The sequence below is a fragment of the Chitinivibrionia bacterium genome (assembly GCA_009779925.1).
Taxonomy (GTDB): domain Bacteria; phylum Fibrobacterota; class Chitinivibrionia; order Chitinivibrionales; family Chitinivibrionaceae; genus WRFX01.
The window spans coordinates 1-57,671 of sequence record WRAZ01000005.1 but is presented as its reverse complement, the minus strand read 5'-3'; the positions used below and the strand labels follow the sequence as shown (position 1 = coordinate 57,671).

General features: G+C 42.2%; 50 protein-coding genes (1 of these 50 running past the window's edge). 26 read left to right on the top strand and 24 right to left on the bottom strand.

The genetic code is table 11. The features are described from left to right. From FWE23_03255 to FWE23_03230, 6 genes are all read left to right on the top strand, one after another. A protein-coding gene (locus FWE23_03255; GenBank protein ID MCL2844455.1) for an extracellular solute-binding protein crosses the window boundary here: on the top strand, positions 1-760 show its 3' portion. Its footprint begins 278 nt before the window's first position; 760 of the gene's 1,038 nt are visible here — the last part of the coding sequence; the start codon falls outside the window, past its left edge; the stop codon is at positions 758-760. A 233-nt stretch (positions 761-993) separates the two neighbouring features. Next, positions 994-1,683: a hypothetical protein gene (locus tag FWE23_03250; GenBank protein MCL2844454.1), complete on the top strand. Its 690-nt coding sequence runs from the start codon at positions 994-996 to the stop codon at positions 1,681-1,683. A gap of 299 nt (positions 1,684-1,982) precedes the next feature. Next, entirely contained in the window at positions 1,983-2,327 is a 345-nt protein-coding gene (locus FWE23_03245; GenBank protein MCL2844453.1) for a histidine triad nucleotide-binding protein, read from the top strand. After that, a complete protein-coding gene (locus tag FWE23_03240) occupies positions 2,328-4,169 on the top strand; it encodes a tetratricopeptide repeat protein (GenBank protein MCL2844452.1) in 1,842 nt (613 codons plus the stop codon). It begins immediately after the preceding gene. A 9-nt stretch (positions 4,170-4,178) separates the two neighbouring features. Beyond that, entirely contained in the window at positions 4,179-4,694 is a 516-nt protein-coding gene (locus FWE23_03235) for a DUF4416 family protein (GenBank protein MCL2844451.1), read from the top strand. A 100-nt stretch (positions 4,695-4,794) separates the two neighbouring features. Beyond that, positions 4,795-5,640: a class I SAM-dependent methyltransferase gene (locus FWE23_03230; GenBank protein ID MCL2844450.1), complete on the top strand. Its 846-nt coding sequence runs from the start codon at positions 4,795-4,797 to the stop codon at positions 5,638-5,640. 9 nt (positions 5,641-5,649) lie between these two features. On the opposite strand, the gene FWE23_03225 is transcribed toward FWE23_03230, so the two are convergent. Then, positions 5,650-7,218, bottom strand: coding sequence for an AAA-like domain-containing protein (locus FWE23_03225; GenBank protein ID MCL2844449.1), 1,569 nt, complete (start codon positions 7,216-7,218; stop codon positions 5,650-5,652). A 159-nt stretch (positions 7,219-7,377) separates the two neighbouring features. Further along, complete coding sequence (locus FWE23_03220) at positions 7,378-10,428, bottom strand: hypothetical protein (GenBank protein MCL2844448.1); 3,051 nt, start codon at positions 10,426-10,428, stop codon at positions 7,378-7,380. 534 nt (positions 10,429-10,962) lie between these two features. Between FWE23_03220 and dnaJ the strand changes: the two genes are divergently transcribed. From dnaJ to FWE23_03195, 5 genes are all read left to right on the top strand, one after another. Beyond that, positions 10,963-12,123, top strand: a complete 1,161-nt coding sequence (gene dnaJ, locus FWE23_03215) for a molecular chaperone DnaJ (protein MCL2844447.1) — start codon at positions 10,963-10,965, stop codon at positions 12,121-12,123. A 13-nt stretch (positions 12,124-12,136) separates the two neighbouring features. Further along, positions 12,137-12,886, top strand: coding sequence for a glutaminyl-peptide cyclotransferase (locus FWE23_03210; protein ID MCL2844446.1), 750 nt, complete (start codon positions 12,137-12,139; stop codon positions 12,884-12,886). Between the two features lie 223 nt (positions 12,887-13,109). Further along, positions 13,110-13,979 carry a Fe-S cluster assembly protein NifU gene (nifU, locus tag FWE23_03205; protein ID MCL2844445.1) on the top strand — a complete coding sequence of 290 codons (870 nt, stop codon included), beginning with the start codon at positions 13,110-13,112 and terminating at the stop codon, positions 13,977-13,979. A 111-nt stretch (positions 13,980-14,090) separates the two neighbouring features. Continuing rightward, entirely contained in the window at positions 14,091-15,260 is a 1,170-nt protein-coding gene (locus FWE23_03200; protein ID MCL2844444.1) for a putative DNA binding domain-containing protein, read from the top strand. A gap of 43 nt (positions 15,261-15,303) precedes the next feature. Continuing rightward, positions 15,304-16,695 carry a DASS family sodium-coupled anion symporter gene (locus FWE23_03195; GenBank protein ID MCL2844443.1) on the top strand — a complete coding sequence of 464 codons (1,392 nt, stop codon included), beginning with the start codon at positions 15,304-15,306 and terminating at the stop codon, positions 16,693-16,695. Positions 16,696-16,760: 65 nt separating this feature from the next. On the opposite strand, the gene FWE23_03190 is transcribed toward FWE23_03195, so the two are convergent. Together FWE23_03190 and FWE23_03185 are read right to left on the bottom strand one after the other, a co-directional pair. After that, entirely contained in the window at positions 16,761-17,783 is a 1,023-nt protein-coding gene (locus tag FWE23_03190; GenBank protein MCL2844442.1) for a virulence RhuM family protein, read from the bottom strand. Positions 17,784-18,061: 278 nt separating this feature from the next. Next, on the bottom strand, positions 18,062-20,173 hold the full coding sequence (locus FWE23_03185) for a hypothetical protein (GenBank protein MCL2844441.1): 2,112 nt from the start codon (positions 20,171-20,173) through the stop codon (positions 18,062-18,064). A 497-nt stretch (positions 20,174-20,670) separates the two neighbouring features. Between FWE23_03185 and murA the strand changes: the two genes are divergently transcribed. The 6 genes from murA to coaBC all read left to right on the top strand — a co-directional run bounded on the left by murA (position 20,671) and on the right by coaBC (position 25,208). Beyond that, positions 20,671-21,987: a UDP-N-acetylglucosamine 1-carboxyvinyltransferase gene (gene murA, locus FWE23_03180; GenBank protein MCL2844440.1), complete on the top strand. Its 1,317-nt coding sequence runs from the start codon at positions 20,671-20,673 to the stop codon at positions 21,985-21,987. 68 nt (positions 21,988-22,055) lie between these two features. After that, the gene (locus tag FWE23_03175) at positions 22,056-22,937 is read left to right on the top strand and encodes a YicC family protein (protein ID MCL2844439.1); all 882 of its coding nucleotides are present in this window, start codon (positions 22,056-22,058) and stop codon (positions 22,935-22,937) included. A 91-nt stretch (positions 22,938-23,028) separates the two neighbouring features. Next, positions 23,029-23,217 (top strand): hypothetical protein, encoded by a 189-nt coding sequence (locus FWE23_03170; GenBank protein ID MCL2844438.1) that lies wholly within the window; start codon positions 23,029-23,031, stop codon positions 23,215-23,217. An 11-nt stretch (positions 23,218-23,228) separates the two neighbouring features. Beyond that, a complete protein-coding gene (locus FWE23_03165) occupies positions 23,229-23,798 on the top strand; it encodes a hypothetical protein (protein ID MCL2844437.1) in 570 nt (189 codons plus the stop codon). Further along, positions 23,795-24,028, top strand: coding sequence for a DNA-directed RNA polymerase subunit omega (locus FWE23_03160; protein MCL2844436.1), 234 nt, complete (start codon positions 23,795-23,797; stop codon positions 24,026-24,028). Before FWE23_03165 ends, FWE23_03160 begins: the two co-directional genes overlap by 4 nt. Beyond that, positions 24,009-25,208, top strand: a complete 1,200-nt coding sequence (gene coaBC / locus FWE23_03155; GenBank protein MCL2844435.1) for a bifunctional phosphopantothenoylcysteine decarboxylase/phosphopantothenate--cysteine ligase CoaBC — start codon at positions 24,009-24,011, stop codon at positions 25,206-25,208. The genes FWE23_03160 and coaBC overlap by 20 nt, the downstream gene beginning before the upstream one ends. Before the next feature lie 52 nt (positions 25,209-25,260). On the opposite strand, the gene FWE23_03150 is transcribed toward coaBC, so the two are convergent. The 8 genes from FWE23_03150 to FWE23_03115 form a co-directional block, all read right to left on the bottom strand. After that, entirely contained in the window at positions 25,261-26,508 is a 1,248-nt protein-coding gene (locus FWE23_03150; protein MCL2844434.1) for an SUMF1/EgtB/PvdO family nonheme iron enzyme, read from the bottom strand. Then, positions 26,505-27,968 (bottom strand): hypothetical protein, encoded by a 1,464-nt coding sequence (locus FWE23_03145; protein MCL2844433.1) that lies wholly within the window; start codon positions 27,966-27,968, stop codon positions 26,505-26,507. The genes FWE23_03150 and FWE23_03145 overlap by 4 nt, the downstream gene beginning before the upstream one ends. Positions 27,969-28,086: 118 nt before the next feature. Then, the gene (locus tag FWE23_03140; GenBank protein ID MCL2844432.1) at positions 28,087-28,653 is read right to left on the bottom strand and encodes a hypothetical protein; all 567 of its coding nucleotides are present in this window, start codon (positions 28,651-28,653) and stop codon (positions 28,087-28,089) included. 102 nt (positions 28,654-28,755) lie between these two features. Beyond that, positions 28,756-31,701, bottom strand: coding sequence for an InlB B-repeat-containing protein (locus FWE23_03135; GenBank protein MCL2844431.1), 2,946 nt, complete (start codon positions 31,699-31,701; stop codon positions 28,756-28,758). A 353-nt stretch (positions 31,702-32,054) separates the two neighbouring features. Further along, positions 32,055-32,276, bottom strand: a complete 222-nt coding sequence (locus FWE23_03130) for a hypothetical protein (GenBank protein MCL2844430.1) — start codon at positions 32,274-32,276, stop codon at positions 32,055-32,057. 111 nt (positions 32,277-32,387) lie between these two features. Then, on the bottom strand, positions 32,388-33,197 hold the full coding sequence (locus FWE23_03125) for a metal ABC transporter permease (GenBank protein MCL2844429.1): 810 nt from the start codon (positions 33,195-33,197) through the stop codon (positions 32,388-32,390). Positions 33,198-33,200: 3 nt separating this feature from the next. Next, a complete protein-coding gene (locus FWE23_03120; GenBank protein MCL2844428.1) occupies positions 33,201-33,893 on the bottom strand; it encodes a metal ABC transporter ATP-binding protein in 693 nt (230 codons plus the stop codon). Beyond that, positions 33,890-35,533 carry a hypothetical protein gene (locus FWE23_03115; GenBank protein MCL2844427.1) on the bottom strand — a complete coding sequence of 548 codons (1,644 nt, stop codon included), beginning with the start codon at positions 35,531-35,533 and terminating at the stop codon, positions 33,890-33,892. Before FWE23_03115 ends, FWE23_03120 begins: the two co-directional genes overlap by 4 nt. Before the next feature lie 123 nt (positions 35,534-35,656). On the opposite strand from FWE23_03115, the gene FWE23_03110 reads away from it, so the two are divergent. From FWE23_03110 to FWE23_03085, 6 genes are all read left to right on the top strand, one after another. Then, positions 35,657-37,111 (top strand): insulinase family protein, encoded by a 1,455-nt coding sequence (locus FWE23_03110; GenBank protein ID MCL2844426.1) that lies wholly within the window; start codon positions 35,657-35,659, stop codon positions 37,109-37,111. Between the two features lie 133 nt (positions 37,112-37,244). Further along, a complete protein-coding gene (locus FWE23_03105) occupies positions 37,245-37,598 on the top strand; it encodes a sporulation protein (GenBank protein MCL2844425.1) in 354 nt (117 codons plus the stop codon). Between the two features lie 2 nt (positions 37,599-37,600). After that, positions 37,601-39,016: a hypothetical protein gene (locus FWE23_03100; GenBank protein MCL2844424.1), complete on the top strand. Its 1,416-nt coding sequence runs from the start codon at positions 37,601-37,603 to the stop codon at positions 39,014-39,016. Between the two features lie 125 nt (positions 39,017-39,141). After that, on the top strand, positions 39,142-40,575 hold the full coding sequence (gene thrC, locus FWE23_03095; protein ID MCL2844423.1) for a threonine synthase: 1,434 nt from the start codon (positions 39,142-39,144) through the stop codon (positions 40,573-40,575). Next, entirely contained in the window at positions 40,572-41,000 is a 429-nt protein-coding gene (locus FWE23_03090; protein ID MCL2844422.1) for a hypothetical protein, read from the top strand. Before thrC ends, FWE23_03090 begins: the two co-directional genes overlap by 4 nt. Next, on the top strand, positions 40,997-42,085 hold the full coding sequence (locus tag FWE23_03085; protein ID MCL2844421.1) for a S8 family serine peptidase: 1,089 nt from the start codon (positions 40,997-40,999) through the stop codon (positions 42,083-42,085). The genes FWE23_03090 and FWE23_03085 overlap by 4 nt, the downstream gene beginning before the upstream one ends. 3 nt (positions 42,086-42,088) lie before the next feature. Here the strand turns inward: FWE23_03085 and FWE23_03080 are convergent, their stop codons facing one another. From FWE23_03080 to FWE23_03050, 7 genes are all read right to left on the bottom strand, one after another. Beyond that, positions 42,089-42,712 (bottom strand): flavodoxin family protein, encoded by a 624-nt coding sequence (locus FWE23_03080; GenBank protein ID MCL2844420.1) that lies wholly within the window; start codon positions 42,710-42,712, stop codon positions 42,089-42,091. Then, on the bottom strand, positions 42,709-43,998 hold the full coding sequence (locus FWE23_03075) for a mechanosensitive ion channel family protein (protein ID MCL2844419.1): 1,290 nt from the start codon (positions 43,996-43,998) through the stop codon (positions 42,709-42,711). Before FWE23_03075 ends, FWE23_03080 begins: the two co-directional genes overlap by 4 nt. 41 nt (positions 43,999-44,039) lie before the next feature. Continuing rightward, positions 44,040-44,393 carry a response regulator gene (locus tag FWE23_03070; GenBank protein ID MCL2844418.1) on the bottom strand — a complete coding sequence of 118 codons (354 nt, stop codon included), beginning with the start codon at positions 44,391-44,393 and terminating at the stop codon, positions 44,040-44,042. Positions 44,394-44,450: 57 nt separating this feature from the next. Then, positions 44,451-45,941, bottom strand: coding sequence for a TolC family protein (locus FWE23_03065; GenBank protein ID MCL2844417.1), 1,491 nt, complete (start codon positions 45,939-45,941; stop codon positions 44,451-44,453). Beyond that, positions 45,920-47,140, bottom strand: coding sequence for an RtcB family protein (locus FWE23_03060; protein MCL2844416.1), 1,221 nt, complete (start codon positions 47,138-47,140; stop codon positions 45,920-45,922). The genes FWE23_03065 and FWE23_03060 overlap by 22 nt, the downstream gene beginning before the upstream one ends. Before the next feature lie 126 nt (positions 47,141-47,266). Next, positions 47,267-48,133 carry a patatin-like phospholipase family protein gene (locus FWE23_03055; GenBank protein MCL2844415.1) on the bottom strand — a complete coding sequence of 289 codons (867 nt, stop codon included), beginning with the start codon at positions 48,131-48,133 and terminating at the stop codon, positions 47,267-47,269. A gap of 102 nt (positions 48,134-48,235) precedes the next feature. Then, positions 48,236-49,813, bottom strand: coding sequence for an AAA-like domain-containing protein (locus FWE23_03050; GenBank protein ID MCL2844414.1), 1,578 nt, complete (start codon positions 49,811-49,813; stop codon positions 48,236-48,238). A 247-nt stretch (positions 49,814-50,060) separates the two neighbouring features. On the opposite strand from FWE23_03050, the gene FWE23_03045 reads away from it, so the two are divergent. The 3 genes from FWE23_03045 to FWE23_03035 all read left to right on the top strand — a co-directional run bounded on the left by FWE23_03045 (position 50,061) and on the right by FWE23_03035 (position 53,405). After that, a complete protein-coding gene (locus FWE23_03045) occupies positions 50,061-51,299 on the top strand; it encodes a putative DNA binding domain-containing protein (GenBank protein ID MCL2844413.1) in 1,239 nt (412 codons plus the stop codon). A gap of 124 nt (positions 51,300-51,423) precedes the next feature. After that, on the top strand, positions 51,424-52,575 hold the full coding sequence (locus tag FWE23_03040; protein ID MCL2844412.1) for a glycosyltransferase family 4 protein: 1,152 nt from the start codon (positions 51,424-51,426) through the stop codon (positions 52,573-52,575). Then, on the top strand, positions 52,572-53,405 hold the full coding sequence (locus FWE23_03035) for a glycosyltransferase family 2 protein (protein ID MCL2844411.1): 834 nt from the start codon (positions 52,572-52,574) through the stop codon (positions 53,403-53,405). Before FWE23_03040 ends, FWE23_03035 begins: the two co-directional genes overlap by 4 nt. A gap of 69 nt (positions 53,406-53,474) precedes the next feature. Here the strand turns inward: FWE23_03035 and FWE23_03030 are convergent, their stop codons facing one another. From FWE23_03030 to FWE23_03010, 5 genes are all read right to left on the bottom strand, one after another. Beyond that, positions 53,475-54,368 carry an FkbM family methyltransferase gene (locus FWE23_03030; protein MCL2844410.1) on the bottom strand — a complete coding sequence of 298 codons (894 nt, stop codon included), beginning with the start codon at positions 54,366-54,368 and terminating at the stop codon, positions 53,475-53,477. Between the two features lie 47 nt (positions 54,369-54,415). Beyond that, positions 54,416-55,465, bottom strand: a complete 1,050-nt coding sequence (locus FWE23_03025) for a hypothetical protein (protein MCL2844409.1) — start codon at positions 55,463-55,465, stop codon at positions 54,416-54,418. Between the two features lie 16 nt (positions 55,466-55,481). After that, entirely contained in the window at positions 55,482-56,417 is a 936-nt protein-coding gene (locus FWE23_03020; protein MCL2844408.1) for a glycosyltransferase, read from the bottom strand. Positions 56,418-56,479: 62 nt separating this feature from the next. Next, positions 56,480-57,319, bottom strand: a complete 840-nt coding sequence (locus tag FWE23_03015) for a glycosyltransferase (protein ID MCL2844407.1) — start codon at positions 57,317-57,319, stop codon at positions 56,480-56,482. Between the two features lies 1 nt (position 57,320). Beyond that, positions 57,321-57,671, bottom strand: a 351-nt coding sequence (locus FWE23_03010) for an HTH domain-containing protein (protein MCL2844406.1), incomplete at its 5' end; no start/stop codon positions are given.

The window sequence follows — 57,671 nt, the reverse complement described above, 5'->3', positions numbered from 1 at the left end:
AAACAATATGCTCCAAGAAATCGACCGTTCTTTAGTCCCCAATCTGAGACATCTCGACCCCGAAGTCCTCGCAAAAATAATCTTTGACCCCGAACAGAAATTCAGCGTTCCTTTTGCAATCGGAATGGCGGGAATAACCGTAAACACCGCTAAAGTGCAAGACTTTGAAGAGAGTTGGAGAATTTTTGAAAATCCCGAACTCCGCGGCAGAATGACCCTTTTGGACGATATGCGCGAAGTTATGGGCGCCGCTCTCGCAACGCTTGGATATCCCATTAACAGCACCGCTCAGGCAGAACTCGAAGAAGCGAGAGACCTTATAATGCAGTGGCGCGAAAACATAGTAAGATTTGACGCCGAAACTTTCGGCAGAGGTTTTGCCACAGGCGAATTTTGGGTAGTTCACGGCTACGCGGAAAACGTATTTTTGCAACTCGACGACAGAGCGCTTAACCACACGCATTTCTTTATTCCAAGAGAGGGCGGTCCGATGTACATAGACAATATGGTAATCCCCGCAAACGCAAGAAACGTGGAATTGGCGCACAAATTCATCAATTTCATCCACGAGCCCGAAATTTATGCGCAAATAATGGATTATTTTGAATTACCGTCAATAAATATCCCCGCGCGCGAATTTATGACCGAAGACCCTCGCTACCAAATAGAAGATTTGGCAAACGGCGAATTTATGGAAGATTTAGGCGCATATCTAACAATGTACAACCGAATTTGGCAAGAAATCCGAGTGGGAAGGTAGTTTTTTTTTCGTAGGGGCGACCGAGAGCGGTCGCCCGTTTAAATAAAAAAAGAAAGGCGGAAAATTCGGCGCAATGCAAGGACAGATGAAGAAGTTGGGGATGTGAGAGCGCGTTTTCGCATTTTTCTGCAATTTTTCACAAAAAAACACCAAATAACCGCAGTCCTATCAAACAAATAGTATTTTATAAGACATAAAAACCTTAAATAAAACAACAAGGCGAGGCAAGCATTATGGAAAAATGGCAAGAAGAGATGGCTGCAATAAGAGCGGCAATGGCGGAAAACATGAAAGGTTTTGCGGAGATTCGGGAATTGCAAAAAAGAAACGAGGAGGAAGCAAGGGAGCGTGCTACCGAAGAAAGGAAGCGTGCCGCTGAAGCAATGGAGCGCGCAGATAAAGAAAGGGCTGAAGCAATGGAGCGCGCAGCCGCAGCCGATAAACGTCTTGCAAAATTAGATGAAAGTTTGGATAAATTAAAAGAAACAGTTGTTGGAATTAAAGAAACAGTTGTCGGAATTACAGATAACCACGGATTTGAAGCAGAAGAGTTTTTTCAGTCTGTTTTTGCGCAGAATCTTAATTTTGCCGGCATAAAATTTGATAAAATGTATCCGAATTGGAAAATTGTAGGAAAAGAAAATTGCGAATTTGACATCGTTTTGGTAAACGGAGAGTCGGCGGCAATTATTGAAGTTAAGAATAGAATACACCCCAGTTTTGTAAAAAGATTGGCAACTACAAAACTTGCGCAATTCAAAAAGTATTTTAAAGAAATAAAAGAGCCCAAGATATACTTGGCTGTAGCAGGTTTTTCTTTCGCAAATGCCGTCATCGAAGAAGCCGATAAATACGGAATAGGCGTAATAAGACAAAAAGGCGATTCTTATGTCGTAAATACCGATTCTATTAAAACATATTAACTAAATAAAATACTATATGCCATTCCTAATTTTATAGATTTTCAATTTTACTTTTGACTTTTTCCTGTAAATAACATATCTTCTTAGTACAGAGAACAGGGGATTTGAAATTCCAAATTTTCCACAAACCCACCCCCGCTACAAAAAAACGACCGTTTTTTTGTAGCGTAAAACTCACCCAAACACAGCTTTTCAAGCGGATTTTTCTGTTTTTTATCGAAATTTCACATCAGGCATAGGAATATTATGTATTTTACTCGCGTAAATTACGAAAAACTAAAGCAATGTCGGAGAAATTTATGGAAGATTGTTTGTTTTGTAAGATTATTGCGGGAAAAATTCCCTGCGAAAAGGTTTATGAAGACGAAAATTGTCTTGCGTTTAAGGATATTGCACCTAAAGCGCCTGCTCATTTTTTGCTTGTGCCGAAAACTCACGTTGAAAACGTTCACTCAATAGGCGACGAAAACGGCGAAATTGCTAAAAACTTGTTTGCGGCGGTGGCAAAAATCGTGAAACAGTATAAATTGGACGAAAGCGGTTATCGAATGGTGGTAAACAGCGGCAAAAACGGAAGACAAACCGTTTTCCATTTGCATATTCATATACTCGGCGGCAAAAAAATGGGTTGGAGCCCCGCGTAAATGAAAGGGCTTTTGCTTGTTTTTCTACTGCTTTTTATGGGCGGATGTGCGTATGTAAATACTCTTTACAACGGTGCGGAAGCATTCCGAAGAGCCCAACGCATCGAAAGACAAGGCGCTCGAATGTCGCGGGATTCGGCTGTAATTGCAAGACAAACAGAGCCGCTTTACAGGCGAGCAATCGAAAAAGCGCAAAAAGTGCTTTTGGAATTCCCACGCTCCGAAAGGGCGCACGACAACGCGTATTTCCTCAAAGGTCTTTCGCTTTTTGCGCTGGGCGAATATATGTCGGCAATCAATGATTTTGAAATACTTCTGGAATTTTTTCCCGAAAGCAGATTTGTTCCGCGCTCGCTTCTGAAACTTGCCCGCGCTAACGCACGTGTCGGCGATTTTTTGGCTTCTTATGCTTATGTAAACGAAATTTTGGAGCGGTTTCCCGAAATGGCGAGCAATCAGGATTTGGTTATGCTTCGCGCGGATTTGGCTATAGAACTCGAAGGAACTATGGCGGCAATTTCGGCTTTGGAAGAGCGACTTGCGCAAACAACCGACCCTCGCGCGCGTCTGATAATAATAGAGCGTCTTATGACCCTGAATATGAATACGGGCGACTACGAGAGGGCGCTTTCTTATACCGAAAATCTCCCAAATTTCGACAGAAGGTTAGCGCAAAATTTTTACAGAGTAGAGTTTCGCAAACTGCAGTGTTTACGGCGACTTTACAGACGACGCGAGGCTATAGAATTCGCGACTTTAATGCTTTCAAGACCTGCGTATTTGTATAACAGAACAGAAATTATGCTCGAAAAAGCGATTACTCTCATTGATATGGGACGATTTGACGAGGGCATACGAATTTTCGACGAAATTATAGCAATCGGCGGCGACCCGAGAGTGCGCGGCAGAACGTGGTTTGAGTTCGCAACCGTAAACATAGATATCCGAGGACTGCTCGATACGGCGGAAATCCAGCTCGACAGCGCGCTCGCGCTCACTCCCCGCGAGGACGAGGAACTCAGACAGCGCATAACGCAACGCCAGGAGGGCTTGAGAAACATCAGAAATCTGCGCGCCCAAATGAACGAAGCCGACCCGTTTGAGCCGATAGACAGCGCATATTTCAGACTTAGGATAGGTACGCAATTTTGGCTTTCGGCGCTTCTTCCCGACTCGGCAATGGCGTATTTCGGCACGCTTGTGGAAGCGAGGCAGACCCCCGACAGCGTTAGAGCTATAGCGCTTTTTGCTATGGCGTATATATACAGAGACATAAAAAACGACACTATTACGTCGGACAGTATTTTTAATTCGATTATTCTGAATTATCCGCAGTTCGAGGCGGCAAAAGCGGCGCAGGAGCAACTCGGATTAGAGATTACTTTGATGACAAGGCGCGATTCGGCAAATGTCCAATTCGCCGTTGCCGAACAACTTATGATAGACAATGACGGCGAATTTTCGCAGGACGCTTATCACGCATATTTGCTTACGGCGCTTAGATTTCCCGACATAGAAGACGTGGCGGCGCGCGCGCTTTTTGCGGCGGGTTGGCTTGCAAACAGACGAGCAACCACACGAGACGGCGTGCTCGACACAACGGTTGCAATGGTATTTCTTCGCTTATGCGACCTTTATCCCGAAAGCGAGCAGTGTAAAGCGGCACAGGAAATGATGAACATAAATGAGGCGCAGGCATTTGCGCAAGAACACGCCGCACGCCTCGAAGCAACTGCCGCCGAACTTTTAGGCAACGAAGCAAGGCGCGAAGACGAAGAAGACGGCACTGCAACACCGCAGGAGCGCAGAGCAATTCTTCCCGATTTTCAAAGCTGGATATAGGTATATTTAATGGCAACGGCAAAAAATTATCCGCTTGTTATTCCTTTTTGCGCCGTTATGTTTAACGACAAAAACCTGTGCGAAAAAGCGTTAAATTTCCTGAAAACAGTACTTGGCGATATTGCAAAAATGTCCGCCGAAATCGATTTTTCCGCCGAAACCGACTATTATGATGCCGAGATGGGCGGCAACAAGATAAAAAAAATTTACATAGTTTTCAAAAATCCGATGAAAAGAGAATTTTTGGCGCAACTAAAAATAAAAACCAACGAATTTGAGCAAAAGAACGCCGAAAACGGAAACCGCCGCATAAATTTAGACCCCGGATATATCACAAAAGACAAATTTGTGCTTGCAAGCGCAAAAGATTATTTTCACAGAATAGCAATCGGCGAAGGAATTTTTGCCGAAACTACAATTCACTTTGAAGCAAACGACAAAATTCGCCGATTTTCGTGGACATACAGCGATTATTTGCTTGACCACGTACAAGAGCTGTTGCTCTTCGGACGAAAGTTAGCGTAGCATAGAAAGCAGAAATGTGGGGGCGAAACATTTTTCGTCCGTTAAAGAGTTTGCCCAAAACGTATTTTCGTCCCTTTAAAACTATATTAAAGGAGTAAATATGAGCTGGAAAAATAAAGTAAACTGGAATAATAAAGATGTTATCAAGTATTATTTGGATTCGGCGTGGGCGTTTGAAACGCTTTGGGGACCCGATATGCACTACGGATATTGGGAAAAAGGCGTAAAAACCCAAAAAATGGCTTCGCGACGAATGAACGAAAAACTTGTCGAAAAAATCAACATTACAAAAGACGACTATGTTTTGGATGCAGGTTGCGGCATCGGCGGAAACGTGGTTTGGCTCGCGCAGACTTACGGTTGCAAAGTCGTCGGAATTACAATTGTTCCCGAACAGATAGAAACCGCAAAACGCCGCGCAAAAGAAGCGGGCGTCGAGGATTTGTGCGAATTTGTGCTTATGGATTATATGAATTTAACCTTTGCAGACGAAATGTTTACGGTGGTTATGGGGCTCGAAAGTATATGCTATTCCAACCCGAAACTCGATTTCATAAAAGGAGTTTTCCGCGTTCTTAAAAAGGGCGGACGTTTCGCAATGGCGGACGGATTTGCCGCCAAAGACATAGATATAATGCAAGGCAACGACAAAAGAATAATGCACCGCTGGATGGACGGCTGGAAACTCAACAACTTAGAAACTATGGAACAATGGAAGAAAAACGCGGATTTGGTCGGATTTTCGACGGCGGACTTTACGGATATAACCAAAAACGTAATGCGAACGGTAAGAATTATGCTCGCTTGGTCGCTTTTTTCGATACATTGGCACATACTCGACAAGTTTTTTGAAATTCGCGATTATCCCAATGATGCGCTTTGGTATCAGTATTGGGCGGTCAAGAAAAATCTGGCGAAATACGGAATTTTCTGGGCGACGAAGTAAGAGATATACTTACCCGAAACCAACCATACAATCGAAGATTTTTTTACCTTTATGTTCCACCCATTTGGATTGCGGTTTGCCGATGTTTTTTTCGCTGCGAAAGTCGAAGGTAAGTAAAAAGCCGAGATCCTTGTTTTTGCTTTCTAAGTATCCGCAAAGTTGGTCGTATGCTTCTTCGTGCGCCGCTTCACCGTACCAGCGCTTTAACTCTACTATAAATTGTTCCGCGCCGTAATCTACAATGACGTCCGTTCTTTCGGCGTTGCGGGTTTCGCTTTCTATATGGTAAAAACCCGCGCCGTTTATTACCGGTCTGATATATGTTAAAAACAGCATTCGGCACTCTTCTTCCAAAAATTTTTTACTGCTTTCACGATAAAGTTCGTAATAGTGTCGCGCAAATCTCTCTATGCAGAGTTTCATATCAAACTTGCCGCCTTTTACTACGTCGCTCGAAACCACTCTGTCTATACGAATGCCTTTTCGCTGTTTTTCCGTAATAAAATGCTCGTAGATAATTAATTCGAAAATTGTGTTATCTATGACAACTTTTCCGTTTTTATTTCTTAAATACCCGAAAGTAAATCCTAATCCCATAGCGTAATCGGTCGCGCTAAATTTATAAGCGGCGCCGTTTATCGTTATGTCGTAAAGCAAATCCGACAATTCTTTGTCGGCTAAAATGTTTTTACCCAAATCGTCAATTAGAGTGCTTTGCTCTTGAAGAATTAACTTTACCGCTTCCAGAACGCCGTCTTTTGTCCAGTTTCGCCCCAATTCTTTTTCGATACACTCGCAAATTCTTGAAACAAGATACGGATATCCGCTTGTATAATCGCGAATTTCTTGGGCAACCGCTTGAATATCCATTCCGGAATTGTGGTCTTTTTCGTATTCCGTAAGCATAGAAGCGATTTCTTTAACGCTCAACGACATATCAACATTAAAGTTAATTGCTATATTCCAAGGTGAATTTATGCGTTTTTCGCCGTCTTGGAGTTGATGAGTGCCCGCTTGCACCATTTTTACTTTAAGATTTTTTATGTCGTAAACTCCGGCTAAAATTACGCTTTGAAACGTTGCGCCGACTTTTCGGGGTCTTTTGAGATATTTGTCGCGCAAAACACCTAAAAATTTCAAAAAAATGGTATTGTTTGAAGTTTTATCGACTTCGTCTATCATTAAAACATATTTTGTCTTATCGCAAGCTTTATCAAGAAAAGCGTCAAGAGCGGCAAATGTATCAACGGTCTTATCTACCCAAACCTCGGAGCCGGGCAGTTTTCTTTGTGTAAAATAGTTTGCGCACAAGCCAAGAAAACCTTGGCAAAAACTTTCGGGTGTTTCAAATACTTCGTCGTCAACTCCCTCAAAACTAATCGAGATTACGGTATATTTTTCTGCAAGTTGCTCTTCCAACAAAAAAAGCGTCGTTGTTTTTCCGTATTGTCTGCCGCGGTTTATGCCGAAATATTCTCCTTGATCCACAAACTGTTTTATCTGAGCTATTTTTTCGCTTGTGTCCGCCATATAGTGTAAATCAGGCACGCAAAGTCCCGTTACATTAAATTTGCGCATATTCCATCTCCTTTTTTGCTTATTATTTATCGCATAAAATACGTTATGCCGCAGTCTGAAAACAAAAACCCGCCGAATTCAGGCGCCGCTCTTTGAAAAGACAAAAGAAGGCAGACAAAACTGCCTGCCTTCTTGTTGAAAAGTTAAACGATCACTCGTTTATGGTATTGGAACTAAAATGGAAGCTCCTAAATCAGTCCAAACTGGACTAATTACAGTGCTAATGCCAGTGCCTCTTCTTGCTCTGACTCGAGCGCTATAAGTCGCCCCAGGTAATGCTGTGAAATCATACAAATTACCCTCTACCATACCATTAAACTCAGTAAAAGGAGTACCGCTTGCCCATCTTGTTATTACAAGGTCGTAGCCAGTCGCGCCGTTTACTCTGCTCCACACAAATCTTGTTCCATCGTACGTTATAGAGGAAATACTGAGATCGCAGAGTGTTCTTACAGACACAGTGTTAGCGCCTACGTGTTCGCTTTCAATAACGCCGCCACCGCAAGGAATCTCCGTTGTAATTCTAAACCAATAGGTTGTCTCAAATTCCAAATGGGTGGTGATATCCCTTGTCGGAAGAATATCCAAGTCAGACGCTATTTGTGGAACTCTAGCCACCCAAACAAACGGACCGTTTTCATTTTCCGATCTGTAAATGTTATAACCGCCTTCCATAGGTATATCGGCTCTTTCCCATTTAAGACGAACTGCGTTGCCTTGATTGAGAGCCTCTGCTTCGAGACCGCTTACAGCCACGGGTCTTATGCAGTTTATTGCTGTTTGGATAGCCGACGTGTCGCCGTTAACTCCGCAGATGTTTACGGAAATAACTCTGTATCGATAAGTTGTTCCCGCGACTAATGTTTGAGCGTCATCGACAAAAACTGTTCCTGCAATACCCGCCAAACCGCCCGTGGGCGCCGGAGTAATAAACGACCAATTCGTATCTGTGCCTTCAGCTAAAGCGCGTTGTACTAAGTAGCGCGCCGCGTTAGCTTGGTCGTTCCAAGAAATTCTGAAAATAGTGCTTGCTGCAGTGCTTATGTTTTGAACTTGCAAACCTGATACGGCAGTAGCTCTTTCACAAATTACTACAGGATTGTTTGAAGCAACTGTTTTTGCGCTCTCAATTCCGCAGGCGTTTACAGCGCTTACAAAGTAGTAATATGCAATGTCTCTGTTCACGCTACGGTCGGTAAACGAATGCCCTCTTACGTTTCTTTGAATAAGAGTTGCCGCATTTATACCGCTTACAATACCGCGATAAACATTAAAGCTTTCTGCACTGCCTGTCCAAGAAATTACTATGGAAGTATCGGAAGCAGGCGTAGCCATAACCTCTGAAACCGTCATAGTACCGCAATCTCTGCCTAAAGGTCCTACGCTTATCGTATCGGAAGCTTGGCTTCTTGAGCCGTCCGTTCCGCGAGAATGCGTTCCGATAACAAAGTATTTGTATGTTCTTGTAGAATCCAAATCACTGTCCACAAAGAATGTTTCCGTAAGCGTTCTGTGAAGCGTGAAAGTAGAGCCGCTCGAACGATACAACTCATAACTGTCGGCGCCTCTTGAAGCGTCCCATTCAAGCAACACTCTGGTCGCCGAAAGCGGTGTATATCCAAACGTTGCAGGCGTTTCCGGAACAAAAATATCGGTTGTTCTGCTTACGGCAGGAGAAAAAGCGCTGGTATCGCAGGAATTAACCGCTCTTACGCTATAAGAAAAACTTGTGTTCGGCAACAAATTCACATCAATAAAAAATGCTTCTCTTGTTGTTCCGATAAGATTACGCACAACATCTGTGCCGCTTCCCGATACGCGGTACACTCTGTAAGAATCCGCGTTAACGTTTCTGTCCCACGAAATTCTCATCTCGGGCATTTGAGTTTCGGTTCTGATAACAACCGCTACATTAGCCGGAACAGTCGGAGCGCCGTTTTCGCCTGCGCAATTAACCCATGTTCTGTCGGATACGGGCGCTTGAGTGAAAACATTGCTTATTCCGCAAGCGTTTACCGCAGCCACTTTATAGAAATATGTTGTTCCCGCAACAAGTCCCGTTGTGTCTGAAAATCTTGCGTTCTGTCTGCCGTTAACGCTGCCAGCAAGCGCAAAAGTTCCGTTTTCGGTTGCACTGCGGAATATTTGATATCCGCTTACCGTCTGGTCTGTGCTTTCCGTCCAAGTTATCAAAATGCGCGTCTGACCTTGCGCAACAGCCGCCGTTCCTGCTACACCGGCGGGAACTGTCCCCGGATCGCAGGGCGTTGTAGCCACAACAGGAACAGAAACTCTGCCCAAACCGCAATCGTTTTCTGCTCTAACCGTAAATACTCCGCGTACTCCGAAACCCACGTTAAACACAGAGGTGGTATCGCTGACAGTTCTGCTGTTCATTCCGGGAACGCCGGTGATACCAATCACATATCTGGTTGCACCCGGAACGCGGTTCCAACTCACTCTTATTGTATTCTGCTCAACAACAGTGGTTAGTCCGACAGGGATCTGGGGAGTTAAACAACCGGTCGAAGCAGAATCCATATTTGAAAATTCGCTTACTCCGCAACCGCTTATCACTCTAACTCTGAAAAAATAGAATTTTTCAGGAGCAAAATCGTGAAAAACATCGTGAGTAGTCGCCGCTGTCGTTCTTATGATTGTCTGAACTTCGTCCGCTCCGCCTTCCGCAGGGAAAGGTCTGTCGGCAAAATGCAATTCGTAATGAGTTGCATTAAGCGCAGCGGGCCATTCTACGCGAATAAACAAGTTAACGTCATTCGTCCCCGTCGCTTGTTGCGAAAACGCTCTCAAATCTTTGAGCGCCGCAGGCGGAAAGCAGGTTGCGGAAAGCGGAGCGGACATAGCGCCTTCATCTCCGTCGGCATCAACAGACGAAATTCTGTAGAAAATCTGCGATACGTCTTCTAAAGTCGCAACATTGTCAATGAAGAACGTTTCGGTTCTTGTGGCAATAAGGGTATAACCCGTCTCACCCTGCGTCTTGCGGTACACATTGTACTTCACAGCGCCGTCAACCGCTTCCCACGAAACATTCACAAACTCTCCCGTTGCTGTCGCCTCTATGCCCGTCGGCGCGACAACACTACTCTTTACTACTACTTCGTCCGAATCATCACTCGAACAAGCCGTCAAAAACACAATGAACGCCAAAAAGGCTAAAATCATTGTTAAACTACCCCATTTTCTCATTAAAAACCTCCTTATTAGATTTAAATGTTAAGAGAAAATAAAAAACACTTATTGATAACCGTTTTTTTGCAAAGTATAGCGTATGAAAAAAAAGGGCGCATAAAATATGCGTCCGTGTTTTTAAATATCTTTGTAAAGTTTTTGTCAAGCAAGAATAATATAGTACTGCATAACCAACAATACATATATACACGTAGAGAGAGAGAGAGAGAGAGAGAGAGTACTTTACGCCGCACGTCTCTGTCAAGGGTATTTTGAAATTTTGTAAAAATTCTTGAAAACAAAATTTCAGAGTTTGAATTTACGCGATTTTTAATCGCACAACCTGTTTTGCCCATAATTATAGCCTGCACACCTTTTAGATTTTTATAAGTTATTGCCGCCACCATAATAACACGGAGCAAAAAATAATATTTATCTTTAAACACAGTCAAGGGGAAATTTAAAAATTTGCAAAAAAACTTGCATTTCCTCAAAGAATTAAATTATTTTCCCGTTAAAATTATAATAAAAGTTTAGGAGTTTACAGCAAAAATGGCAGCTAAAAGAGATTATTACGAGGTGTTGAGCGTCTCAAAAGAGGCAAGCGAAGACGAAATTAAGAAAGCATACCGAAAACTCGCGGTTCGTTTTCACCCCGATAAAAATCCTAACGACCCAGAAGCGGCGGAAAAATTCAGGGAAGCAACCGAGGCGTACGAAGTACTAAAAGACCCGAGCAAGCGCAAGCAATACGACCAATTCGGGCACTCGGCGTTTGACAACGGCGGAGGCGGATTTGGCGGAGGCGGTTTCGGGGGCTTCGGCGGAATGGACTTGAACGAAGCGCTAAAAGCGTTTATGGGCGACTTCGGCGGCGATTCGTTCTTCGGCGATATATTCGGGTCGCGCGCAGGAGGAATGCGCAAAACGCAAACGCGGGTCAATCAAGGCAAAAACATTCAGATTAAACTCCCGCTCTCCCTTAAAGAAATGCACGACGGCGTTTCCAAAACCATAAAACTTAAACACAAAGTAGGATGTTCTACCTGCGGCGGAAGCGGCTCCAAAAACGGTCAGCTCGAAAACTGCAAACAGTGCAACGGAAGCGGAAGAGTGCGCAGAGTAATGCAGTCGATTTTCGGACAAATGGTGCAGGAAACCATCTGCCCCAAATGCTCGGGAACTGGAAAAGCTGTCGGCGACCCTTGTCATACTTGCGCGGGAACGGGCATAGTTTTCGGCGAAGATACGGTAGAAATCAAAATCCCCGCAGGCGTAAGCGAAGGCAACTACATAACCGTTGACGGCAAAGGCGACAAAGGCGCAAACAACGGCACAGAGGGCGATTTAATTGTAATAATTTTAGAAAAAGAAGACCAGATTTTCACACGTCAAGGCATAAATTTAATGACCGAAATGGACATTACTTTCAGCGAGGCGGCTTTGGGTTGCGAGCGGACTATCGAAACGTTTTCGGATAAAATCAAAGTTAAAGTTCCCGCGGGCGCGCAATCGGGCAAGGTCATAAAAATTGCAGGTCGCGGAATGCCCGTGCTTCACAACGAAAAGACAAAAGGCGACATTCTCATAAAAATAAATGTGAAAACGCCCGAATCTTTGTCGAAAGAAGAGCGCCAGCTTTTTGAAGAACTGCAAAAATTAGAACAGCAACCCAAAAGTTTTTTCCGCAAAATAACGAGTATGTGGAATTAAAACAGGTTTTAGTTTGATAAAAAAAGCATTTTCGACGATTTTTATTTTGGCGGCAATAAGTTTTGCCGCCACTCCTTTGTCGTTTGAGGTTATAGGCACTCTCCCGCACAATCCGCAAAGTTTTACGCAAGGTCTCATTATTGTCGGCGACCATATTTATAAGAGTACAGGTTCGGTCGGGCGCGGCAGTAAGGTAATTCAGATAGACAAAAGAACGGGGCAAGAATTGCGCTTCGTCGCCGTTCCCGAAATTTTCGGCGAGGGCTTAGCGTTTGACGGAAGTATGCTCTGGCAGTTATCGTGGAAAGAGCAGAGAGCGTTTGTCTGGACTTTGGGGCTTGAGCGAGTAGCCGAATTTTCGTATGTCGGCGAAGGCTGGGGGCTCACGTTTCTTTCGAGAAGACGTCTTTTTGCAATGACAAACGGCAGTTCGCAGGTAATTTTTCGCGACCAAAACTTTAACGAAACACACAGAATTACCGCAACCCTAAACGGCGCTCCCGTCGATAAACTCAACGAATTGGAATACTGGAACGGAAGAATTTGGGCAAACCGTTGGTACAGCGACACTATTTTCGGCATAAACCCCGAAAGCGGCATAATAGAGCATTTTATTGACTTAACCGAACTGCGGCGGCGCGAAAATCCGTCCATAAGAGACGGCAACGTACTAAACGGAATAGCCGAAATAGATAGCAACACTCTACTAATTTCAGGCAAACGCTGGCGAAATTTTTACATCATAAGTGCTAGGGCAAAGTAGGGGCGTATTGCATACGCCCAAATAGCCGACAGAAATCATATACAGATAGAAATCGGGCGTATGCAATACGCCCCTACGCGATTTCGTAATAAGTTCATTGCCGAAATTTTAGATAATTGCCTTAAAAAAGCAAAAATAAAATCAAAAAAGCGCGCTCCTGCACGGCGCAAAAAGTATTTTCCCGTGTGAAACAACGTAAAAAATTCTGAAAAAGGATAAAAATATGTGGGAATACACAGATAAAGTTCGTGAACATTACTTAAATCCGCGCAATGTAGGCGAAATTGAAAATCCCGACGGTATCGGAGAAATCGGCAACATAAAATGCGGCGACGCGCTTCGGTTTACTTTCAAACTCGACGATGAGAAAAAGAAAATAGCGGACGCGAAATTCAAAACATTCGGTTGCGGCAGTGCGATTGCTTCGTCGTCAATGCTCACGGAAATGGTAAAAGGGCTAACCTTGGAAGAAGCCGAAAAAATAACCAACGAAGACATTGCCGAAACACTCGGCGGACTTCCCGACGCAAAAATGCACTGCTCGGTAATGGGACAAGACGCGCTTAAATCGGCAATAGAATTCTACAGAAACGGCGGAAAAACCACAAAAAAAGAAGAAAAATCGCGTTTGGTTTGCGCCTGTTTCAACGTTTACGAAGACGACATAGTAAATCAAATTCGTCAAAACGGCTTGGTTTCGGTTGAGCAAATCACAAATTATACCAAAGCGGGCGGCGGTTGCGGCGGTTGCAAAGGCGACATAGAAAACATTCTGAAACGCACGCTTTCGGAAATGGACGAAGAGCATAATCACGACGAAAAAAGCGAAACTTCGCAAGTTCCCGAAAATAAAAAATTCACAACTTTCGAGAAAATCGAAAGAATACGCAAAGTCCTGAACGAAATCGTTCGTCCCGCGCTTCAAAGCGACGGCGGCGACTGCGAATTTATAGACATCGACGGCAATGAAATCAAGATTAAACTTTTGGGACAATGCAGCGGCTGTCCGTCTTCGCAGGCGACAATAAAGGGCTTTATTGAGAAAGAACTGAAAGAAAAAGCGTTTGCCGAAGCGGTGGTGGTAGCCGAGTGAAGATGGAATGTAGGGGCAAAAAATTTTTTGCACAAAATACATTGCACAATATTAAAAAAAACGGTTGAGGCGCAGGTAAAGTTTCGGGCGGTGTGAGGAGGAAAAGGAGATATGGAAGCGGCGGAATTATTGGAAATAATTAAAGACGGCGAAGTCAGCAAAGTGCAGTTTAAAGAGGCATTGCCGTCAGAAGAAAGCATGTGCAGAGAGATTGTCGCAATGTCTAATTCCATAGGCGGTATGATACTTTTGGGCATAAAAGATAAAGTCAACGGCGTAGTCGGATTATCGCCGGAGCAAATAGAGTATGCCGATCGCAAAATTGCGGAATTTGCGGACAGTATAAAGCCAACGGTTTATGTTTCTACAGAAGTCGTAAGAATAGCGGATGAAGACGTCGAAAAACGTATTTTAATAGTCCATGTGCCGGAAGGAATTAACAAGCCCTACAAAACTTCGCAGGGGCAAATATATGTAAAACAAGGGTCTAACAAGCGGCTATTGATGGAAAATTCCGAAATTATACGACTTTTTCAACAAAGCGCAAATTTATTTGCGGACGAAATGCCTGTTTACGGAGCCGACATAAACGATATTGACGCAACGGCTTTTTCCGATTACTTCAAAAAGGAATTCAAGGTAAGTTTTCAGGAAAAGGATTTGAGTTATGAACAGGCGTTAAAAGCAAAAAGAATTTTACATAAAGGGGAACTTACTTTAGCCGGTCTGCTCTTTTTTGGAAAAGAACCTCAGAACATAAGACCTGCCTTTACAATAAAAGCGGTATCGTTTTTCGGCAATGATTTGGCGGGAACTATGTATAGAAATAAACCGAGCGACTTTAAGGGAACTATTCCCGCTTTATTTAAACAGGGAATGGACTTTTTAAGAAGTAATTTGCACCACGTCCAAAAAGGACAAACCTTTAATTCAATAGGCGTTCTCGAGATTTCGGAAGAAGCATTGATAGAGGTATTACAAAATGCTCTTATTCACAGAGATTACTTTAAAAACGCGCCAATCCGTCTGTTTATATTTGACGACAGAGTAGAAATAATAAGCCCCGGAAAACTTCCGAACGGCTTAACCGTAGAAGACATAAAATACGGCAATGCCGTACCTCGCAACCCTCAAATGGCTATGTTTGCTTCACATTTACTTCCATATAGCGGTTTGGGTTCGGGATTAAAACGAGCAATTAAAGAGCAAACGAATATTCGCTTCGAAAATAATGAATCCGGCAATCAGTTCACAGTTACGATACCGCGTAGTATTGCTTGAAAAGAAATACTTCGACTACAAACAACAAAAATAGGATATTTTCATGAAAAAACGCCAAAAAATCGGCTTCGCTTCGGCAATTTCGATTTTACTTTTTACTTTACTCATACCGATTCCCGACGGTTTAACGCTTGAGGGCAAAAATACTATTGCGCTCGCGCTGTTTTTCCTTATTTTGCTGATAAGCGAAGCATTGCCGCCGTCCGTCAGTTCACTTTTAACAATCGGGTTAATTCCAATATTTGGCGTTAGTTCAAATTTTGCGGGGGCGCTTACGGGCTTTTCGCACCCCGTTATTTTCTTTATTATCGCCTCTTTCGCAATAGCCGCCGCAATAACAAACGTTCCTCTAACAAAGCGAATTTTATCCGCGCTTTTGCAAAAAACCGAAAATCGCACGGAAGCCATTCTTTTGACTATGATGATAGCCACGGCGGCGGTATCTTTTTTTATGTCGAACGTCCCCGCCTGCGCAATAATGATGACAATGGCGCTTGGATTTATTGATTCTTTGGAAGACGGCGAAGAGAAAAAATCCGTCGGCAAGGCGTTTATGATAGCAATCCCCGTCGCAACAATGATAGGCGGCATAGCGACCCCCGCTTCGTCGTCGCTTAACCTGCTTGCGCTTGGGCTTTTGGAGCAACACACGGGCAAAACCGTAAGTTTTGTTCAATGGATGGCGATAGGAATTCCTATGGTCGTTATCCTTATACCTTTTGCGTGGTTTTTGATATTGAAAGTTTACAAACCCGCTCAAATCGCCCCTCAAAAAATAGAGCAATACAAGCAAAATATCCGAACAAAAGAGAATTTCGGGCAAAAAGAAATTTCCGTAATCGCAATTATAGCGACAATGTTCGTTCTCTGGATAGCCTCTTCGTGGATAAGCGGCTTGGAAATTTTCACGGTTGCGCTACTCGGCGGCGTTTTGTTTTTTATGCCCGGAATTAGTGTTTTGTCTTGGAAAAAATTCCTGCCAACCATAAATTGGGACATAATTTTCATAAGCGGCACCGTTTTGTCCATAGCGGGCGCGTTGGTGGCAAACGGAGCAAGCGCGTGGTTGGTAGAAACGCTTTATCCCGCAAATCTTACGCTGAATGCAAATATGCTGGTCGGACTTGCCGCAATAATTTCTTTCGTAATGCTTCTGATAATAACTTCCGCCCCCGCGCTTATCACGGTTTTGGCGGCGCCATTTGTCGCCATAGCCGCGGCAAACGGAGTTCCCGCTTCGTATTTAATTATTGCGCTTGCCTTTTGCGCGGGAAATTGCTATTTGTTCCCGTTGGACACCGTGCAATTATTGACTTACGGCAAAGGATATTATCGAATGACGGATATGTGCAAATCCACAATATTTCTGCAAGTGGCAATAGTGGCGATTTTAGCGTTTTGGTTGCCTTTTATGGGCGGGATTTTGGGGGTGTGAAGTCGAACTTCTCGTCGATTTTCCCGAATATGCCACGCAGTTCGGCGTTGGGGATTTTTCGGTAGTCATTTATTTGTCCCTTGTAATTCGTTAATAATTTTATCAAAATCCGATTTGTATGTTTTATCTTGAATAACACGATATTTTTCAAACTCACTTTCTGCAAACGCTTTCGCTATTTCGTGAGAAATTCGACCTATGCCATCGCTAATTATTTCACCGTTAAGTTTTAAGAACACATCAAGTTTTTCTTTCCAATCCTTCATTGTCATCGGAATATATTTTTTTGCCTGACGGTTTGCGTAATCTAAATACATAGCAACAATTTCGTTTAAATCCGCCAATTCCAATTTTGAAAGATAATTTTTTGCGATACTTACATCGGTTTTAATAATTTTTCCGTATGGTGCATTTTTCCAGTTTGCAAGCCCCATATTTTCTTGCATCGCATCTGCGCGCTTCATTATCAATTCTGCGGCGGTATTTTGATGTATAGCAAAATGCAATTTGTTTTGAACATTAGCAAAAAACTCTTTTGTTGTCGAACTTGTGGAATCATAATCAACAGACGTGGCATAAATATCTGTGATTTTCTGATAAAATTTTCGCTCGCTTGCTCGTATTTCTTGAATTTCTGCAATAAGTTCGTCAAAATACTGCTTTGAGAAAACTTGGTCGTTGATAAGGCGATTTTTGTCAAGCACGTAGCCCTTTTTTGCAAAATTGCTCAATATACTTGTCGCCCATTTGCGAAATTCCACAGCCCTTTTGGAATCCGCGCGATAACCAACGGCTATTATTGCTTCTAAAGAGTAGAAATTCACATTGTAATTTTTCCCATCTTCCGCAGTTTGTCGGAATTTCCGACAAACTGAAACTTCATCTAATTCGTTAGATTCAAAAATGTGTTTTAGATGTTCTACAACAGTTGTTCGACTTTTTTGAAAAAGTTCTGCTATCGCCTCTGCTCGCAACCATACGTTTTCATCTTCAACACGAACAGCAATGCCGTCTTCGCCGTTTTGGCGAGTGAAAATTAGAAAATCAGCCGTGCTGTTGCGAATTACAACTTCTTGTTTTTTACTCATTTTTGTCCTTTGGCTTATAATTTCTCCGCTAAAATACTAAATGCGCTAACACTTCTCAACCAAAGACGTTCATTTTTTGATGTTTTTCTATTTTACCCCACCATAAATTGGGACACAATTTTCATAAGCGGCACCGTTTTGTCCATAGCGGGCGCATTGGTGGCAAACGGAGCTCCCGCTTCGTATTTAATTATTGCGCTTGCCTTTTGCGCGGGATTTTGGGGGTGTGAAAATTTCGTTCCAAAAATCGCCTCAGAAAAAATTATTTTCCGACAAACTCAAAACCATCTGTTTAAAATTTCGGTGTACGCTCCGCGAGGGTTGAGGTTTGGGGGAATCAGCGCTAAATTCGGTGGCAACACCTCAGCTCCTTCGATTGTAATCGTTCCTGCCGGTAAGGTTTCCATTATTTCTCGAAGAACGACTTCATCGTAATTAATGGTAATTCTGCCGGGTTGGTTTGGCGGCATATTGGGACCGCCTGTCAAGCCTAAAGCTCCTGTTCCGACGTTATAAACCGCCCCTTGTATCGTCATATTATCTCCGGATGTTTGCAAGGCAAGTCCCCCTACGCCTCGATTTATTATTAACCCCCTTATCATACCATTATTACCAAGTTGCGTGGCATTTAGATTTGGCTCAACAACAATTACCGTAATGCCGGACGCCGCAGGGTTGTTGGGTATGTGCGCGCTTCTGAAAAATTGTGTTGTAAATGCACCGGCAGGGGCGCTTTGATTATCAAGAATTAAAACCATCCTTCCTGTAAATCCGGCAAGGTCGTTAGCACATCCCGACTCAACGCGGTCAAAACAAAATGGATCGCCGCCGGCAGGATCTTGTCGCCAGCGCAACACCATCCAGCCATTATTTGCAGCCCTATTTGCGGCAGTTGTGGCGCTTGCAAAAAGAGCATTTAACATACTTCCGCTATACCATCGCCCTTGATATTCCATCTCTGTAAGTCTGGTCAAGTCAATGTCAATCGCAGGCGGGTCGATTAGAGAAACTCCGTTAATCGAGTGTTCGTTAAGCGAGTCAAGTAAATCCATCGGAGCGGTTGAGGCATGATTCCAACCGACATTAAAGAAATTTTGGGCGACTGCCCAAGGAACGTGGGGGAATGGGATTTGAAGATCGATGGAAAGGTTAAGGTTGCCGGGAGGATTGAAATTATGAGGTCTAAGATTCACATCTGTCGCACTAAATAAAAACTGCGCACCTTGGCGACTATTACCGGCGCCACCTCCCGGAGGATTTAATCCTCCAGCCCCATAAGTACGACCATTTCTCGTCATTAACCTGCTGTTTCCGTGAAAACGCCATCTCCCATGACCGTCCATGGCTACTGCACCTGCATTTAAAAATACATCATTATGAAAATTTAATGTGTTTGCTATTATGCTTGACTCAGAACCAACAGCATCGTTAAATGTGTATATTGCACCTGCAGGAGCCGGTTCAAATTGAATCGGAGCGTCCGCTATAACGGGAGGGGTAGTATCTAAGCCAAAAAATACTGGACCATTAAACGTTGCTCCTCTGACAATAAAGCGCCCGCCTTCGGCACCAGTAGGTCTGCCTCTTCGTCTAAATTCGCCGTCAAACAGATGGTCATTATGATTCATAACTCCGGCTCCCCTCAGAAAAGTGTCTCCTCGGACTGTTAAGCGTGTGTTGATAAAATCTATACCGCCATTCAAATACAGCGCGCTGGTTGGAATATTTATTACTCCACCCGGGTCTTCATACCCAAAAACCTGAAAAACCCCTATATTCCGCGCCCGACTACCACTCGGGTCAATAGCCTCGCTTTGAAATTGAACAGTAATACGCGAATCATTTAAGTTCCGTCCGTTTCTAAATCGCCGAACTGCAGGAGTGCCGGATAGAGGGATTTCCTCTGTTATGTTTCCTATCTGCGAAAAATCAATATTCATAATCCGAACGCGAAATCTCATTCCGTTTTCATCTGGCAGGAACGCGTTTTCACCACCCACAATCCATCTTTGAGCTTCAAGCGGAAGCCGAGTTTCATCCGCCTGCAACGGTTGTCCTTGCGCATTTCTTCCTTCTGACCTGAAATACAATATTCTCAACAAGTCTTGCGAAGTTATGCCTTGAGCAGGAATATTCGCGGCGGGATTTGACAAAAGCGTTGCCGCTAAAGTCAACCCCGACGTCGCCGCAAAGCGCGCCATTTCCGAAGAAGCGCGCAAAGAAGAATCAATAGTTTCCTTTCTTGCCGAATTAAGGACGAGCATTGCAATAGCTCCGACAAAAACTAACGTCATAAGCACATACACAAGTGAAGCGCCTTTGTTGTTTTTGCATAACAAATGAAGAGCCTTGCCGATTCCAACCGGCGGACGTATAATAGATTTTTCCATAAGAGCAACCTTTCCCCATAAAAGTTAAAATTCAGACAGAAACAGAAAAAGGTCTGCGCTGCCGAACTATTACAATTCGCCAAAACAATAACAGACCAAACTACTGTCGTTTACATAAAAATGTATGCCTAACAAAAAATGGGGAAGCACAGACCAAGCGTGCAAACCATTTTTTATAAGGCGTATAATTTTGTAGCAGTTTCCCACTACGATAAACAACAGTCGATAACGACCGCTATTGTTTTGGCAGTTGTAAAATAATTTATTGTTGCTGTAGGATGGGGAAATTTTTGAGAAATTCAATATTTTCCGCTTTTCTTTGTAAGTTTTGAGACGGCATATAGTATTTTATTATCGTCAACAGAACAAGGAGTATAGTTATATGAATGCAAGCGTATCGGTAAATTCCGCAAATAAAGAACTTGAAAACAAAATAAGTTTTGTTGCTTTTGCCGTGTCCGAAGAGGAACAAAATTTCAGGAAAAATGGAGAAAACAATGAGCGTATTTGTAGTTGAAGGAAAAAGACGGCTTGCGGGAGAATTGACCATCGCGGGGAATAAAAACGAGGCGTTGCCCTTGGTTGCCGCAACTATTTTGACGGGAAATAAAAGCGTTTTGGAAAACGCTCCCGATATCGGCGATGTCCGCGAAATGTGCAATATTGCTCAGAAATTGGGCGCAGACGTCGATTTTTCGGGAAAAACGCTTACTATCGACAGCAAAAACGTCGCAAACGGCAAACTTCCGCTTGATATGGCGCGAAAAATACGCGGCTCGATTTTGTTTGCGGCGCCGCTTTTGGTGCGTTTCGGCAAAGTTGCGCTTCCGCAACCCGGCGGCGACAAAATAGGAAGACGTCGGCTCGACACTCACTTTATGGCTTTTGAAAAACTGGGCGCAAAAGTATCGCTCGGAAACGAAACCTTGGATTGCGGCGAAGAAATTATGGTCTATTACATAACCGCCCCAAAAAGCGGACTTGTCGGCACGGAAATTTATTTGGACGAAGCCTCGGTCACCGCAACCGAAAACGCAGTAATGGCGGCGGCGGGAGCGCACGGCGAAACCACCATAATAAACGCCGCTTGCGAACCGCACGTTCAGGGCGTGTGCAACTTTTTGGTTAAAGCGGGCGTAAAAATCGAAGGTATTGGAAGCAATATACTTAAAATCTACGGTCGCCCCGACTTTGCCGAAGTGAGCCATACAATAGGATGCGACTACATAGAAGCGGCGTCGTTTATTTCGCTTGCCGCCTGCACAAATTCCGACATAATTCTGCGAAACGTCCAAACCGATGTTATGAAAATGCCGCTCCACCAATTCGCGCGCATCGGAATTGACGTCATCGCCAACAAAAACGAAAGCACGCTTCATATCCGCGACAATCAGCGCTTCGAGGTTAAAACAGATATGGGAAATTACATCCCCAGAATAGAAACCGCCCCTTGGCCCGGATTTCCCGCGGATATGAGTTCGGTTATGCTCGTTGCGGCAACGCAGGCAAAAGGCTCTACGCTTATTCACGAAAAAATGTTTGAAAGCCGCCTGTTTTTCACCGACAATTTGCAGACAATGGGTGCTCAAATAGTTCTTTGCGACCCTCACCGAGCGGTAATTATGGGACCTGCAAGTTTGAGCGCGGCGCGAATTTCTTCGCCCGATATTCGCGCGGGAATGGCGCTTTTGATAGCCGCAATGTCCGCCGAAGGAATGAGCCGCATACATAATATTGAGCAAATCGACCGCGGATACGAAAAAATCGACGTTCGCCTCAATGCAATCGGAGCTAATATTATCAGGGAGAAATAAAAAAATTGCCGTTTTGCTTTGCGGCATAATGTATTTTTCCCCCGCATTTTTTATTTTGGAGTTTTGTAATGTCTATTCAGAGTATGACGGGCTACGGACATTTTGAGCAAGTTTTTGAAAGCGGGAAATTTTCGGCGGAAGTTCGCAGTGTCAATAACCGTTTTATGGAAACGCAATGTCATATACCGCGAATTTTCAGTTCGTCGGAACAACAAGTGCGCAAACTGCTTGCCGACAAACTCGAACGCGGCACGGTAAAATTAAGCGTAAATTTTGAAACGGCGCTTGCCCAAACCGTTTGCATTGACTACGACAGAGAAATGGTTGACAGATATTTGGAAATTTTCGGCGAGATTTCACAAAAAATGAACGCGGAAACGCCAAAAGACATTTCGCTTCTGCAACCGTTTTTCAGGGACATAATAGTTGCAAAACCCCAAGAATTAGAGGCGGAAGCGTTTGTCGGACAAATGTTTATAGCAATCGAAAAAGCGGTCGAGCATTTAATAGAAGAAAGAGAGCGGGAAGGCGCGGAATTAAGAGACGTTTTACTGAAATCGCTTGATTTTATTTCGCAAAGCGTCGAAAAAGTAGAACTTCTTGCGCCAAAAAGGCTGGAAAAATACAAGGAAAAATTACAAACCGCCATACAAACCTTGAAAAAAGAATGCGTGGACGAGCAAAGAATTGCGCAAGAAATAGTTTTGATGTGCGAAAAATTAGACATAACCGAAGAAACAACCCGCCTTAAAACGCATATTTCGGCAACAAAAAAGATGCTCGAAGAAGAAAGCGCGGTCGGAAAAAAGCTCGGCTTTTGGCTTCAGGAAATAAATCGCGAAATAAACACAATAGGCTCAAAAGCAAACGACAGCGCGATTGCAAACATTGTAATATCGATGAAAGACGTAGCCGAACAAATGCGCGAACAATCGTTGAATTTGTTGTAAAATAAATCGTTCTTGCGCATCAGCGTGCGCATAACGTATTTTATCCAATTAGAAACGTAGAATAAAAATAAAGGTGTAGGAGAATAAGAAAATGGCAGAAGTGTTAAATCCGCAAGGAATAAGCAGTATAAGAGCAAAAGACCTAAGAAGCGTTAACGATGACAGATACAAGTTCGTTAACAGCGATATTGAGTTTAGTGCAAATTTAAAAGCTGCAACAAAAGATGGAGCAAAAATTTTCTTTCCAAACATGAATATTCTTAACGACAATTCATGGTGAGGCGCAATATTATGAAGCCAGAAGATTTCATTACACTTTTTGATAATTTTTTGAATATGGTAGACGAAATAAAGTTTGAAAACGCATCCATGTTGCGTTTAGATTGCGAAAAATCCAAGCCTAATATATTACGCAATTATTCAGATTTGAATTTTTACGTAAAAGGAGCATATATGCGCAATAGCAGCCAAGAAATCCCACGCTTAGATAGACATAAATGTGCCGCTTGTTTTATGATTGCCATTCTCAATGAGTTGGATTTAACAATTACCAATTACAAAAGCCCCTTAATAAAAGAAAAAATAGCTGCACTTGCAGGATTGGGGATACTGCATTTTTTTATTACTTGCGATAATCGTAATCTAAAAGACGTAGGATTTGCAACTTTTATCAAAGAAAAAGATTTTGTATTTCCTGCAAATGTTGGCGATAAAAATGAATATATGAAAAATTGGACATTAGAATTATTTCACTCTTTTAAAGAAAATAGGACTTTTATCTTGTCCTTATCCAACGAACTTTTTTTGATAGAGCAACATAATCGCCAAATTTTCGAAACACTAAAAACGGAGGAATTGTGAGAAAAAGCAGTAGTGACGCAGCCCTTGAAATGAACCTTGACAAGCTCGAAAAAGAGCGTGGTATCAGCCGCTACAAGGCGGTTTTGATGGCGGCAAAAGAAGCAAGATGGCTCAACGACCAAGAAAGAATTGCCGGAATGGATTTGAGAGGCGAAAAGCCCTCGACTGTTGCTCTTCGCCGTGTTTTCGACGGAAAAGTAGTCGAAACAGATGACGAAGTCGTCGGCTAAAAGCCATAAAAACATCCTAATAGGAATATCGGGCGGAATTGCGGCGTACAAAATTCCGCTCCTTGTTCGTATTCTAAAAAAACAGGGGCATTCGGTTAAAATAATCGTATCGGAAGCCGCAAAAAATCTTGTCGGCACAGACGCGCTGAAAACCCTTTCGCAAGAACCCGTTTACGGCGACAAAATAAGCGACGAAAATTTCGATATGGGACATATTCGCCTCGAAGAATGGGCGGATTTGTTCATTTTAGCTCCCGCAACTGCAAATTCAATAGCAAAAATGGCTTGCGGAATTGCAGACAATTTGCTCTCGACCACCTTTTTGTCGCTCACCTGTCCGATACTTGTCGCTCCCGCAATGAACACTAATATGTGGAATAACGCGGCAACGCAGGCAAACGTAAAAACGCTTAAAGAGCGCGGAATTTTCGTGCTTCCCACAGCGGTAGGCGAACTAGCCTGCGGAGTTGTAGGAGCAGGACGAATGTTGAGTCCCGACGACATTGCCCAATACGCGGAACTTGCTTTGCAAAAGAGTGATTTGCAAGGAAAATTATCAGGCAAAAAAGTACTTATATCAAGCGGCTCCACAGCCGAGCCTATAGACGCAGTTCGTTTCATAACAAATTCGTCAAGCGGAAAAATGGGGGCGGCTTTAGCAAGAGCGGCAATTTTTGCGGGCGCGCAGGTTTGCGTGGTATCGGGCGGAGCAAAAGCAAGGCTTCCCGAAGGAATTGAGCAAATTTCCGTAAATACCGCCTGCGAAATGCGTAAAGAAATAATCGAAAAACTTCCCGACAGCGACATAATAATTATGGCGGCGGCGGTGAGCGATTTTCGAGTGGAAAACACGGCGACCGAAAAAATTTCGCGGGAAGACAACGCCGAATATTCTATAAAGCTCGTAAAAAACCCCGACATTGCCGCAGAAATCGGCGAAAAGAAAACCGCAAATCAAAAATTAGTGGTATTTTCGCTTGAAACAAACGGCGGCATTGTGCGAGCAACAGAGAAAATGAAGCGCAAAAACGCCGATTTATGTGTTTTTAATAACGCCGAAAACGCTATCGGAAAAGATAAATCAAAAATTACCATTATAAGCCAAAACGGCAAAACTCAAGAGTTTGAAGAGCAGGAAAAAATTGTTTCCGCTCTGCGGATTTTAGAGGCTGTTGTTTGAGGGTGTTGTAAATTAACTTAGGGGCGAAAGATTTTTCGCCCCTAAGTTAATATTAATTTTCCGAAAACGCTACCCTAAACCCTACCATCGGGAAGCCGCTGGCTGGGATGTTGCCGTCGCGGGAGCTTATTTGGCTGTCTTCGGCGCCTTGCATAAAGCTACCGCCTTTGAACACCCTTTCATTGCCGTCGGAAGCGCCTGTCGGGTCGGTTTGACTGCTCGGGTAGCCGCTTTGGTACCAGTCCGCCGTCCATTCCCAGACGTTGCCGCTCATATCGTGAATACCTATTTCGTTGGACGATTTTTGTCCTACGGCTTGCAGGATACTATTGCTGTTATCGATGTACCAGCCTACCGAATTTAAGTTGTTGCCGCCGCTGTATGTGTAGTTATTGCTTTTGTTGCCGCCGCGCGCCGCAAATTCCCATTGCGCTTCGGTGGGTAAAAAGCCGCCGACATTTGCGGCGAATGTGTTTGCGTGGCTCCAAGTAATGCCTACCACGGGTAAGTTGTTGCCTATTGTAGGCGCGGACGGGTTAAAGCCCATTTTCGCCTGAAATTGCGCCTGCGTTATAGGATATTTGCTTATGTAAAAGCCCTGTGTCAGCGTTATTTTTGTTCCGCCGACGGTTGTGAAACTTCCCGCTTTTACAAATACCGCTTCTATGTCGCCGAACATTCTTATTCTTCCGCTTTCGTTGTCTTCTATTCTGTCGTCAATTCTCCATTTTGCGAAAAGCGTTGTGTTTGCCGTGATAACGTCGCTTGCGAAAATCCAAGCGTTTGTTAATGCTTCGTCGCGATACCAGCCGTCAAAAATATGTCCGTCTTTTGTGGGGTCGTCGGTCGGTCTGTTTACGGTTGTGTTTTGGGCTACTTGTATAGGATTTACGGACGAACCGCCGTTGGAATTAAACGACACGGTATAAAAAACCGTCCCTTGTATTTCTGTCCATCTTGCGTAAAGCGTTATGTTTGCCGAAACAACGTCGCTTGCAAAATTCCAGGCGTTTGTTAATGCTTCGTCGCGATACCAGCCGTTAAAATTAAAACCGTCTCTTGCAGGGTCGCTCGGTCTGCTTACGGTTGTCCCCTCCAAAACGTTGTTAATAGGCGCGACAAACGAGCCGCCGTTGGAATTAAAGCTTACCGTATAGCGGTTTACAACGGGATTTTTGCCGCTGTCGCCGCCGTCGTCCACAGGTTTTGTCATCACGATAAAATCGCAGGCGACAAGCGCCGAAAAGCAAAGCAACGCGGGCAGTAAATATTTCATTTTTTGCATAATAAACCGTTTCATCTTGCTTGTCTCCTTTTCGTTAATGTGTAGCCGATACTTAATGAATAAGTTATGTTTAGCCCCTCTTCGTAAACAAAGCCGTCGCTGCCGTCGTTATAGTTTTTTCTGAATGAAACGGGATTGTTTCGCTGTCCGAACAGTATTTTGTTGCTTATGTCGAAATTGCCTGCGTTGCCGAACATTAATTTCCAAAATGCGCCGCCAAAACTCGTGTTTGTCCCGTTTTTAGATATATATACTTTGTCGTTTTGCGTAAATTCGGCGGTTAATACGCTGTTGCGATAACCTGCATTTACGCCCAAAACGTTTCTTACAAAACCGTCGCGGTTAATGCACACGCCCAAATTAAGCCCACCCCCGTAATAAATTGCGCCGCCCGCAATCTCTCCCGTAAGATAAAAACCGTTTTTAAGAATTGCGCCGATTTCTATTGTTGCGCCCGCGCTCATTACGGATGTTCCCGCAACAAATTCGGGACGTATTGAAAGCAAAAACATTCCCGCGCGCTCCTCGTTTGCCGCCGCGCCGCCCTGTTGCGCAGTTCTTTGTTGAGCGGGGGCATCCGCGACAGACGGCGACGCTTGTTGTTGTTGCTGAGGCGCGGGAACGCTCGGACGGGCGGCTATCTGTTCAAACGTTTCGCCTGAATTAAGCCGTCTCAACTGCTCGCGCAGGTTTGCCAAACGCTCTCGTTCCTGTTTTAATTCGCTGTCTGCGGCAGTCCACGCTTCATCGGCGATTTTTGCCTGCAATGACATTTCGTCATAGTTTGCTTTTGCCTCTTCAAAACTGTCGGAAGCCATTTCTACCGCTCTTCGCGCGGGGGCGCTGGCGGGATTTGCGCTCAAAAACGCCAATGCGTTATTGTGCTCTCTGTCCGCTCTGTCTCTTTCTTCTCTGGAGCGGTTTAGCCGTGCTGTCGTGGTGTTTCTTTGGTTTCGTGCCGCTGTTTCTCTGTTTGCAAGCGCGGTAATTTGTCTTTCGGAAGCCGTTATTTGCGCCTGAACTTGTTCTGTTTGACGATTTTGCTGAGTTTGAGCCTCTTTTCTTTGACTTACCTCTCTGTTTTCTCTTGCAAGTTTGTCGAGTTGTTCGTTTATTGCGCCGACATCGACCGTCAATTCCGCTTTTACCCAATATGTAAATTCGTCGAACCTTTCGTCAAGAACTTTCAAGCCGACTCTGCCTACCGTGCTTATCGTTATTACTTCGCGATACAAATCTTCAACATTTGAACCCGAGACGGTCATTGCGGAAGAGTAATTCGCCTGCACCAAACTGCCCACTTCGCTAAGCACCATCGCCCGCAACTGCTCGTGCGCCTTATTCCGAGCCGTTCTGCGGCTGTCCTCTTCACTCATCCGATAAGTGTATTCTCTTATAAATGTCTGCACCTGCCCGTATCCCGTAAACGGAAACAAGCAAAGCACAAAAAAATACAACACCACCTTTTTTCTCATAAAACCATTCCTCCGATTTGTTCTTCTCCGATTTGTTCTTCTCCGATTTGTTTGTTTTTTCTTGGGTAAGGGCGGGTTTGAAACCCGCCCCTACATTTAAAATCGCCTTTTCGTACTATTATTGTCCTGCGCGGGCGGCTTTTTCGCGTTCTATTCTTTCTTCAAGATTATTCCAAGCAGTACGAGCCTGTCTGAGATTTTCCGCGTTTTTCTGCGCTTCGAGCAACGCCTTAAGAACGCTTGCGTCCAATGCTCTCAAAACATAAGCCGTAAACCCGTCGGGTCCGCGCGCCACCAATTCTTTAACAATACGGTCGCCGTTAAGCGTGGTCAATACAAAAATCTCCTGTACCGTCTCAAAAACGTCGTTGTCCACGTTCCCCTGAATATCCAAAGTAAACGCCCTCTGCTGAGAAGCAACTTCCTGCTCAAACTGCGCCGCAATCAGCTGAGTTGCCTCAAACCGCGCTCTGCGAAGAGCCGCATTCTGATCCGTAGCCGTCGCCATACCCACCGCCGTAATAGATTCCTTGTAAGGTCCGTCAAGCAACCGCTGAATTTCCCGCGGATAAACCCCAACAGCGTCGGTATGACTACCAAAATTACTCTGCCTCTTCCCGCAACCCACCACCATCAACACCAACGCCGCCGCCATAACGACAAACAATACTCTCTTAAAACCCATAAAAACACTCCTTTTTGTTGTTTTTAACAACCTCTTATTAGTTAATTGAAACCGATATTTTTTTTCAACTCAAAAAAAGAACAGAACTCCGTTCTTAATATTTCAATTGGCGGAAAACACCAAGCGGAACCCGCTGCAGCTCCAGCTGCCGTCCGGACTGCCGAAGCTCCGAAAGGCAACACGAGCAAACGAAGCCTCGTAGTACCAACTGCCACCACGAACTACGCGGATAGTGCCGCTATTAGGACCTATTGGGTCAACAACAGATGTCGAAGTAAAAGACGCACTCCAGTCCGCAACCCATTCCCAAACATTACCGCTCATATCATAAATCCCCAATCCGTTTGCCTGTAGCCCTCCTACAGGTTGAGCGCCGGAAGAGGGACGGTTTGTGCTAACCCAACCAACTTCGTTGATATTGTCGCTACCGCTGTACATATATGGGTCTTCCCTATTTCCGCCGCGCGCAGCAAATTCCCATTCAGCTTCCGTCGGCAGGCGACCGCCGACTCTACTAGCAAAATCTACTGCGTTAAACCAACTTACGTTTACTACGGGACGATTGTTAAGATTAGACGGATTATCATTCATTACCGCCTCATACTGCGCCACGGTTATCGGATATTTACTTATCCAAAAGCCGCGTGTAAGTACTACCTCGCGAGATACCGAATGTCCGAAATGTGCTCCTCCCTGCGTAAATACTCCGGGGGCAACAAAAATAAGTTCTATATCAATGCCATTACGAGTTATTGTCCGCGCTTCTCCGTTTGTGCCGCCGCCAATACCGCTTATCGGTCTCCACTTAGCAAACAGTGTGATATTTCCCTGCACAAGATCTGTAGCAAAATTCCATAGATTGCTCAGCTCAGCCTCTCTGTACCAGCCGTCAAACGTATATCCGCTTCTTATTGGCTCATTTTCCGGTTCGCTGATAATAGAACCGCGAGAAACATTGACGATTGAAGCGACAGAAGAACCGACATTTGAATTGAATGCCACGGTGTGGAAACTACTTACCAATACCGAAACAAGAGCGACTTCATTAGTCCTTACGCTATTAGTGCTCAATCTTATATAACGCGTTCCGTTAGGTATTGATAAAATACCGGATTCCATAACGGTGGTACCGCCGGCAAACGCCTGAGGAGCGGAGAATGTTGTACCGTTGACAGATGTTTCCAAAGAAATGGTGTTTCCGTGTCTCGCTACAATTCTTATACCGTGTCCGTTTACTCCTGCCGGAAGCAAAGGTAAATCAACAAAAGAACCCGCCGCTTCAAATATTAACTGTCCGCTGTTGCCGTTGTCCCAGTTTACACCGCTGAGCGTCCATTCGTTTACATCGTTTGCCGAAGCTAAATTATTGCTATAGGGCAAAACCAAAGTTCCAAGTTCGTGCCATCTTGCAAACAGTGTAGTGTTAGCCGCAACAACATTAGTCTCAAAGTTCCAAGCATTAGTAAACGCCGCTTCTCTATACCAACCCATAAACGCAAATCCAACTCTTGTCGGGTCGGTCGGTTTATCAATTGTGGTGCCGGTAAGAGCGCTTACAGAACTAACTGCAGACCCACCGTTAGAATTGAAGGTTATGGTATGAGCGGTAAGCCATCTCGCAAACAGTGTAGTGTTTCCCTCTACAACGTCCGTTTCAAAATCCCAAGCATTAGCCAGCTCTGCGTCTTTGTACCATCCGCCGAAAACGTGCCCGTCTCTCGTCGGCGCAACAGGCGCGCTTATCGTCGCACCGTTTGCAATATTGACAACGGAACTAACCGCAGACCCGCCGTTGGAGTTGAAACTCACGGTAAAAGTTTCATTTTGTATTTCAGTCCATCTTGCAAAAAGCGTAGTATTTTCGCTCACAACATCGACCTCAAAATTCCAAGCAGTAGTCAATTCCACCTCTTTATACCAACCTGCAAAAGTAAACCCGCTCCTCGTCGGCGCAACAGGCGCGCTTATTGTCGCACCGTTTGCAATATTGACAACGGAACTAACCACAGACCCGCCGTTGGAATTAAAACTCACGGTAAAAGTTTCAATTTGTATTTCAGTCCATCTTGCAAAAAGCGTAATATCTCCGCCGATAACATCATCCGTAAAATTCCAAGGAATAGTAAGCGCCGCATCCCTGTACCAACCGTTAAAAGTAAATCCCGCTCTTACAGGCGCAACAGGTGCGCTTATCGTCGAGCCCGCGGCGGCAAAAGCTATAGAATCTGCAACGGGAGCATTATTAAAATTAAAGGTTATGGAATGCCAAGGAGTAGCCCCCTGCGACCATCTCGCAAAAAGCGCTATATCTTCGTTTACCGTATTTGCGGCAAAATTCCACACCGTGGTAAGCTCGGCATCTATATGCCAGCCGACAAACATATACCCGCTTCTTAAAGGATTTCTCGGTCTTACAATAAGCGCCCCCGAAGCAACATAAGTCAGCGAATCCACTGTAGCGCCGTCGTTAAAGTTAAATAAAACCCTGTGAAAAGTCGTTCCTTGCGCCCATCTTGCGTAAAGAGTAATGTCGTCTCTTACAACATTCCCCGCAAAATTCCACGCGGTGGTAAATTCCCTGTCCGTAAACCAGCCGACAAACACGTGTCCGCTTCTTTGCGGGTTGCTTGGTCTTGTAATAAGCGACCCATCGGCAACAAATGTGATAGAATCGGAGGAAGCGCCGTCGTTAAAATCGAAAATAACCGAGTGCCAAGGCGTGGTACCCTGCGACCACTTTGCGTAAAGAACTAAGTTTTGCGAGACAACGTCCCTTGCAAAATTCCACGCAACGGTTAATTCGGCATCTCTGTGCCAACCGACAAATACGTGTCCCGCTTTTGTGGGATTGCTCGGTCTGCTGATTGTAGCCCCATCGGCAATACCGACTATGGGATTTACGGCAGACCCGCCGTTAGAATTGAATACTACTGAAAATCCGCCCTCTTCTTTTGCCTCTTCGCCGTCGTCGCTACTGCAACTCGTAATAAACAAAAACACCGAGCATAAAGCCAACACTAAAGCCGCCAACATAATTTTAGCCTTCATTAAAGCCTCCTCTTAAATTATTTTTATGCGGCAAGAAAACGACCGTTTTTTTGCCGCGTTTTTTAAGCATATTTTTATAAAAAAATGCTTAATGGTATTGCTTATTTAATTGGCATTTAGTATTTTATTAGTACGATAGTACGAAAGATGGGCGCGGCAAAAAAACGGTGGTTTTTTTGTAGCGGGGGTGGGTTTATGGAAAATTTGGAATTTTAGAGATTTGGCGAACAGTGTTTGGCGAATTCAAGGTTTCAGAAAATATTGTTTTAACGTGGATTTTTGTTGCGGTTGTTAAGGGGTAATGAAAATAATTTATGTTGTGCGTGGTGTGGGAAAAAATTACAAAAAATTCATTATTCCAGTTCCTTTTCTCGTTTTTTAGCTTCTATAAATTTTTTACTGGATAATTTACCATCCGAAAACAGACCGAATGATTTTTCCAAAACAGAATATTTATCACGAACAGGCGACAAAATAATAGTACCATTCTTAGGAACTAGTTTTATTTTCTCCGAACGGATATAAGCCACTACCGTTTTAGAAAGATTTCGCTTATCAACAACTAAACTTTCCATAAAAATTCCTTTTAATTTTAAACTTTTTAATGTAAAATAATTTATGCTTACCACAATGTGTCCGAAATTTTTTGAAAATTGTATATTATCTTGTTTTAGAAAACGCTTTTTTTACTTCTTCAACACCTTCAAAAGTAAAGTCCCTAAAAACAGGGCGGCGTTTATCAGAACTATTATCGCCCCTGTCGGAGCGTTTAGGATGAACGAAAGAATTATTCCGCCGATTACCGAAAATACGGCGAAAAACGCCGCTAAGGCTATCGTTTGTTTGAAACTTTTTGATACTTGAAGCGCGGTTATTGTGGGAATTATTATAAGCGCGGATATTAACATAGCGCCGACAACGCGCACTCCCAAGACTACTATTATTGCTGTTAGAACTATTATGAGCGAATTCAGAAAATCCGCTTTTACTCCCGAAACCCGCGCAAAATCTTCGTCGAAAGCGAGCATAAAAAGGTCTCTGTAAAAGGCGATTACAACGCCGATAACGGTCGCGGAAAGAATAATCGAAAGCCACAATTCGTATGGCTGAATTGTCAGAATATTACCGAAAAGATAGTTTTCCAGATTTCCGATTTTTCCTGACATCGAAGCAAGCATAACTGCGATTGCAACTGCGGTTGTAGAAACAAAACCGATTGCCGAATCGCCCCAAACGGCTGTTTTTTTAGTAAGCCAAAGTATTAAAAGCGAGGCAATAACCACAAGCGGAATAGAGATTGCTATCGGCGACAAACCAACAAACATTCCCAGCGCAATTGTCGCAAGAGCCGTGTGCGCCAAGCCATCGCCAATCATTGAAAATCTGCGCAAAACCAAAAAAACGCCGACTATCGCGCAACTCATCGCGACAAAACTTCCCGCGATAAGCGCGTTTCGCATAAAATCATAAGAGAAAATACTTAAAAGTTCTTCCATATTTTACCCGTGTTTGCCTTCGCAGTTGTTAAAATAACATTTTTCGTCGCCCGATAAAAAATCCTGCGATTTTTCGTAAGACAAAAGCACTCTGTCAACGAGCATTACCGTTTTTGCGTAGTCTTTTATGTCGTGAAAATCGTGGCTCACCATAATCACCGTTGTCGAAAATTCTTCGTTCATTTTTTTGATTGTATCGTAAAAACAATCGCGGCTCGAAGGGTCAAGCGCACCCGTCGGCTCGTCCAAAATCAGTATGGTCGGAGAGGAAATAAGCGCCCGAGCCAAAATTGCCCTTTGTTGCTGACCGCCCGACAACTGCCCGATTTTTCGTTTGCGAATATCCGAAATTTTCAGTAAATCCAGCGCGTCGTTTAGTTTTTTGGGAGTGTTTTTGTCTTTACTGCAACGTAATCCCGAAAGGACTATTTCTTCGACATTTGCGGGAAAACGCGTATCAAGCGTCGATGTTTTTTGCGGAAGATAGCCGATAATATCGTCGGGATTATGAAAAATCACCCTGCCTTTTTGGGGCTTTATAAGTTGCGCAATTGTTTTTATCAGCGTTGTTTTTCCACTGCCGTTTTGCCCGACAACCGCAAGAAAATCGCCGCGCGAAACGTCGAACGAAATATCCTGCAAAGCGCAGTAATCACCGTAATTAACAGTAAGATTTTCAACGGTAATTTGTTTCAAAACCTGAAACCTCCCCAGACGCCGACGCCCGCGCCTTTTTCGCTGTTATAAAAAACGCTTGACGTCATTTCAAAACGCCCGAACTGCCTGAATATATGCGAAAGATTTATTTCGTATTCTTTGGTAATATCTCCGCTCAAAAATTGTTTTCTTTCACTGTCGCCCTCTATCCCTATTCCTATTTGCGCTAACTGCTCTTCAGTTAACCGTTCTGCAAGATGAGGATATACAAAAACGTCGCCGAGCGAGCCGCCGCGAACGTTGCGATTGTATCGATTATGAACAGCTTCGAGCCTCAGCGCGTGCCTTTGCGAAAAAGCAAACTGCGAAAGTCCGCGAATTTGCGCCGAATTCGGTCCAAGTTCCGCGCCTATATTACGTCCGAAATGCGCATGATTTGCCGCCGCGCCGCGAAAATGCGTGTAAACCCACGGCTCAACCCTGCAATATTCAAAACCGAAAATCGCGTTTCGTCCTGCAATTACGGGAAACCACTGCGTTCCGACCGTAAGCGCCCATTTATTTGCCCATTGGTCGTTAAAAAGCGTGTGCGGCGCGGTGCCGTCGTCAATAAAAAATTCCATATACCAGCGTGCAATCTGAGGCATTCGCAGTTCTAAGTCAAAGCCGATTTGTTTGTTATCCAAGTCGCCTGCAAAATGTTCCGCAAAAAAATACGGGACAAAAGGAATCATATACACAGGCTCTATTCTTCTTGTTCTGTTAAGATCCCAGTCGGGCAAAACCTGTCCTTGCGGCGGAGGTTCCGCCATAGTTGCGGCGTCGCCCGTTGAGCCGCTGATTATTGAAGCGTTTATTCCGAGCGTAAGTCTGCCGTCAAAAAACGGAACTTGAGCGCGATGATAATATATAAATTTATTGAGATGATTTAGTTCCCGCAACATTCCGAAAATTTTATAGTATTGCATACGCCCAAAATCCAGCGCGGCTCTCGCATAAAAAACGGGTTCATCGACAATGTTAAGCATAAGACGATTGTGCGCGGCGGGTCCCGACGTCAAATTATCTACCGCTACATCAAAGCGAAAGCGGTCGGTCTGCTTGGATATTCCCGCGCGAAAACCGTCCATAGCCCGAAAATGCGAAGTATCGCCGCCGATTGTGTTGAAAGTAGGTCCACGAAACGGCTGGTAATTTTGCTCGATAAAAGGCGTATCGCTTCTGAATTGGGTGAGAACATAAATGTCGGAATAGAACGAAAACGCGCCCAAATTCGCCGTAATCCTCGGTTCTACAATCCCGCGCGCGTCCACATCTCCGTCAAATCTCCCCTGCCCTGTTAAGTCCAAATTCAGCAAAACGCGATACTCGTCGTCCTCGCTTCTGATTTCGGCTATTCGCGCGTTTCCCTCAAATCTGTTTTTCAGGATTTCGAGCGTTTGGCGGTCGGTTTGGGTTAAATTTTGGCAGTTTTCGACGTCCGCTATCCATCGGCGGAGTTCTTCGTAATTCATCGGTTGTTGCGAAATTCCCCTTGGCAAGGCTGTTCCGCATCGCGAAGAAATCATATAAATTATCTCGTCAATTCTATTATCGATGGCGGCATTCGGCTCAAATCGAATTGTCTGCGCAAAAACCGAAAACACAAGAAGTGCGACAATAATCATTATTTTTTGCATTTATTTTCCCTCTGATTTCAGTTTTGTTAAGCGTCATTTTCAATTTTTTGCGCTTAATTTTCGACAAAGCGCCTCTGTTTGTTTGAAAAATAATATATTTTAGTGCCTAAAAGGGAGATTATTATGAAAAGAATTATTTTTTTGCTATTTTTCGCAACGATTATTTTTGCCGAAACAAAACCGTCGTTTCCGGTTTTTGAGGAAATTTTACCAAACGGACTTACCTTGCTTGTTTTTACCGATACCACGCTTCCGACGGTTTCGTGCAGGTTGTATTATTTTGTCGGCTCTATGCACGAAAGTTTTTCGCACACAGGACTTTCGCACATGTTTGAGCACATGATGTTTAAGGGAACGCGCAGGCTCGGAACGACAAATTTCAGAGCGGAAGTCCCGCTGATGAACGCGATAGACAGCATAGACAACAAAATGCTCGCGTTAATCCGAATCGGAGTTCCAAGAACAGACGAAAGAGTTGTCGCCCTCAGAGAAGAGGCGTTTGCGCTCCTCGAACAACAGCGGGAATTCATAATAAAAGACGAAATTTGGTCTATTTACGAGCGAAACGGCGGCACTCGACTAAACGCTTGGACAAGCCGCGATATGACCGCCTACATCGTAAATTTACCCGCAAACAAAGTCGAACTTTTCGCAAACATAGAAGCCGACAGAATGCAAAATTTGGTTTTACGCGAATTTATAAGCGAGCGCGACGTGGTTGCCGAAGAACGAAAAATGGTTGTGGACAATCGCCCGTTAAGCAGATATTTTGAAATTCTGGAAACTGTTTTTCATTCGGCTCACCCCTATCAAAACCCCATAATAGGTTGGGCGAGCGACATAGAAAACTTTAGCGTTGCGGCGTTAGAAAATCACATTGCAAGATTTTACAGACCCGATAACGCTCTCATAGTTTTGGCGGGGAATATCACGCCCGCCGCCGCAAGCGCGCTCATAAACAAATATTTTGCGCATATTCCCAATCCAAGCCAGCCGCTTGAGCCCGTTCACACAAGAGAGCCCGCGCCAATCGGCGAAAAACGCTTTATTGTACGCGAGAACAACGCCGAGCCGCGCGTCGATATTCTTTTTCACATACCCGGCTACCCCGACACAGCACTTTTTGCATTGGAAATCATAGAAAATATGCTTTCTGGCAACAGCGGAATTTTGTTTCGGCGGCTTGTCGAAAAAGAAGGATTGGCGGTTAGGGTAAGCGCGGCAAATTTCTGGCGGCATCATAACGGCAGATTTGCGATTTCGGCAGTTTTGAGAGCGGGAGCCGACCATAAAAGAGTAGAAGAAATTATCTTGGAAGAAATAGAAAAACTGACGCGCATTGACCCAAGCCCAAGCGAATTAACGCGCGTAAAAAACACAATTTTGCGCTCGCATCTCGAAAACTTCAGAGATATGGAAAGATTTTCCGACCAATTGGCGTTTTTCCAAAGGTTCGGCGATTGGCGCGGACTTTTTGAGTACCCCGAAAGAATAGCGGAAATAACAAGCACAAAAGACGTAGTCGCAAGATACCTTAACCCGAATTACAGAGTTGTAGGGTGGATTGTCGGGGAGTGAGGAGGGAAGGGATATAAAAATCCTACAACTTGACGTAAGTTGGTAAAAACAATTGCTTAATTGGGATATTTTTCGCCATTTACCTTTGGAAAAATAGTATATTTGTGTTTATAAAATTAAAAAAAGGGGAATTATGGCGGTCAATGACACACTTGCAACGCTTTTGAACGAACTTAAACACATAGCAAAAAGCGAAACGGTTTTCGGCGAGCCGTTTGTTTCGGGCAAAACGACGGTAATCCCGGTTTCAAAAATTTCTTGCGGGTTTGCGGCAGGCGGAAGCGGAAAAAAAGAGGGACTTTCAACAACGGGCGGCGGCATACAGGTTATTCCCGTAGCGCTCATTACAATAGTCGGCGACAGCAACGTAAAAGTACACCCGATAGACCCAAAAGACAGCGTAGGGCTCAGACTTTTGGGACTTGCTCCCGATGTTATCGAAACAGTTTTGAAATCAGTTAACAAATCGAGTAATAAAGAAGCGTAAAAATGTTCGACAAATTATCAGAAAATTACATTTGGGTAAGCGCGAATGCTCCCGTCGGCGGAGACGGCTCTGCAGATAAGCCTTTTTCGAGGATTAAAGACGCGCTTGACTGTGCAGTTTCGGGGTCGGTTGTGGCGCTGACTTCAGGAAATTATGAAGAAAAACTCGTCGTGCGCGACTTATGCGGCACCATTGAAGAGCCAATAACAATACTCGCTTTCGATGAAAACGGCAAAGACGCAATTTCGTATTCGGATTGGTATTTTTACTCAACAAAGGACATTATTGTTAAAGGCGTGGTGTTCAGCAAAACACAAAACGCCGCAATTTCGATTATTGGCGAAGCAGAAAGATGTAGCATAAAAGACTGCAAATTTATTGAGTGCGGCGAAGTTTCGGAATGCACAATATTCTTCGGCGGAAGCGGCGGTCAAGACTGCGTTGTAGAAAACTGCGAATTCAGCGCGCCCAAAGATGCCGAAAATCACATTGCAATTATGATTTCGCAAAGCACAGACGAAAACGAAGAAAAATTTGTGTCGAACTCCAAAAATTCATCGGTGCGTTTCTGCCGATTTAAGAACTGCAAAACCGCCGTCGTTGTAGGTAGCGACGAAAATATATGCGGACTTTTCGGTGGGCACGAGATTTACAGTTGCCTTTTTGAAAATTGCAAAACAGGCATAAAAATTAAGGTAAGCGGAACGCAAATAGGAAGAAATATTTTCAGAAACACAAATGCGGCAATCATAACCGACGCAGGCGGCGAAAACGAAATATTTGAAAACCGTTTTGAAAACTGCCCCAACGCGATGATAATCGGAAGCGACGACGCCACTATTTCCGAAAATTGCTTTATCGATTCAAAAATTTCCTTTGACGGCGACGAAGAAAATAAAAATGCGGTGCCGATTTTAATTCACAAAAACACTTTTATCTCGAACACAGAAGACGAAGAAATTATTTCTGCACGCTGTAAATCGGCAGCGTTTGCCAACAAAAATATTTTTTACAACTGCGGCATTAACAAGCAATACATTAACGAAGAAGGCAGTATTTTTGAGAAAAACAATATTTTCGCAGATTTATCTAACGGTGATTTTTCGACAGATTTGGATTACGGTTGCAAAAGCGGCGCTCAAAAACTTCTTGAGATAGGCGAAATTCCAAAGGTTGATATTGTAGAATTGTTTAAACAACAAGAAAAAGAATTGATGGCGTCCGACCACGAAAACGCTTCGACAAAACAAGAGCTGTTATCTCAAAATATAATGGACGAACGAGACTTATTCATAAAAGCAATGTGTTTTCAGAACGATGACGAAAACGACGAAGACGAAATCGAATTTGAAGCAAGCCACGTTGGCTACGAGGGTTTGCGACCTATTGGAATTGACGGCGAATTAGAAGATAATTAAGAAAAATCTTGATTATTGTTCGGAGAAATTAGATATAATCTAAGAAAACGCGGCTTTTTGCTTGTGCAAATTATTATTTTTAATCAATTATTACAAATGACAACTAAACAAAAAAGGACTAATTTATGCAATACATTTCGACTAGAGGCGGTATGGAGCCGCAAAATTTCTCGCAAATTCTCTTAGGCGGACTCGCTCCCGACGGTGGTTTGACCATTCCCGAAAATTATCCGCAGTTCGACAAAAACAAATTGTCCGAACTTGCAAAACTGAATTATTGCGACTTGGCATTTGAAATTTTACGCGAATTTGCCGACGATATTCCGCAAGACGACCTTCGCAAAATAATAAATAATTCTTATACTCCGCAAATATTCTGCAATTCAAGAGAAAGCGCACGCGCGGCTGATATTACACCGATTACCAAAATTGATAACACTCTGTTTATTCAGGAACTCTCAAACGGACCTACTCTTGCATTTAAGGACTTGGCAATGCAGTTTCTGGGCAACGCGTTTGAATATGTTCTGCAAAAAGAAAACGCAAAACTAAATATTCTGGGCGCAACTTCGGGTGATACGGGGAGTGCTGCGGAATACGCTATGAAAGGCAAGAAAAACGTGAATGTTTTTATGCTTTCGCCTGCGGGAAAAATGTCGCCGTTTCAACGTGGACAGATGTATTCTCTTCAAGATAAAAACATACATAACATCGCAGTAGAAGCAATGTTTGACGGTTGTCAGGATTTGGTAAAAGCGGTAAATAACGACAAAGACTTTAAGGAAAAATACAAAATCGGCGCAGTAAATTCAATAAACTGGGGAAGAATAGCCGCTCAAATCGTGTATTATTTTAAGGGATATTTTGCTGTTGTCGAGAAAATTGGCGAGGAGATAGATTTTTGTGTTCCCAGCGGAAATTTCGGCAATGTTTGCGCAGGACATATCGCAAGAAAGATGGGACTTCCCATACGCAGATTGATTGTCGCAACAAACGAAAACGACGTTTTAAACGAGTTTTTCAAAACAGGAAAATACGCGCCGCGTTCAGACAAAGAAACTTTCGAAACATCATCGCCGTCAATGGACATCAGCAAGGCGTCAAACCTCGAAAGATTTGTCTTTGATTTATTGGAACGCGATAAGCAAAAATTGAAAAATTTGTGGGAAACCATAGAAAACGGCGGCGAATTTACACTTGACAACAAAATAAGAAAACAAATGCACGAAAAATACGGATTTATATCTTCAAAAAGCACCCACGACGACCGAATGGCGGCTATTCGAGACGCTTATTTTCGCTATGGGCTTTTTATAGATACACACACGGCAGACGCTTTCACGGTGGCGCAAAGACTCAGAAACAGCGCAATAAAAACCGTAATTATGGAAACGGCTTTGGCGGCAAAATTTGAAGAAAATGTCAGATACGCAACAAGCGGAAAAAGACCGCCTGTCCCAAAGCATTTGGAAAATCTTGCCGATTTGCCTCAAAGAGTAGTAAAAATAGAGCCCAATTTACAAGTTTTAATGAAAATTATCGTGGAAAATGCGATATGAAGGCAATGATTGCCTTGCTTTTGGTATTTTTTTTGCAAATTTTTGCCGAAAATAACAGAAGCAACGTTTGCCACGGAAGCGACGGTCGCCTATTCTTTATAGAGCGCGGCGATACTATCTTTTTGACTGCGCTTAAAGGAACGCGAGGCGCAGACGGAAGCGTTGAAGAGAGTTGGTTTACCACACAACACGGCGCTCGCGTAAAAATAGCCGACGGAATTATAGTCGAATTGATTGGCAGTGCAATCCCCGAAGCGGTGTTTGGGCAATACGGCATAAAATCTTTTGAAAGATTGGCGAACAACATTTTCTTGGTAAATCCGTACGACAGAAGCAGGCAGTTTGAACTTTCCCGCGAACTTTCGCAAGATACCGCAGTAAAATATGCGCACCCTAACCTTATAAGAGAAAGACGAGCGCGATGAAATTTTTATTGCCGATTTTGATTGTAATATTTTTGCTTTCCTGCTCCGATGAAAAGGAAATCGGCATTGAAATACCAAACCAAGACAATCCATATATACCAAAACAAACAGATAATTTTGACCCGTTTTTTCAGCACCAATGGCACTTGCACAGCGAGCAGTATTTTTCGATAAATATACTTGGAGCTTGGGAAATCACTAAGGGAGCAGGTGTGCGCATTGCCGTTTTAGACGATAACATACAGAGAAATCACGAGGATTTTGAAGCAATTTTTGTTTACAATGTAGTTAACGGCAGTAATAGCATAGAGCCCGTAAGAAGAAACGTATATTCGCACGGAACCGCGGTAGCAGGTGTTGTTTCGGCGCGTTGGAACGATGTCGGCACAATAGGAGTTGCCCCCGAAAGCGATATGCTTTTTATCGGAGACCCGAACTTTTTTTCGGAAGACGCAGATGTAATAAGAGCGCTTGACAAAGCAAGAGAATGGGGTGCGCAGGTTATAAATTGCAGTTGGGGCGGCGGGCTTATAAGCGAGTCGTTTGAATCGCAAATGAGGTCGCTTTACGAAAGCGGAGTTGTCGTTGTCTTTGCCACAGGAAACAGAGGTTGGAATCTCGACAATCAGCAACGAATTGACGAATCCGAACTCCCGTGGGTAATAGGCGTTTCGGCAAGCGACAGAAACGGAATGCGCAGAAGAGATTCGGATTTCGGAAGCAAACTCGACATTATGGCTCCCGGCACATCAATACTTATTCTCGATTTAATGGGTGCAGACGGAAGCAATAACAGCGGCGGGCTTGCAAACGAAAATTATGGAATATCTAACGGAACATCGTTTGCGGCGCCGATTGTAGCTGGAGTTGCCGCCCTTATGCTCGCGGTAAATCCAACGCTGACGGCAACACAAGTCCGACAAATAATAACAGAAACCGCACAAAAAACAGGCGGTGATGAAGTAATGTATGACGGAAACGGATTTTCACTATCCCACGCATACGGATTGATTGACGCCGAAAGAGCCGTACAACGCGCGCGAGACTGGGGCAACGGCTCCTCTATTACACGATTATTCCGTTAATAATTAACGAATAAAATTCGTTCTTTGGCGAACGTTTTCTTTTTGCGGAGGTTCAATCCCCGATTTTTTACCCGCCTCAATACAATTAAGAAGCCACGCCATATTTTGAGCAAGTACCCGCATTGTCTGCAAACCTTCCAAATCTTGCTCGACTTCTTCGGGCGTATTTCCGTGCACCATATTCCAATATTGCGACGAAACAATCGGCATATTATTTATAGTAAAATATTTGTTTAGTTGGTCAAATGCGGCAGTTGCTCCACCTCTTCTGCACGACACAATAGCCGCCGCGGGCTTATATTGCAAATTCCCGCCCGCAGAATAAAAAAGCCTGTCCATAAATGAAGTAATACTGCCGCTTGCACCCGCATAATATACAGGAGAGCCGAAAATAAAACCATCCGCGCTTTTTGCCAAAACCGAAAACTCATTTACAATATCTTTAACCACACAAGAAGGATGCGATTTGCAATATGAACAACCACGACACCCGGCGATAAGTTCTGTTCCTAACTGGCAAACTTGGGAAGAAATCCCTTGTATTTGTAATTCTTTCTCAATTTCACGAAGCGCTCTGTTTGTGCAACCGACCAAATGCGGGCTACCGTTAACTAATAAAACTTTCATACATTTTTCTCCTCTTCTGCTTTCTTTTTTTCTAAAACATCAATTTCATAATGCGGCGAAGTCAAATCTATACCCGCTTCCCTAAAGATGTCCTGAATATTTTTGTGCAATTCGGAATAAACTTTCGGCACTTCTGCAATTTCTTTTGTATAGGCGTTAATCTCATAAACGCAGTAAAAATCATCAAGCGCTTTTTGCAGAACAAACGGTTCGGGAGTTTGCTCTATAAACTGCGTTTTTTTTGCCGCCGCTATCAATAACTCGTGTATTTTACGCCAATCTATAGAATAATTAACAGTCAGATTCGTATGAACAATAAGACCGTTCCCTGATTCTTTAGAGTGGCTGAAATTTGTAATATTCGAGGTCAGAATTGTAATGTTCGGAAATGTAATATATTCTTTTTTGTCTGTGATAATTCTGACGACAAACGCGTTTTTTTCTACAACAAACCCCTCGCTTTCGCCAATTTTTATTCTGTCGTTTATATGAAATGGGCGCATATAAGTAATCACAATTCCTGCAACAAGGTTCCCTATCGCCGACGACGAGCCAATCGAAATTATAAGACCGATAAAAACCGATACACCCTGAAAAACTCTGGTGTCGGAATTAGGCAAATAAGGAAAAACAAGCGCAATCGTAAATGCGTAAATCGTGTATTTCAAAAGGAAATAAGTCGGCTTTGCCCACTCGGGATAAAACCCTTTTATTACAAGTCGTTCTTTTTCAATTTCACTGCTGAAAAACTTAAGCGTTTTAAGAATATATCTCACAAAAAACAAAATTACGACAATTGTTATGAGCTGAGGGATATATCCGATTATGCCGAAAACAATCTTTCTTACGGGAGACAAAAAATATCCCCAAATAGTCGTGGCAAAATCGCGAGTTTGAGGAAAAATCCCAAAAATTACGGGTATCGTAAAAATCAGAAGCAAGATAAAAAGCACCCATTTTACCGAATGCGTCAAAAAGAACAACGTATGCAAAATCTGTTTTTGGTCTAATATTTTATATTTTTTAATTACCAACGATTTGAAGTGGTTTTCCGAATACGAAGCCAAAAAGCTGTTGATACGGCGAAAAAGTAAATTCAAGATAAATATTAAAAATATTACAACGGCAATCACTGACCCCGTTGCAATTATCTCTTCGAGAAAAGAAACACCTTCCGTTTGAATACCTTTTATTATCGTTGAAAGATCAATTACATCATCTTGCTCTTGCGCAAACAACGACGAAACAAAGAGAAGTACGCAAAATCCTATTTTACGGACATCCATAAAATTCCTTTCAAAATACGCACGCAGACGAAAAAACGTTCTTACAAGCCCAATTTTTCTTTAAGAGCTTCGGGCGTAAACGGCTTAACCATATAATTATTGGCGCCCGCCTTAAGCGCTTCAAGAACTCGGCTTTTCTCCGATTCCGAAGTACACATAATGATTTTTACATCTTTGTATGCGGCGTTCGCTCTGGCTTCGGTCAAAAACTCAAAACCGTTCTTAACCGGCATATTCCAGTCAAGAAGAACCACATCGGGCATATTTTTAGCCAATTTTTCGAGACCGTCTTGCCCGTTCTCCGCTTCGACAATGTCGCTGATTCCCAGCGCGTTAAGCTGGTTTGTCTGTATTCTTCTCATAGTTGAAGAATCATCAACAAGAAGCACCTTCATATAAATCCTCCGTTATGTTTTACGCTATTTTCTGGGTATAATATACATATTGGCTTATCAATCGCGCAAGTAATATTTGTCAAAGAAGTCAAATCTTTCATTTTCGATGTTTCGGGGCGTATCAAATAAATAATCCGCGCCAATTATCCGCAGGTCTATAAGCACTGAATTATAGCTGAAAACCGCCTGCAAATAAGCCAAGTCGCTGCTACGGAATTTTTGCTCCGCCGTTTCCATATCAGCCTGCGAGATAAGTCCGTTTTGATAGCGAGTTTGCGCCAAAGCAAACGCATTCTCGGCGGCATTGCGCATATTTCTGCTTTCTTCTATTTTCAAAATCTCTTCTGCCAACTGCTCGTAATAAGAGGTTAAAACAAGGGTCAGCTCTTCTTTTCTGCGTTCAAGATTTCGACGTGCAATCCTCAAATCAAATTCTCTTTGTTTTACGCGCAAGCCACGCTGTCCGAAAGGTGTAATATCGTAAGTTATTCCAAAATAAAGCACTCTTTCCGGTTCAAATGAAAAATCGCTTCTTCCCGTAAAATTAGCAACTCGATTAAGCGCAAGCCCGCCGAAAACCACGGGCAAATAATCACCCCTCGCCATTCGCACTTGCAATGACGCCAAATCAACAGCGGTCGTCAACATTCGCAATTCTTTGTTTCGCGCAAGAAAATGATGCATCAAAAGATCGTAGTCAATATTTATAATATTATGTAAAAGCGTGTCCGTTAAAACTATACTATCCGCAGATGTCCTTAAACCCGCGGCAACGGCAATCGCCCGAAAATTTTCGCGCTCCAAACGCTGTGCTTCTCTCAATCTTATCCGCGCCTGCGAAAAATCTATAAAACTATTCAACGTGTCAAGTTCGGACAACTGTTCCAATTCAAAACGCAAAACAGTCTCGCTGTGTCGGCTCTGTGCAATGTCGCGAGACCTCTGTTCGATTTGCGTTCTTCTTTGAGCAATAAGCGCAGAATAATATTTTCGGGTAATGTTCGCTTTAACCAGCATTCGCGCTTCCTGCCACTGACAAATAAGCCCGCGCCCGCGAGACCTTGCATATTTTAACGCCAGCCGAAGTTTTCTTTGCGCAAAAAACGTCTGACGAAAATCAAGCCCGCCCGAAAGCGTGTTTTGCGGCACGTGAGTAAGTTCGCTCATCATTTGGTCGAGCATTGTTGTTATTTCCATATCAGCTAAATTGAATAACGACGGCGAAAAAGGATTAGGTAAAGTCGCTCTGTAAGCTTCGGTGAATGTCATAAAATCGCCAATTCTCCCCATAGGATTAAGCGGTGTAATTGCGTGGTCAAAATTTCCCCTGAAATGAATTTGCGGAAGCATATTTCGTTGCGCTTCTTCAATAGCGCTGATATTTTGCTCAATCATCATATTGGCAACGGCAACCAAATGCGAATGCTTGTAAACGGAATCAATGAGTTCGCTGAGCGAATAGCCGACGTTTGAAAAGGCAAGCGTATAAAACATCAGAATTACACAAAAGGCTCTTCTCATAATAATCAGTTCCTTTTCTTCTTCCAAAACTTATCTTCTTCGGGAGCCTTAAAATTATAGAGCGGCTTAACAACAGACAAAATCTCGACCGTATCGCCGATATTTGCTATTATTTCGCCCATCGGCTTGTATGCCATCGGCGCCTCGCTGAGCGTGCTCTCCCCCACCGACGTCGTCCAAACGCCTTTCATCGCTATTTCAAAATCTTCTAATTTCAGTTGTTTTTCCGCTTGAGTTCGCGACAAAACGCGCCCCGCCCCGTGAGGCGCCGACCAATTCCAGTCTTCGTTTCCTTTGCCCACGCAAATCAGCGAGCCGTCGCGCATATTTATAGGGATAATCAGTTTTTCTTTCTTGTTGGCGCTGACCGCACCTTTACGTATTATCATTCTTCCCGTATCAACATAATTGTGAATTGTGTTTATTTCTTCAAACTGTTCGGGCGTTCGTATTCCGGTTGTCAATGTCTCCAAAATCGCTTTTCTGTTCCAGTATGCAAATTCTTGGGTGGTTTTCATATCGTTAATATAATCGCCAAAAAGTTCGCCTTCGAGATACGCGAAAGAATATTTCTCTTTCATTTCGTTTTCTTGCGCCAAGAGTTCCTGAATTTTCTCGCCGTTGCCCTCCGCTTTTGCTTTCTTTACAATCTCTTCCACATTGATTTGCTTCAAGATTTTTTGCGCTTTATTTGTGTAAAACTGCTCTATTTCCAGCCCCAAATGTCGCGAACCCGAATGGATAACAATATAAAAATGCTCTTCGTCCTCGTTTATTTCAATAAAATGATTGCCGCCGCCGAGAGTTCCGACAGATTTACGCGCGCGCGACATATTTATAGTCGGACATTTTATGTTATGAAGCTTAACTTCGCTGCTTAATCTGTGCGCGCTGTCGTGTATATTAAAGCCGAACGGGATTTTGTTGCGAACTACCCTATCAACTTTCTCAAAATCTATTTCGGGTAAATGTTTCTTTTTATAAACATAAGCCGTCATTCCGCAACCGATGTCGCAACCGACAAAACTCGGCACTATTTTATCGGTTATCGTCTGGGTAAATCCTATGCAAACGCCTTTTCCCAAATGGCAGTCGGGCATTATTCGTATTTTGGTATCGGCAAATGCTTCAAAATCGCAAATATTTTGTATTTGTTCAACAGTATTTTTGTCAATTCTGTCGGTGAAGACAGTTGCGCTATTGTGAGTTCCGGTTATCGTTTGCATAATAGACCTCCTGTTCTATGGAAAAATACGTTTTGCCGCAAATCAAAAGGACGTAATTTTAAAAGGTTCAAGATAAGTTAAGTATAACGCTTAACTTATCTTGAACCTAATCTTTTATTTTGTTGCTTATCCCACTTCTTTCATTATTTCTATCTTCAACTTTTCCATTTCGACGATTGCCTTTACGTCGTCTAAATTATAATTTTTATCCACGTAAGCGTCATAATAAACAAACGATACCCCCGCCACATTCTTTGCAATGTTATATCCCGCATTTATTTGCTCGTTAAACGATGACTTGCGTGCAAAACCCCCGGATTTTACACTAAGATACTCCAAAACATCGCCGAGCCACTTCTTTTTAACCAACTTTTCATATTTTTCTTCCTTATTGCATTTTTCGACGCCCGTCCCGAATGCATAAAAACAGCACTCTTCTTTTCCCAGAAATCCTCTCTTCGCCGCCTCGATAAACGCAGGCATTATTGCAAAGTTGTTATAGCCCACGCCGCCGTCCGACAATATGTGCTTTTTCTCTTTTATAGGTATATGCTTAAAATAAAGCGGCGCGGCAAAAGACGGCGATATAAAATACCCGACCGACTTGTCTTTAAGCCACGGTTTATCGGAGTTGAAATACATAGTCGTCTCGCCCGCCAACTCAGAAGACGAAACGATAAGCGGCACCTTAAAATCGCCGCAAGTTTTACCTTTGAAAATAACGTCGTCTAAATATTTCACCGCGTTATCCAAATTATATTTCGGCGGCAATAATTTCTTTTTCTTAAATATTTCTCCGGCAGAATCCCTGAACACTTTGCAGAGGTCGCCGTCCAAACCCAGCGCCAAATAAGCGCCCAAAATCGCTCCGACCGATGTGCCGATTATCAAATCCGGTTTCACTTCCGGCTTTTCTGTTTTTAGTTGCGTCAATGCTTTTGCAGGTATTATTCCTCTGACTCCGCCGCCGGAGATTACGAAGATGTTTTTCATATTTTGCTCCTTTTGTTTAATGACTATTGGTTTATATCTAATGTATAATATATTGGGCTTCTTGCAAAATCCAAATGCTCTGAACAGATTTTCGCAACTGCATCAACACCCAAAGATACGGATTCTTTTGTCGCCGACTGTGGTTTCTTCAAAATACAGTTTTTCTTCCCAAGTTTTTTCGGCGCTTCTGTCGAAAACCACTATCCAACCGTCTTTACTTCCGACTTTGTCCATATACATTTGCACTTGCTCTATGGCTTTCGTTTTTGTTTTTTCGCTTTCATAAATTTTGAGTTCAATCGGATATTTTTGCTTTTCCCATTCTATACAGATGTCTGAGCGTTTTGTGCCGAGAGCCATTTCACGGTGGATTTCGCCGCCGCCGTTTATCACTCTTTGCACAAATGCCTGAAAAACCAAATGCGGCGCGGCTTCCACATACTGATACAGGTCTTCTTCGTAGCGTTTAACCCATATTTCGCTGTTTTCTCGCCAAAAATCTTGAAATTCGCGAATTAGAAAATTTATATCAATTTTGCCATTTTTTATGTATTTAGGAAGCTTGTCGTCTTCTCTTGCCGTTATTAAAGTTTCCTGCACGCCATAATTTAGGAGGCGAATAATTATTTCTCCATAAATTTTATTTCCCGGCTCTACTGCCCTATCGTCGGTTTCTTTTATAAGCCCTAAATCTCTCGCATACATATAGTCATCAGATATTCTATCCGGCAAATCCTCTCCCAAAATCAGCGGCTGTATAATTTTGCGAACTCGCGGCTCTTTTAGACGTTCCATTAAACTGTCAAAATGCGTCGGACGTTTTCTGACTAAATTATTTATTGCCGTTTTCACCATTTCTTCGGTTATGGGAACAGAATAATCATTTTTGCAAATTTTTTCTATACATTCGCAAGCAATGGCGTTTACTAACCACGGCTGTCCGCTTGTTTGATCGTAGATATAATCGACTGCTGCTTCTTCAAAAACCTGACCTTTTTGCGCGGTGTGCTGTGAATAGAGCGACATTACATCGTTTTTGCTAAACGTGCTTATTGTAAGCGATTCCTTTACAATGTTAAACGGGCTCGCGCTTCCGAGCGTATCGTTGTCGTCTCTGACTTTCGCTTTGAAGTCGCGAATATTGCGCATTCCGACTAAAGCAACACTGTGAACGAAAGGCACTCTCGGTCTTGATACATAACCATCTCGCAATTGCCTTAAAAAAGTTATTAAAGTGTTGGAATTCAAGCAATCCGCTTCGTCAAAAAGTATAATCAGCGGTTTGTCTAAAGAGCGACAATAGCGTGTAAGACAAGATTTTAGAACGCCTGTTGTATTACTATAATCTGCATTTCCGGCAAATCCGCTTGGCAATTCTTGTGTTTCTATACAAGTTTTTATTGCTTTTACTATTTCAGGAATTCCCTTTTCCGGGTCAGGAAAAGATTGCAGTGCCTCCAAAGAACAATATAAAGCATAATATTTACCGCTATTACTCAGTTTATCGACAAGTTCCCAGAGAAGTGTTGTTTTTCCGCTTTGACGAGCAGCGTGAATAACAAAATATTGCTCCTTGTTTATCAGATCCATCAATTCGTCATTCATACCGCGCAATGGATCAACTATATAATGCTTCCCCGGTACGCAAGGTCCCGCTACATTAAAAAAAAGTTCCGACATTTTTGTTTTTCCTTTCACATTAACAGTAAGATACTATTTTCCGCAGCAATAATGACGGGCAATCGTTATAATGGAGTCCGTTTTCGTCAAATACGGAATAAAACTGTCCGCAAAAAATGTCGGCGGAACTGAAAATGTCGATTGCTTTCCGTTGTATATGGCGATGTTTTTGTGAAACAGGTGAAATTTTCGGTTTCCTTAAAGCGGAAATAACGTATTTTCTGAATCATTAACGGAGGGTACTCATTTGTTTGAAGATACGAAAAAAATATTAGAACAAATAAAGCTCGGCGAGGATAGTCGGCTTGAATTAAAAAGTATTGAATTTACAAACAATTCGGTTTCCGCTCCGCATCGTAATTCAATGGCGGACGAGTTGGCGGCTATGGCTAATACCATAGGTGGCGCATTTTTTCTTGGCGTTGACGACAAAACCCGCGAAATAGCAGGTATCCCGATTGATAAATTAGACGTTGTTGAAAGATGGTTGCGAGACATAGCTAATGATTTGATAAATCCACCGTTAGAGTGCGCTATCCGTAAAATATCCATAATCGACGAGGGCGGCAATGATAAAAACATAATAACGATAGATATACCTAAAAGCATTTTTGTCCACAAAAGTAGCAATGGCTATTTTACTCGAATAGGAAGTTCCAAACGAGAAATGACGCCGGAGGTTTTATCGCGTCTTTTTCAGCAAAGGTCTCAAAATAGGTTAATTTGTTTTGACGAGCAGATTGTTATGAACTCTCGCTTGTCTGATATGGATAAAAAATTGTGGGAACGTTTTCGCACAAACTTATCCCCCGAAGCCGACAAGGAGTTTTTGACAAAATTAAAACTTGCGGATTTTGACGAAAGCGGAGAAATTCGCCCAACAATTACCGGAATACTATTTTGCTGCGATTCTCCCGAAAAGTTTATTCCGAACGCTTTTATTCAGGCTGTTTGTTATCTTGGAGAAAGTAATAATTCCGAACAATTAGATATGCAAGACATAACGGGACCGCTTGACGTGCAGATAAAAGAAGCCTGTAAATTCGTGAAACGCAATATGCGCGTAGCAGGAGTTAAAAATCCTGAGCGAACCGAATTTCCGCAATATTCTTTAAGTGCAGTATTTGAGGCGCTTGTAAACGCTGTTGCGCATCGCGATTATTCTATTTACGGCTCAAAAATAAGGCTGCGTATTTTTTCGGACAAGTTGGAAATTTATTCTCCCGGAGCAATTCCAAACACAATGACTTTAGAGAGTTTGCCGCTTAGGCAATATTCGCGAAACGAGTTGATAAGTTCTTTGCTTGCTCGTACGCCAATGAATTTTGACACGGTCAACACTTACAGAAAATACCTTATGGACAAGCGCGGCGACGGAGTGCCTATTATATACTCGGAAAGCCTATCCGTTTCAGGCAAAAAACCGGTCTATGAATTGATCGATGAAACAGAACTGAAATTAACAATTTTCGCGGCGGAAAGGTGAAAATTGTCAGCAGAATATTGAGCCGGTTCAATCAATTTTCATTTTATTTGTCAATTCCATTGCTATTTAAGAGCGGGAAAACGTATATTTACAGCCAAACTTGTAAAACTTAAAGGATATCTAAATGAAAATCTGCATTCTGACTCCTCGTTTCCCGTTTCCGGAGAATGGCGGTGATGTTTTACGTATAAATAATATATGCCGCTACTTGAAAAGTAAAGGACACCAACTTATTTTAGTTTCTTATTATGATAACAAAGATATTAAAAATAATTTATCCGAACAACTCTATGATAAAATTTATTATATTAAACACAGAAAAATCAGAGCGTACATAAATACAATACTCGCATTTATTTTTAACAAGCCGCTTCAAATCGGTTATTATTTCTCATTTGAGTTTCTGTCGGTGTTCAAAAAAGTAATTAAAATAGAGCAACCGGATTTATATATTTCACATTTGCAGAGAATGGTGTCTTACCTGAACATTTGCCGCCTACATGAAAATTCAATTGTAGAAGCAACCGACTTAATTTCAAAAATGTACGCCTCTACAAGTAATTCTTCAGGCATCTCTTTAAAGAAATTTATCTATAAAATTGAAAACGAACGTATTAAAAAACATGAATTACAGACATTAAACGCCTATAAAAAATGTGTTTTTGTATCAAAGGAAGATATAAAACATCTTGATTACAAATCAGTGTCAGTGCATGCCTGCGGAGTGCAATGCTTGCCGAAAATTCCGGCAGGATACAATAAAAACAAGATTGTATTTGTCGGTAATATGCGCACACTGCAAAATAGTGATGCTGTAAAATTTTTCATAGACGAGATTTTCCCTGTAATAAAAAAAGCAATTCCAAATGCTGTGTTTCACATAATCGGCGCTGAGCCTCCTGGGTTTATTCAAAATATGGCAGACGGAAAAAATATTATAGTAAGCGGATTTGTTCAATCAATCGAAAACGAGATAAAAGACGCGGCAGTATCTGTTGCACCTTTGCGTATTGCTGCAGGTATTCAAAACAAAGTGTTAATTTCTATGGCTTGCGGCATTCCAACAGTACTGACATCTTGCATATCGGCAGGTATTCCTGAACTTGTGTCAAACCAAAATTGTGTTATTACAGACGAAAAAACCGATTTTGCAAATGCTGTTATATCGTTAATGCAAAACGAAAATATGCGCAACGATATAGGTGCAGCCGGATATGAAATGGTGCAATCCAAGTATTCTTGGAATGAAAAGCTGGAAGGGTATGAAGAGTTGTGAAAAATACCAATTACAGCGATAGTCAAAATACTACTATATCAGTAATTATCCCAACGTATAAACCACAAGATTATATATTAGAGTGCCTGCAGTCTCTGAACAACCAGAGTTTCGATAAAAATAAATTTGAAATTATAATAGTGCTTAACGGAGAACAAGAGCCATACCACTCATTTATTAGCAATTGTTTATCGCAATGCAATTTTCAATATGAATTAATTTATACCAATATTGCCGGAGTTTCAAATGCGCGCAACGTTGGAATTGAACAATCAAAAGGCAAATATTTAACTTTTATTGACGACGATGATTTGATTTCCGAAAATTATTTGCAAGGATTGTATGATATTGCAAAAAACGGTCTAATTCCGTTATCTTATATAAAGGCGTTTGTTGAAAATATATCAAATGAGAAAAATTTTTATATAACCGATGTTTATGAAAAAATGAAAAATAAAAACCTAAACGTACTTAATACTCGCTCATACTTTTCAACTCCTTACTGTAAACTAATTCCCCGTGATATGATAGGAGCGCACAGATTTCCTGAAAAATTACAAAACAATGAAGATGTAGTGTTTATGTTTGCAATTTCAGACAAGAAAATGAAAATGCAATTTACAGATAAAACCGCCGTTTATTATAGAAGAACAAGAGATAATTCATTGGTAACAAGAAAAGTTTCTTTGGCATACACAATAAAAAATCGCCTTAAATCATCTTTTGCCATAATCGTGATATACCTGAAATCTCCAACAAAATATAGTTTCCTGTTTATGGTTTCCAGAATTTTAGGGCTTTTGAAAACGATAGTGGTGCCTATACAGTAAACAGAGAAATTCGGCTGTTATTTTTTCCGTGCCAATGCTTGACACACACTCTCTACAAATGATCTTATACTACACAGTCGCATACAATACCGTTTCAAGATAGCCTACTCCGTGATGCCTAACGTATAATTTGTATTCAGGCACTAATTTGTGAATATATTCAGCAATACTGATCATATCTTCGTCGCTATGATAGATACAAATTGCCAATTTGGGCTTATCTCTGAGTATTGTTTTCTCTGCACCTTTTAATGCGTTCAACTCTGCACCCTCTATGTCCATTTTTATAAATGAAACCATTTCCATCTCCAGACCATCTATAGTTTTGGAGTTAACTATATTGTTAACTCCACTACCACCCCAATCCCTCTCAGAAGAGCGTTTACTGTCTGTTATTCGAGAGTTCATTCCGCTTGCATCACAAAAAGACACCTCTCCATCATAGTCACATATACAAGCATTTATTAAACTTATCCTAGGTTGTTTTCCGTAAGTTTTTGTAAGTTTTTTAAAGTTAACAGTGCCTGGCTCAAACGCTATAATTTGCCTGTATCCTTTGCCACAAGCCAAAAACTTGCTTATCGTGTCTCCGATAAAAGCTCCGCCATCTATAAAAACTTCATTTTTTGTTAAGGCAAATTCTTTTATGAAATATTGGTTTTTGGGGGGGGATTGTAAAGGAAAATCATTTCTGCGGCGAGTTTGGCGATATTTGATCATGCCAAGATACATTTTTTTACTTTTTTCATCGGCGAGTGTATTTATTACAGCATCAACCCGCTCAACATTTGACGAAAAAAAGAGGACAGAATCCTCGTTTGTCCCCATACGCTCAAAATGCCGCAAATTAGTTTTGTTAAACCCTAAAAAGGACAAATCTGTACGGGTAAAAACGTAGTATCTAAAACTACGCCACAAAAAACTACACTTTAATTTCGCCATAAAAAACTGCAATAATTGCATTAGACTTCCTCCTAATTATCTAACAAACTCTCACAAAATAATATATGCTAACAAGCAAAATATGAAAAAACAGTTTTTTTGTAAAATTTGGTCAAACCCATAAATTTAATGCTGTATTCCCGCAATATTAACGGCACTATTTTTTTCATAATTTGCTTCAACGCTTCTTTAATTCGATAATCTATTACGACATAATCCACATTTCTGTGTCGTGAAGCCCAATAAGGGAATTGACTTCTATAGCTTTGATATTTCTTGTTTTTATTCTTAACTTTATCAACTATTAAAAAAACTTTACTTGAATACGAAATTAAAAAATAATCGACAAATGAAAGCAAAACACTTTGTTTTTCTATTTTTGAATTACACGTATGTTGTCTTTTTTCGCCTATAGTATAAACAAAATCATACATAGCCGCAGCATTTCTAAATCTCACACTGTCTGAACATACTAAAATTTTTCTATCTTTATTTCGTTTGTGAATTTTTATTAAATGATTAATGTTCTGCTGTATAAAAACTTCCTGTAATTCCGCAGGTAGTGTTGGAAACTCTGAAAACTCATCAAAATCATCCAACAAGTTTTGAAAACGAAATACCGCTGTAAAATAATCATTGTTCATCTTGTTGCGATGGAAATCTATAACATCTTGCAATTCTGTTGAAAGATGGAACAATTCATTAAACAAGCACCCATATTCCTTCTGAAAAAAACTCATATTTGTATAGAATAAAATATATTCGTAACTTGCAGAAAGGTCTTTAAGAATGGTTATTACCTCCTTGCAAGTTAATCTTCCTGCATATTGTATAGTATCAGAGTATTGTTTAGATTCAACAGCCCACCATCCCTCAAAATAAGAAAGTGACACGCTCTTTTCTTTGTTTTCCTGTATTTGATTTTCTGATATTTTCCAATCATAATTAGGGTGTAAATAATCAGACAAGTCAAATGGAACAGTATGATTTATTTTGAATTGGAAGCCGCATTCTTTGCATATTTTATACAACGCCGTCATTGCTCGAAACCTATCCGTCATACCTCCTTGTGGTCTGTCATCATTTGCCATAAATACAATCTTAGTAATACCGCGCATACAGTCAACCTTTCCGCTAATTTTTTCCAAAAACATTGAAAACCAATTTCATAGGCAAAAATCTTAACACCCAAAACACGATCGTTTTAGGAAAATAAAAAGCAAGCGGCTTTGCAAACAAATACTTATGTTTTATCAATATATCTGTTGTGTTTTTGTCTTTTTGTTTTTGCTTTATATACTGTAATATAAAACCAAAATATTTTTGTAATACGTAATAATTTATATACTTTTCTAAGGTCTGGTGTCTTTCTGAGATATATTTTTTCTGTTCAAGCAAATTTTCCATTTCCATTTCAATGCGCTCGCCAATATATCGCTTTCCGCCCTGCGTAGCCGAATCGTCTCTGCAAATATAAAAATATATAACACTTGAAGATGAGTAGGACTCGTCGGAAGAAGCAAACGCTTTCATACAAAACTCTATATCTTGTCCCAATTTTCTACCAACAACAAATCGTAATTTTTCTCTTACTAAAAAATTCTTGTTGAAAATGACACTACACAAATGAAAACGAATACGACACCCTATAACTTTTATCAAAAATTCTTTCGCTGCCATACATTGATTATCGTTTACCCACTCTATACAACTATCATCTTTGAAACTAAACAAAAAAACGTCCGCCGTTTTATCATTTATAGCATCTCGTAAAATATTGATTACATTATTAGGTATCGCATCATCGGCGTCAAGAAACCAAACGTGTTTTCCGTTAGAATTTTCAATTCCGGCATTTCTTGCGACAGAAACGCCTGAGTTCTTATCCAATGATATTAGTTTGATGTTAGAGTTTCTTTTTGCATATTTAAGCACTACGCTTTCTGTGTTATCGGTAGAACCATCGTTGACAACGATTACTTCAACGTCTTTAAGGTTTTGTTCTGTCAATTGAGACAGAATGTTACCGACAAAAAGCTCTCCGTTCCAAACAGGAATAATTATTGACAAAAACATTTTTTACCTTTCCAATTTTCTCTGTAAAATATTATATGCCACCTTTAATAGAGAACTCAAAATGCGTTTCTTGCGTATTTTCCTTCCTTAATAGGAGTAAAAGTTCGTTCATACGTTTTTCGCCAAAAAGAAAGTTTGCCAATTATTATGGACGATAATATTTTGTAAAACCAATAAGGTAATAAAAAATATTTTTTATATAATCTAATTCGCCTTTCTTTAGACTTCTTAGCAAATCCTGCGCTATTAGATACTCCGCAATCTTCAAAAAAGGCAAATTTCAATGGTAAATATTTTACAGTTGCATTATTCTTTACCATAGCAAACATAAAAAAACCTACATCTCCTTCAAGGTCGAAACAGCCTAGTTTTCTCATAAATGCTGTTTTAGTAAACGTTGCCTGATGCGGAAGTGTTTCAGAAACCCAATAAATCGGTCCTCTGGTTTCTTTGTCGGATACCGGCAGTTTTCTTTGAGAACGAGAAATATGAAAAGCAGAATCCCATATTTCATTATAATCCTGTCCTTTTTTTTCCATTACCAATATACCTTTAATAATATCTTCATCAAACTCGTTGGCGAAAATTTCTTCCAGTGTAGTATTTTTATATGCACAATCCCCAGAATTAAGAAACCAACAGTATTCTCCGTTTGCTTTGGCAATTCCTTTATTCATTCCTTGATAAATTCCGCCGTCCGGCTCACTACACCAATAAACAAGCTTGTCGGTTTTCTCTGCGTATTCTTTTATAACGTCAACACTTCCGTCTGTTGAGCCGCCATCAATTATTATCCATTCGTAATCCGTCCAAGTTTGCGTCACAACACTTTTAGCGGTATTTACAAGTCCGTCTTTGTTGTTTAGATTTATTGTTATTATCGAAAGTTTAGGCATATTATTTTTCTTCTCCTTGTAAGATTTTCCAGTAACCGCCTTTGTCCGCGCCAATGCGTTCTATTGTGCCGGCAGATTTGAGCGCCTTCAAATTTCGTTCAATAGTTCGAGTCGTTTTTTGCAAAATCCCCGACAACTCTTCAGTTGTAATTCTCTGGTTGTTTTTTATTGCTCTTAATATTATTGCTTGATTTTCTCCGACATTTTCTCCGACATTTTCTCCGACATTTTCTCCGACATTTTCTCCGGTTGTCTTACAAAAAACAGTAACCTTAAAACTGTCGACAGAAGTTTCAAATATAGGTGTCGGTAGGTTTTCTTCTTTGAAATAGTCCATAATTCGCTTAATTCC

Bases quoted from the DNA above. Each gene is read 5' to 3' on its own strand.
- FWE23_03105 (MCL2844425.1), top strand. From the start codon at position 37,245: ATGGCGGTCAATGACACACTTGCAACGCTTTTGAACGAACTTAAACAC.
- FWE23_03200 (MCL2844444.1), top strand. From the start codon at position 14,091: ATGGAAGCGGCGGAATTATTGGAAATAATTAAAGACGGCGAAGTCAGC.
- murA (MCL2844440.1), top strand. From the start codon at position 20,671: ATGAGCGTATTTGTAGTTGAAGGAAAAAGACGGCTTGCGGGAGAATTG.
- FWE23_03110 (MCL2844426.1), top strand. From the start codon at position 35,657: ATGAAAAGAATTATTTTTTTGCTATTTTTCGCAACGATTATTTTTGCC.
- FWE23_03125 (MCL2844429.1), bottom strand. From the start codon at position 33,197: ATGGAAGAACTTTTAAGTATTTTCTCTTATGATTTTATGCGAAACGCG.
- FWE23_03100 (MCL2844424.1), top strand. From the start codon at position 37,601: ATGTTCGACAAATTATCAGAAAATTACATTTGGGTAAGCGCGAATGCT.
- FWE23_03115 (MCL2844427.1), bottom strand. From the start codon at position 35,533: ATGCAAAAAATAATGATTATTGTCGCACTTCTTGTGTTTTCGGTTTTT.
- FWE23_03060 (MCL2844416.1), bottom strand. From the start codon at position 47,140: ATGCAAACGATAACCGGAACTCACAATAGCGCAACTGTCTTCACCGAC.
- nifU (MCL2844445.1), top strand. From the start codon at position 13,110: ATGTGGGAATACACAGATAAAGTTCGTGAACATTACTTAAATCCGCGC.
- FWE23_03240 (MCL2844452.1), top strand. From the start codon at position 2,328: ATGAAAGGGCTTTTGCTTGTTTTTCTACTGCTTTTTATGGGCGGATGT.
- FWE23_03150 (MCL2844434.1), bottom strand. From the start codon at position 26,508: ATGAAACGGTTTATTATGCAAAAAATGAAATATTTACTGCCCGCGTTG.
- FWE23_03195 (MCL2844443.1), top strand. From the start codon at position 15,304: ATGAAAAAACGCCAAAAAATCGGCTTCGCTTCGGCAATTTCGATTTTA.
- FWE23_03040 (MCL2844412.1), top strand. From the start codon at position 51,424: ATGAAAATCTGCATTCTGACTCCTCGTTTCCCGTTTCCGGAGAATGGC.
- FWE23_03225 (MCL2844449.1), bottom strand. From the start codon at position 7,218: ATGCGCAAATTTAATGTAACGGGACTTTGCGTGCCTGATTTACACTAT.
- FWE23_03170 (MCL2844438.1), top strand. From the start codon at position 23,029: ATGGCAGAAGTGTTAAATCCGCAAGGAATAAGCAGTATAAGAGCAAAA.
- FWE23_03030 (MCL2844410.1), bottom strand. From the start codon at position 54,368: ATGCAATTATTGCAGTTTTTTATGGCGAAATTAAAGTGTAGTTTTTTG.
- FWE23_03165 (MCL2844437.1), top strand. From the start codon at position 23,229: ATGAAGCCAGAAGATTTCATTACACTTTTTGATAATTTTTTGAATATG.
- FWE23_03130 (MCL2844430.1), bottom strand. From the start codon at position 32,276: ATGGAAAGTTTAGTTGTTGATAAGCGAAATCTTTCTAAAACGGTAGTG.
- FWE23_03175 (MCL2844439.1), top strand. From the start codon at position 22,056: ATGTCTATTCAGAGTATGACGGGCTACGGACATTTTGAGCAAGTTTTT.
- FWE23_03140 (MCL2844432.1), bottom strand. From the start codon at position 28,653: ATGGGTTTTAAGAGAGTATTGTTTGTCGTTATGGCGGCGGCGTTGGTG.
- FWE23_03090 (MCL2844422.1), top strand. From the start codon at position 40,572: ATGAAGGCAATGATTGCCTTGCTTTTGGTATTTTTTTTGCAAATTTTT.
- FWE23_03015 (MCL2844407.1), bottom strand. From the start codon at position 57,319: ATGCCTAAACTTTCGATAATAACAATAAATCTAAACAACAAAGACGGA.
- FWE23_03145 (MCL2844433.1), bottom strand. From the start codon at position 27,968: ATGAGAAAAAAGGTGGTGTTGTATTTTTTTGTGCTTTGCTTGTTTCCG.
- FWE23_03220 (MCL2844448.1), bottom strand. From the start codon at position 10,428: ATGAGAAAATGGGGTAGTTTAACAATGATTTTAGCCTTTTTGGCGTTC.
- FWE23_03190 (MCL2844442.1), bottom strand. From the start codon at position 17,783: ATGAGTAAAAAACAAGAAGTTGTAATTCGCAACAGCACGGCTGATTTT.
- FWE23_03070 (MCL2844418.1), bottom strand. From the start codon at position 44,393: ATGAAGGTGCTTCTTGTTGATGATTCTTCAACTATGAGAAGAATACAG.
- FWE23_03230 (MCL2844450.1), top strand. From the start codon at position 4,795: ATGAGCTGGAAAAATAAAGTAAACTGGAATAATAAAGATGTTATCAAG.
- FWE23_03185 (MCL2844441.1), bottom strand. From the start codon at position 20,173: ATGGAAAAATCTATTATACGTCCGCCGGTTGGAATCGGCAAGGCTCTT.
- FWE23_03080 (MCL2844420.1), bottom strand. From the start codon at position 42,712: ATGAAAGTTTTATTAGTTAACGGTAGCCCGCATTTGGTCGGTTGCACA.
- FWE23_03250 (MCL2844454.1), top strand. From the start codon at position 994: ATGGAAAAATGGCAAGAAGAGATGGCTGCAATAAGAGCGGCAATGGCG.
- dnaJ (MCL2844447.1), top strand. From the start codon at position 10,963: ATGGCAGCTAAAAGAGATTATTACGAGGTGTTGAGCGTCTCAAAAGAG.
- FWE23_03085 (MCL2844421.1), top strand. From the start codon at position 40,997: ATGAAATTTTTATTGCCGATTTTGATTGTAATATTTTTGCTTTCCTGC.
- coaBC (MCL2844435.1), top strand. From the start codon at position 24,009: ATGACGAAGTCGTCGGCTAAAAGCCATAAAAACATCCTAATAGGAATA.
- thrC (MCL2844423.1), top strand. From the start codon at position 39,142: ATGCAATACATTTCGACTAGAGGCGGTATGGAGCCGCAAAATTTCTCG.
- FWE23_03075 (MCL2844419.1), bottom strand. From the start codon at position 43,998: ATGGATGTCCGTAAAATAGGATTTTGCGTACTTCTCTTTGTTTCGTCG.
- FWE23_03135 (MCL2844431.1), bottom strand. From the start codon at position 31,701: ATGAAGGCTAAAATTATGTTGGCGGCTTTAGTGTTGGCTTTATGCTCG.
- FWE23_03025 (MCL2844409.1), bottom strand. From the start codon at position 55,465: ATGCGCGGTATTACTAAGATTGTATTTATGGCAAATGATGACAGACCA.
- FWE23_03235 (MCL2844451.1), top strand. From the start codon at position 4,179: ATGGCAACGGCAAAAAATTATCCGCTTGTTATTCCTTTTTGCGCCGTT.
- FWE23_03245 (MCL2844453.1), top strand. From the start codon at position 1,983: ATGGAAGATTGTTTGTTTTGTAAGATTATTGCGGGAAAAATTCCCTGC.
- FWE23_03050 (MCL2844414.1), bottom strand. From the start codon at position 49,813: ATGTCGGAACTTTTTTTTAATGTAGCGGGACCTTGCGTACCGGGGAAG.
- FWE23_03055 (MCL2844415.1), bottom strand. From the start codon at position 48,133: ATGAAAAACATCTTCGTAATCTCCGGCGGCGGAGTCAGAGGAATAATA.